The 57,671-nt window shown below is 55.8% G+C and carries 35 protein-coding genes and 1 pseudogene (2 of these 36 cut by a window edge); 7 read left to right on the plus strand and 29 right to left on the minus strand.

What is annotated here, in order from left to right; translation table 11 throughout:
• Positions 1-553, plus strand: partial view of a carbon starvation CstA family protein gene (locus C7E10_RS03775; RefSeq protein WP_105326026.1) — the 3' portion only. It extends 1,133 nt beyond the left edge of the window; the window shows 553 of its 1,686 coding nt (coding positions 1,134-1,686); the start codon falls outside the window, past its left edge; the stop codon is at positions 551-553.
• A gap of 325 nt (positions 554-878) precedes the next feature.
• Here C7E10_RS03775 and C7E10_RS03780 read toward each other — a convergent pair whose 3' ends face one another.
• The 7 genes from C7E10_RS03780 to C7E10_RS03810 form a co-directional block, all read right to left on the minus strand.
• Entirely contained in the window at positions 879-1,253 is a 375-nt protein-coding gene (locus C7E10_RS03780) for a hypothetical protein (protein WP_105326027.1), read from the minus strand.
• Positions 1,254-1,500: 247 nt separating this feature from the next.
• Entirely contained in the window at positions 1,501-21,525 is a 20,025-nt protein-coding gene (locus C7E10_RS03785; protein WP_105326028.1) for a leukotoxin LktA family filamentous adhesin, read from the minus strand.
• Positions 21,526-21,538: 13 nt separating this feature from the next.
• Positions 21,539-23,215, minus strand: a complete 1,677-nt coding sequence (locus C7E10_RS03790) for a ShlB/FhaC/HecB family hemolysin secretion/activation protein (protein WP_105326029.1) — start codon at positions 23,213-23,215, stop codon at positions 21,539-21,541.
• 40 nt (positions 23,216-23,255) lie between these two features.
• Positions 23,256-23,657, minus strand: coding sequence for a hypothetical protein (locus C7E10_RS03795; RefSeq protein WP_105326030.1), 402 nt, complete (start codon positions 23,655-23,657; stop codon positions 23,256-23,258).
• A gap of 2,270 nt (positions 23,658-25,927) precedes the next feature.
• Complete coding sequence (locus C7E10_RS03800) at positions 25,928-27,124, minus strand: sodium/glutamate symporter (RefSeq protein WP_105326031.1); 1,197 nt, start codon at positions 27,122-27,124, stop codon at positions 25,928-25,930.
• Between the two features lie 7 nt (positions 27,125-27,131).
• Positions 27,132-27,908 carry an HpcH/HpaI aldolase family protein gene (locus C7E10_RS03805; RefSeq protein ID WP_105326032.1) on the minus strand — a complete coding sequence of 259 codons (777 nt, stop codon included), beginning with the start codon at positions 27,906-27,908 and terminating at the stop codon, positions 27,132-27,134.
• Between the two features lie 143 nt (positions 27,909-28,051).
• Positions 28,052-28,954 (minus strand): LysR family transcriptional regulator, encoded by a 903-nt coding sequence (locus tag C7E10_RS03810; RefSeq protein ID WP_105326033.1) that lies wholly within the window; start codon positions 28,952-28,954, stop codon positions 28,052-28,054.
• 411 nt (positions 28,955-29,365) lie between these two features.
• Between C7E10_RS03810 and C7E10_RS03815 the strand changes: the two genes are divergently transcribed.
• Complete coding sequence (locus C7E10_RS03815; protein ID WP_105326034.1) at positions 29,366-30,910, plus strand: Na+/H+ antiporter NhaC family protein; 1,545 nt, start codon at positions 29,366-29,368, stop codon at positions 30,908-30,910.
• Between the two features lie 86 nt (positions 30,911-30,996).
• Here C7E10_RS03815 and C7E10_RS03820 read toward each other — a convergent pair whose 3' ends face one another.
• From C7E10_RS03820 to C7E10_RS03835, 4 genes are all read right to left on the minus strand, one after another.
• The gene (locus C7E10_RS03820) at positions 30,997-32,454 is read right to left on the minus strand and encodes an SLC13 family permease (RefSeq protein ID WP_105326035.1); all 1,458 of its coding nucleotides are present in this window, start codon (positions 32,452-32,454) and stop codon (positions 30,997-30,999) included.
• A gap of 12 nt (positions 32,455-32,466) precedes the next feature.
• Entirely contained in the window at positions 32,467-33,030 is a 564-nt protein-coding gene (locus C7E10_RS03825; RefSeq protein ID WP_105326036.1) for a chorismate mutase, read from the minus strand.
• 113 nt (positions 33,031-33,143) lie between these two features.
• Complete coding sequence (locus tag C7E10_RS03830) at positions 33,144-34,214, minus strand: tartrate dehydrogenase (protein WP_105326037.1); 1,071 nt, start codon at positions 34,212-34,214, stop codon at positions 33,144-33,146.
• 31 nt (positions 34,215-34,245) lie between these two features.
• Positions 34,246-35,238, minus strand: coding sequence for a 4Fe-4S cluster-binding domain-containing protein (locus tag C7E10_RS03835; RefSeq protein WP_105326038.1), 993 nt, complete (start codon positions 35,236-35,238; stop codon positions 34,246-34,248).
• A 229-nt stretch (positions 35,239-35,467) separates the two neighbouring features.
• Between C7E10_RS03835 and fliB the strand changes: the two genes are divergently transcribed.
• Complete coding sequence (gene fliB / locus C7E10_RS03840) at positions 35,468-36,349, plus strand: flagellin lysine-N-methylase (RefSeq protein WP_105326039.1); 882 nt, start codon at positions 35,468-35,470, stop codon at positions 36,347-36,349.
• 67 nt (positions 36,350-36,416) lie between these two features.
• Here fliB and C7E10_RS03845 read toward each other — a convergent pair whose 3' ends face one another.
• The 8 genes and pseudogenes from C7E10_RS03845 to C7E10_RS03880 all read right to left on the minus strand — a co-directional run bounded on the left by C7E10_RS03845 (position 36,417) and on the right by C7E10_RS03880 (position 41,354).
• Positions 36,417-36,851, minus strand: a complete 435-nt coding sequence (locus C7E10_RS03845) for a universal stress protein (RefSeq protein WP_105326040.1) — start codon at positions 36,849-36,851, stop codon at positions 36,417-36,419.
• A gap of 73 nt (positions 36,852-36,924) precedes the next feature.
• Positions 36,925-37,356: pseudogene (locus C7E10_RS03850) on the minus strand (universal stress protein).
• A gap of 119 nt (positions 37,357-37,475) precedes the next feature.
• Positions 37,476-37,910, minus strand: a complete 435-nt coding sequence (locus C7E10_RS03855; RefSeq protein ID WP_105326041.1) for a universal stress protein — start codon at positions 37,908-37,910, stop codon at positions 37,476-37,478.
• Positions 37,911-37,940: 30 nt separating this feature from the next.
• The gene (locus C7E10_RS03860) at positions 37,941-38,378 is read right to left on the minus strand and encodes a universal stress protein (RefSeq protein WP_105326042.1); all 438 of its coding nucleotides are present in this window, start codon (positions 38,376-38,378) and stop codon (positions 37,941-37,943) included.
• A 177-nt stretch (positions 38,379-38,555) separates the two neighbouring features.
• Positions 38,556-38,993, minus strand: coding sequence for a universal stress protein (locus tag C7E10_RS03865; protein WP_105326043.1), 438 nt, complete (start codon positions 38,991-38,993; stop codon positions 38,556-38,558).
• A gap of 22 nt (positions 38,994-39,015) precedes the next feature.
• Positions 39,016-39,453 carry a universal stress protein gene (locus tag C7E10_RS03870; RefSeq protein WP_105326044.1) on the minus strand — a complete coding sequence of 146 codons (438 nt, stop codon included), beginning with the start codon at positions 39,451-39,453 and terminating at the stop codon, positions 39,016-39,018.
• A 97-nt stretch (positions 39,454-39,550) separates the two neighbouring features.
• On the minus strand, positions 39,551-40,378 hold the full coding sequence (locus C7E10_RS03875; RefSeq protein ID WP_200820197.1) for an SIR2 family NAD-dependent protein deacylase: 828 nt from the start codon (positions 40,376-40,378) through the stop codon (positions 39,551-39,553).
• 1 nt (position 40,379) lies between these two features.
• Positions 40,380-41,354: an SIR2 family NAD-dependent protein deacylase gene (locus C7E10_RS03880; RefSeq protein ID WP_105326045.1), complete on the minus strand. Its 975-nt coding sequence runs from the start codon at positions 41,352-41,354 to the stop codon at positions 40,380-40,382.
• Positions 41,355-41,470: 116 nt separating this feature from the next.
• On the opposite strand from C7E10_RS03880, the gene C7E10_RS03885 reads away from it, so the two are divergent.
• Positions 41,471-41,935: an Rrf2 family transcriptional regulator gene (locus C7E10_RS03885; protein WP_105326046.1), complete on the plus strand. Its 465-nt coding sequence runs from the start codon at positions 41,471-41,473 to the stop codon at positions 41,933-41,935.
• Between the two features lie 107 nt (positions 41,936-42,042).
• On the opposite strand, the gene C7E10_RS03890 is transcribed toward C7E10_RS03885, so the two are convergent.
• The 10 genes from C7E10_RS03890 to C7E10_RS03935 all read right to left on the minus strand — a co-directional run bounded on the left by C7E10_RS03890 (position 42,043) and on the right by C7E10_RS03935 (position 54,189).
• Positions 42,043-42,432: a DMT family transporter gene (locus C7E10_RS03890; RefSeq protein ID WP_105326047.1), complete on the minus strand. Its 390-nt coding sequence runs from the start codon at positions 42,430-42,432 to the stop codon at positions 42,043-42,045.
• A gap of 141 nt (positions 42,433-42,573) precedes the next feature.
• Positions 42,574-44,598: an NAD-dependent DNA ligase LigA gene (ligA, locus tag C7E10_RS03895; RefSeq protein WP_105326048.1), complete on the minus strand. Its 2,025-nt coding sequence runs from the start codon at positions 44,596-44,598 to the stop codon at positions 42,574-42,576.
• Between the two features lie 33 nt (positions 44,599-44,631).
• Positions 44,632-46,887, minus strand: coding sequence for a DNA helicase PcrA (gene pcrA, locus C7E10_RS03900; protein WP_105326049.1), 2,256 nt, complete (start codon positions 46,885-46,887; stop codon positions 44,632-44,634).
• Between the two features lie 146 nt (positions 46,888-47,033).
• Complete coding sequence (locus tag C7E10_RS03905) at positions 47,034-47,879, minus strand: sugar phosphate isomerase/epimerase family protein (protein ID WP_105326050.1); 846 nt, start codon at positions 47,877-47,879, stop codon at positions 47,034-47,036.
• A gap of 190 nt (positions 47,880-48,069) precedes the next feature.
• On the minus strand, positions 48,070-48,864 hold the full coding sequence (locus C7E10_RS03910) for an ABC transporter ATP-binding protein (RefSeq protein ID WP_105326051.1): 795 nt from the start codon (positions 48,862-48,864) through the stop codon (positions 48,070-48,072).
• Entirely contained in the window at positions 48,864-49,748 is an 885-nt protein-coding gene (locus C7E10_RS03915; protein ID WP_200820198.1) for an ABC transporter permease, read from the minus strand. The genes C7E10_RS03910 and C7E10_RS03915 overlap by 1 nt, the downstream gene beginning before the upstream one ends.
• A 3-nt stretch (positions 49,749-49,751) precedes the next feature.
• Positions 49,752-50,750: an ABC transporter substrate-binding protein gene (locus C7E10_RS03920; RefSeq protein ID WP_105326052.1), complete on the minus strand. Its 999-nt coding sequence runs from the start codon at positions 50,748-50,750 to the stop codon at positions 49,752-49,754.
• Positions 50,751-50,785: 35 nt separating this feature from the next.
• Positions 50,786-51,775: an ABC transporter substrate-binding protein gene (locus C7E10_RS03925; protein ID WP_200820199.1), complete on the minus strand. Its 990-nt coding sequence runs from the start codon at positions 51,773-51,775 to the stop codon at positions 50,786-50,788.
• Positions 51,776-51,878: 103 nt separating this feature from the next.
• On the minus strand, positions 51,879-52,958 hold the full coding sequence (locus C7E10_RS03930; protein WP_105326054.1) for an FkbM family methyltransferase: 1,080 nt from the start codon (positions 52,956-52,958) through the stop codon (positions 51,879-51,881).
• The gene (locus C7E10_RS03935) at positions 52,951-54,189 is read right to left on the minus strand and encodes a M48 family metallopeptidase (RefSeq protein ID WP_231085931.1); all 1,239 of its coding nucleotides are present in this window, start codon (positions 54,187-54,189) and stop codon (positions 52,951-52,953) included. The genes C7E10_RS03930 and C7E10_RS03935 overlap by 8 nt, the downstream gene beginning before the upstream one ends.
• 127 nt (positions 54,190-54,316) lie before the next feature.
• Here C7E10_RS03935 and thiW point away from each other — a divergent pair, with 127 nt between their 5' ends.
• The 3 genes from thiW to C7E10_RS03950 form a co-directional block, all read left to right on the plus strand.
• Entirely contained in the window at positions 54,317-54,814 is a 498-nt protein-coding gene (gene thiW / locus C7E10_RS03940) for an energy coupling factor transporter S component ThiW (protein ID WP_105326056.1), read from the plus strand.
• A gap of 89 nt (positions 54,815-54,903) precedes the next feature.
• Positions 54,904-56,043 carry an exonuclease SbcCD subunit D gene (locus C7E10_RS03945; protein WP_105326057.1) on the plus strand — a complete coding sequence of 380 codons (1,140 nt, stop codon included), beginning with the start codon at positions 54,904-54,906 and terminating at the stop codon, positions 56,041-56,043.
• Positions 56,043-57,671, plus strand: the 5' portion of a protein-coding gene (locus C7E10_RS03950; protein ID WP_105326058.1) for an AAA family ATPase. It continues 648 nt past the right edge of the window; 1,629 of the gene's 2,277 nt are visible here — the first part of the coding sequence; the start codon lies at positions 56,043-56,045; its stop codon lies beyond the right edge, outside the window. The genes C7E10_RS03945 and C7E10_RS03950 overlap by 1 nt, the downstream gene beginning before the upstream one ends.

Genomic DNA, 57,671 nt, shown 5'->3' on the forward strand with positions numbered 1-57,671 from the left:
GCCCTTTATCAGCACCTGCATCGTGACCATGTGCGTATCCGCCCTAGCCATGACCACCATTGACGCCGTTACCCGTATCGGCCGCATGATGATCCAGGAACTGATGGCCCCGGAACCCGGCGAAGTACAGCCTGCCTGGAAGAAATTCCTCAGCAACACCTACGTTTCCACCATCATCACCCTGATTCCCAGCTACCTGCTGTGCCTGGGCGGCTACCTGAATATCTGGCCCCTGTTTGGCGCTGCCAACCAACTGCTGTCCGCACTGGTACTCATCGGCCTGGCCGTCTTCCTGCGCACCACCGGCCGCAAGAGCTGGATGCTCTACTTCCCCATGACCTTCATGTTCGTGGTGACCATGAGCGCCCTGTGCCTGTCCATCTATGGCGTTTACACCAAGATTATGGCCGGTACCTTCGCCGTAATGGTGGAAGGTCTCCAGCTGGTAGTAGCCCTGGCCCTGATGTTTCTGGCCATTATGGTGGTAAAGAACTGCACCAGAGAGCTCTTTAACGCCGGCACTTCCAAGAACACCGCAGCCGTAAAATCCTAATACAGTGAGTCCAAATCCCCGTCAGCACTAAAGCTGGCGGGGATTTTTTTGGCAGCAGCTTTCTACTTGCCCCCTGGCACCAAATCCTGTATACTCCAACTAACAAAATTCATCTAGGAAGATTTTGCCATTTTCTTCTCTTCAAATCATTTCAAGGGAAGATTTCGCTATTTTCTTCCATCATTTTTCGCATTTTCCCCTGATGTGGGAAGCTTCTTCCCACATGGTTTTTCCAAAAGTATTGCATAAACCCAAAAAGGAGCCGGACAAAAATGAAATCCATTTTTGTCCAGCTCCTTTTTATTTGTCTATTTTCCCTATACTCTTACCGCTCCGCCTTGCCAAACCGGCCAAACAGCAGCAGCGTAATCCCTGCGGTAATGCCCAGCAAAATCACCCGGGGCGCATAGTTCCGCAACAGTATAGCCCAGGACGGAAAGAAATTGGCCACGTAGAAAGGAAACAGCCAGATTCCAAACAGTTCCCCTGCATACGTCCGCTGCAGCAGCCCGGACCGCTTCAGGGCAAAAGCCAGTACCGTCAAAGACACGGTCACCAGGAGCGCCGAGCCCCCTGCTCCCATAAGAGCCGGAAGAAAGCCCTGGGGATCCAGCAAATATTGCAGCCCCGCCTGATGAAACGCCGCCCCGGCCCCAGCACAGGCAGCCACCGATACCAACAAAACAATCAATGCTTTCACGTTTTACTCCTTTTTCCAGAGAGCCTTGGCTCCATAAACAATCTAACTTACAATACAATACTATACTATAGATTTTACCACCGTGCAAGCAAATCTGCGGCCACAGGGCAGCTTCCTTTCCCGGAAAAAGCAGGATTCCCAGCCCCCCCAAAAGGGGACGGGAACCCTGCTTTTGTTCTTCCTTACTGACTCTTTTTTTCTTAAACCCTGTGCCAAAGGCGCTCTTGCCTTCCCTTGGCCTTGTTCCTTAGAAGTCCTCAGTCTCAGCATTTTCCCCAGCCTGGACAGGAACGGCCTGGGTATAATCCACCAGATTGTACCGTTCCATATAGGTCAGGCCCGGATGGAAAGCCTGCTGCCAGGAATTCATGAACTTCGCTGCGTGCTGGGTGCGCATCCAGTTGTTCAGGCTGTAGCGTTCCTTGTACACATAGTAGTGAGGATCCAGCTCCAGCAGATTGCCGTTGGAGTACTGCCGGTAGCCTCGGTCGTTGAACAGGAGATATTTCCAGGCCCCGTCCCGGCCAATGGGGTTACTGTCATCCATCCAGGCAGTCAGCTGGCTCCGAGGATCATTGAGTTTCGTATTGTTCCAGTAGCTGCTGCGGGTGGCCTCGTTGGGCAGAGGCGTGGTGCCATAGACCTCCGTGTCCATCACTCCGTTGCTGAAGTACCCGTGATCCAGGACGTAAAGCTTATCCAAATGGAGCTCACCCTGGGTGGCGGTAATGCTGCCGTTGCGCACCCACAGGTGGTCGAAACGGGCACCCGTGTTGGTACTCAGTTGGCCAATGGTCAGTTTTTCGATAGGTGCATCAGCGCTGGCACCATCGGGCTGGATGGAAAGGAACCCATCCGAACCAACACGCTGGCTTACATTTTCCAGGCCAATATCCGCCCCGGCTACCGCAATCTGGGTGCCGGCCGTCATATGTTTCACATCCATCACTTCAGCTCCGCTGCGGACAAAGACCGCTACCAGGTTGCCATCAATGGTATCCAGGTACAGACTGCCGTCCTTCACTTCCACACCGGCATCCTTCAGAGCATAGAGGAATTGGAGGTCCACATCGTCCGTGCCGTCCTGCCGGATAGTAATGTTGCCCGTGTCCGCAGAAACCAGAGCCTGGTCACCGCCTGCTTCCCGGTGGCTGTCCTTGATATCCCCGGTGCCGGTGGTGGTCATTGCGATATTGCCCTGCTTGGACGTTACGCGAATCTGTTCTGCCGTGCCGTCAGTCGGCCCTGCAAAGAGAATATCTCCGTTGTTGGTGCCAAAGCTGGTGTCCAGCCCGGAAGTCAGGTCCTTGCGCAGGATAATGGAACCGTTCTGGTCGGCCTTCAGTTGGATATTTTCCACTGCCTCAGCGGTGCCGTCCAGGATCAGATTGCCCTGGCTGGTGGTTTCGCCGCTGATGCTGCTGCCGCTCCAGATATCACTCTGGAAGTGGAGATTGCCGTTGTCGCTGCGAGTCTGGAGGTTTTGATCGGCTTTGACGGTGTTCTGGAATTCAATATTGCCGTTGTCCGTCGTGGCTTTTACGTTTCCTTTCAGTGCCTGGGTTGTGCCGGTGACGAGGATGTTGCCCTTCTGGGCCTCCACGCCGCTGTCGCTGGCCGTCAGGGTCGTGTCGCCGTTTTGCGAGGAAATGTCGCTATCGAGGCGGATGGAGCCTTCACTGGCCGCAGCCGTCAGGCTCGTGCCGGCCATAATCTTCTGGCCGGTCTGGCTGATGCTGCCGCTAGTGGCCTGGAGCAGGGTGGCTGCGCCGCTCTGAATATCGCCGGTAAGGTCGATGCTTCCGTTTGTCGTGTCGGCGGTAACATTGATGCCAGCTGTCAGGTCGCCAGTCATCTTGATGGCGCCGTTTTCGGACTGGACGAGGATGTCGTTCGTCTTGGCGATTGCATCGCCGGTGAGGTCAATGCTGCCGCTCTTGGTGTCCACTTGGACGTTGTTCTTGTCGGCGGTCAGGTCGCCTACGACGAGGATATTGCCCTTCGTGCCGGCCTGTACGGTGGTGCCAGTCTGGGACTGGGTATTACCGTAGCGGTTGATGTCGCCGGTGCCAGTGGCAATGGCAGCGGTGGTGCCGGCAGTGATGGTATTAACAGCGCCCTGCTTGCCCACGGTAATGCTGCCGTCTTTGGCGTAGAGGGTGGCTGCCGTACCGCTGTTGATATTGCCATAGACTTCCACCTGGCCCTTGGTCAGGGACTGGAGGTCCGTGGTGGTGCCGCTCTGGACGTTACCGGTCTGAAGGATATCGCCGGTGGTGGTCTGGACGTCGGCGGCAGCGGCTGCCGTGACAAGGCCTTTGTGATTAATATTCCCGGTGACAGTTTGGACGGTGAGGTCGTCGCTGCTCAGGATATCGCCGGTCTGGCTGATGGCACCGCTGTTGGTGGCGATGCGGACGTCGCCGGTTCCGGTGATGGTCTTGTCGCCCAGGTTCCAGGTCTTGACGTCGCCTGTGATAGTAATGTCACCGGTGGTGGTGGTTTCCACGGTGGTGCCGTGGGGCGATTCCACGCTGCCTGTGAGGGTAATGGTGCCATTGTCCGTTGTGACGGAAGCCGTGTTGCTGGCCCGCAGGAGGGTATGCTTCTCCGCTGTGCCGGCCGTGATGGTGCCGTTGTCCGTGTTCAGGTTCAGGAGGTCGCCGGCGGTGACGCTGCCGTCTACCACGATGTTGCCTTCGTCTGTCAGGGACTTGCTATCGTGGGCGTGAATGATGGCGTCGTCTGCCGCGCCAGTGAGATTGCCGGTGAGTTTGATGCTGCCTTCGTTGGCAACGAGGCTGGCGCTCTGTGCGGCTTTGACGTCACCGGTGATGGTAATGTCGCCAGCTTTCTTTGCGTCGCCCGTCTGGTTGGCTGCCACGTAGGCGTTCGTCTGGCTGGAGATAACCGGCGTGTCATCCAGAGTCGCCGTCAGGCTGATGTCGCCGTTATCCGTGAGCACATTAACGTTTTGGGTACTGCCTGCTTCGAGTTTGGTACCTGCTGCCGGTTTGACGGTTTGGAGACTGCCGTGGACATTGATGTCGCCGGTGCCGGTCTGGACAGTCGTACCGAGAACGGATTGCGTCAGGCCGAAGAGGTCGATGGCACCTGTGTTGGTGGAAATGGTAGCCGTGTCGCCGCTGAGGGTGAATTCGTGTTTAGTCCCATCTTTTTCCGCAGCTTGGCCGACGAGGATGTTACCCGTGTTGGTAGTCTTGATTTCGAGGGCCTTGGCTGCACTAGCGTTGCCTTGGAGGTTGATAGCGCCGTTATTGGTGCTGATGCTGGCAGCATCGGTGGCAGAGGTGATGTCGCCTGTGAGGGTGATGTCGCCTTTGAGGTCGTCTGCTGCATCTACCTTGTCAACGTCTTTATCGGAGGCACTGATGGTGGCTGTGCCGCCGTTTGCTGTGAAGTCGCCTGTGAGGTTGACATTTCCTTCTACTGCCTTAAGGGTTGCCAGCTTGCCGGCTGTGACGTCACCGGTAAGGGTGAGGCCGCCGCTGGTGGTGGTCTGGACTACGGAGTCGCCCAGGCTGGAGATGACCGGTGTATCCGTCAAGGTTGCCGTGAGGTCGATGTTACCCGTGCCAGCTTGGACGGTGACGTTCTGGGTAGCACCTTCCGCCAGTTCCGTACCTGCTGCCGGTTTGACAGTCTGGAGGCTGCCGTGGACATTGATGTCACCGGTGCCGGTCTGGACAGTCGTGCCGAGAACGGATTTCGTCAGCCCGTACAGGTCGATGGCGCCTGTGTTGGTGGAAATGGCTGCCGTAGCGCCGCTGAGGGTGTAATCATGCTTAGTTCCATCTTTTTCCGTAGCTTTGCCCACGGTAATGCTGCCGTTGTTCGTGGCCTTGATTTCCAGAGCCTTGGCTGCACTGGCGTTGCCCTGGAGGTTGATAGCGCCGTTGTTGGTGCTGATGCTGGCAGCATCGGTGGTGGAGGTGATGTCACCGGTCAGGGTGATGTCGCCCTTCTGGTCGTCCTCATCATCCACGTCTGTATCGGAGGCGCTGATATTGGCCGCACCGCCGCTAGCCGTCAGCTTGCCCTTGAGGTTAACATTTCCTTCCGTTGCCGAGAGTGTCGCTGCCTTACCGGCTGTGATATCGCCAGTTACGGTAATACCGCCGCTGGTGGTGGTCTGGACTACGGCATCGCCCAGGCTGGAGATGGCCGGTGTGGTGGTGCTGGTAGAATCAAGGGTGATATTGCCCGTGCTCGTCTGGACAGTAACGTTCTGGGTCGTGCCTTTTGCCAGTTCCGTACCTTCTGCCGGAGCGACAGTCTTCAGGCTGCCTTCAATTTTGATATTGCCCAGGGAGTTGGTCTTCACCGTAGTACCCGTTACCGAGGCGGCAGTACCGTAGAGGGTAATATCCCCTTTGTCTGCCGTGGTGTTGCCCGTGGTTTCCAGGGTAACAGTGGACGCCGTGGACGTCAGGGAACTGTCGGTTTCATCGGTGCCCACAGTGATATCGCCGGTCTGGGTCTGGAACAGGACTGCCTGGCCGGTACTCAGGGTGCCGCTATAAATAATATCGCCCGATTGGGTAATGAGCTTCGCTTCGCCGCTGGTTCCGCCCGTAAAGTCGCCGGCGGCGGTGATGGTACCGCTGGTACTGTCAATGTGGATGCCGGTTGTGGGCAGGGTCTCGTTGGCTTCGCCCAGAAGCAGCCGTTTGGCCTTCTTCGGCGTGGTTTCGGTGGCCTCAGTCTTTTCGGTGGTTTTGACCGGTGCATCGCTGGTGACGCTGCCGGTAATGCCGATGCTGCCGCTGGTGGTCCGGACGTTGACAGCCTGACCGGCTTTGATATTGCCGGTTACGGAAATCTTGCCGGTGGTAGTGATCAGGTTCACGTTGCCAGCGCCGGTGGCGTCCAGGTTACCCTTGACGCTAAGGTCACCGCTGGTGCAGGTCTGGAGGGTGGTGCCGGTTACAGACTGGGTGTTGCCGTAGATGGTAATGGGGCCTGCTTCGCTGTTAATGGCGGCTGTGGTGCCGGCGGTAAGGTTGTTTGCCACCAGCGCCGTACCGATGGCGATGGTGCCCTTCTTCGCCTTGAGGCTGGCAGCCGTGCCGCTCTCAATATTTCCGGTAAAGGTCAGATTGCCTTCTGTTTCGCTGGCTACGGTGAGGCTGGTGCCGGCGGTAATGGCGCCCGTCTGGGTGATACCATTCTGGGCGGTGAGGCTGATGGCGCCGCTGGTAGCCGTAACAGCCTTATCGTTGGTGATGCTGGTGGCGGCAGTGATGCTCAGATTCCGGCCTGCCGTCAGGGTGCCCTCTGCGTGGACATTGCCGCTGGCGTTGTTGATGACCATATCCTGGACAGCGTTTCCGTTGCCGGTGACGGTGAGGTTGCTGGTCTGTTTGTCATCGGCGTGGTTGTTGATATTTACGTTGGTACCGGTGGAGCCCTCTGCGAAATTCACCGTCACATTTTTGTTGTTCTTGTTTTCTACGTATACGTCCTTGGTCTTGTCCGTATTGGTAATATTAATCGTATCCAGAGCGTTGATGCGGCTGTCTTCTGCTTCGCCCTGCACATTGCTAGGCATGTTGATACCGGCTGCGGCCACCAGATTCATGGTGTTGGCCAAAATGCCATGGTTGCTGGTCTGGGTAATAACGCCGCTGGAGTTCAAGTTGACACTGCCCGTATTCGCTAAGAGCTTGCCGGCTGCATCGTAGGCACCGGCCTGCAACTCGCCCTGGGCCAGGTTGATGAAGCCTGCGGCCGTCAGGGTAATGTTATCGGCCTTGACGGTGCTGTCGATGGCGTCGACTGCCGCTGTCGTATCGGTGGCCTCTACAGCTTCCTGGCCCAGCTGGATGGAGCCTTTGCTGTCGATGGAAAGGTCGCCGCCGGCAGTTACCTGATTGAGGACCAGCGAACCCGAGCCTATACCAGCCAGGTAGATGCCTTGGCCGTCTGTTGCAGCGCTGGCGTTCAGGACGCCGCCGCTATTGGCGATGCGGAGGCCGTCTGTGCTAAGACCCAGGGCACCGTTGGCCGAGGTCAGGTTGATGTTCTGGCCGTCGATGGTACCCATGTTCTTGCCTTCTTCGGTGGTCATCTGCATGCCCGCATCAGAGGCCAGGGAAATCAGGTTGCCGCCCACGCTTTGAATGGTCAGAACCTGCGCCGCGTTGCCGTCGAGCCCAGTCTGGTGGAGATACAGGTTACCCGACGTCCGGGCATCCAGAGTACCAGAGAGGTTCGTATTCAGGTTCTTTGCGGCACTGCCGATGTCCCCGCTGCCGCCGGTGACGATAAGGTTCTTGGCGGTAATGCCGCCGCTTTCCATGGTGACGCCCTTATCCGCCATCAGCTTCACATCAGCCGTGGTGGAAATATTGCCCGTTACGTTCAGAGCGGAATCCTTGACCCCGGCCAGGTAAATGCTGCCGGCGCCAGTGGTATTGGAGGTATTGGCTTGCAGGGTGACACTGCCTGTGGTCTGGAGGGTCAGGGGGCGCTGCTGGCGTACCGTAACGGTCTGGTCCGCTGCACTCCAGGTCAAATCCCCGGCCTTGGCCTGGGACAAGAGCTGGAGGTTTTCCAGCTTCGTCAGGTCGGCGTAGTTGATAACAACCGGTTCGGCATCGTTGCCGATGTTCTTGGCAGCGTTCAGGGTAATGTTCTTCCCTTGGACGTTGGCCTTAGCTACAGTAAGTACTTCTCCTTTAGGCGCATTTAGGACGCTGCTTTGGAGTGCGTACAAGAGGTCATTCTTGCTCCAGCCGTAGGAATTGCTGCTCTTGATATCCCCCACAGAAATGATGTATTCCTGTTCTTCCCCAGTGAAGCCCGTAATGCCTTGGCTATCAAGGAAGCGCTTCCGGGCTGCGTCGTAGGTATTGTAAGCTTTCTGCAAGGCTTTTTGCTTGTCTTCTTCGGTTGCATACTGATACGCCTTGATGGCCTTGACCGCATCTTCATAGGTGGTCTTGGCTTTTTGCAGGTCCGTATCACTCTTGGCGGCAGTTGCGTACGTATCGGCGGCTGCGTTGTAATCGTCCAAGGTATGTTTCGAAGCAGCTGCCAGCTTGTTGCCCTGCCCTGTAAGAGCATCCAGGCGTTCCTGCTTAGCGGCTTCTGCTGCTTTAGCCTTGCTGTCATCGGTGTCTGCCGTGTTGATAATGCCCATATCCTGCCAGAGCTGGAGCTTGTCGCCGCTGCCGGAGAGTGTACCGCCGCTGGTGGCGTCTTCAAAGCTGCCGGAGGTGGTAAGATTAACATTGCCGTTATGGCTGACGATGGAGCCGATGCGCATGTTGCCATTGGTGTTTTTGAGGGTAATGTCGCCGGCTGCGTCAGCGTTGAGACTGGCCGAAAGGGTATCGGCGCTGAGGGCCTTGGTGGCCGCGTTGGCCGTGGCATTGATGGCGCCCGTGCGGCTGATCAGGTCGATGCGTTTCCCTGTAAGGGTCGTGCCGCTGGCCGAGGTCAGGTTGCCGTCAGCCTGGAGCTTCAGGTTGCCTGCTGCTGTGCTGGTCTTGACGCTGAGATTTCCTTTATCCGAAAGGACGGTGACGTCGCCGCCGGTGCTCTTCACAGACAAGGTGGCATCTGTGCCGAGGGCACTGTGGTTCAGGTTGATATTGCCGGCTGCGCTGGCTGTGAGCGTATCCGTGAAGATGCTGGCGCCGCCATCAGCCGTAATGCCGCCGGTATTGCTATTCAGGGTAACCGTGCCACTGGTGCCGGCAGAGGAAATATTCCCGGCCAGGTTGAGGTTCTTATTGGCCGTAATGGAAATGGTATCCTTGCCGCCGGTAATGAAGCCGGTCTGGATAGGGTTATCGGCTTTGATGGAATAGGTACTGCTGGTGGAGCTGTTTTGTGAGCCGGTCCAGCGATAATGTACCGTGCCGTAGCCGAGGACCTTGCCCCAGAAGCCGTCGTAATCTTTATCCACGCTAACGCCGCTCCACTGGGTGTACGGATCCGTATATACTTTCGTATCCACGGAGTAGGCTTTGTCCGTGGCAGTGTCTACCTTGGTGATGACCTGACCGGCTGCCAGGGCCTGGTCACCAGTCTGGGTTTGTGAGCTGGTCGTCGTCATGCCCTGAGAGACTTCTTTATTCGTAACGAAGTCTTCTGTAGTATTGTACGGAATAAGGCCCCACATAACGAAGTCTTTGTCGTAGCCATAGCCGGTTACTTTTACGTCGCCTGCGGTACCGCCAGTCCACTTCAGGGTCTGGGGTGCCGGGTTGTAGTAGGTGATGCCATTAGAGGTGCTGGTGTTGTTTACTACCTGCTTGCCGGTGATTGGCGTCACGCTGACCTTCACAGAGCCGTTATTTTCCGTAAACTCCGTGAGCATATTGGTATTGGTGTCTTTGATGCTGATGAGACTTTCAATGTCGTTATTTTCGATTTTGTGAAGGGTCAGGTCCTTGGCCACAGCAGTGGTGTCAATGGAGATGTCCGGGGTGCCGTCCATAGCCAGGATGCGGCCGCTGCCGTTGGTGCTGGCCACGGCGCCGGTGATGTAGATCTTGCCGCCGGAGGGAGCCAGGTTTTCGGCCAGGAGTTTGCCTGTGGCCGGGTTGTAGTACAGCTTCACTTCGTATTCCCACTGCTTGGTATCACGGTTGTAGTGGGGTCCGCCCTGGTTGATCAGGTAGTTTTCGTTGCTCATGACCTGGTCGTCTGTGAGGGCCCGTCTGTTCCGCTTCCACTGGCTATCCAGGGTATTGATGCGTTTTTGGTCATCCGCCGTGAGAACGGTCTTGTAGGTGCCGTAGCCGCTCTGGACGAGGCCGTCGACGATGACGTTCTTGCCAGTCAGGTAGATATTGCTGCCTGCATGAACCCCGGCACTTTCATCCGGTTTCCAATTCACAATTTTTGTAATTTCTAGCCCATTAAGTTCCAAATCTTTCGCATGCGTTATAAGCGCACTTCTGTAGCCATCATAGGTAGTCTGGCTGGTAAGCCACGAGACATCCCAGTTATTACTTGCGCCTTTAGACAGGTACTTCTGAATCTTTTGGGCAATGGAGTCGCTGAATTGGTAACGCGTAATCGGGTCGGAGCCTACAACGAGCCAGCCTTCGCTGGTCTGGGTGACGGAGCCCTTATCGGCCACAATGTGGATGTTCTTGCCGGTTACGTTGGCCGAGCCCACAATATAGATATTTTGATTCGAGTTCTGGATGGTCACATCGCCGGAACTGTTGAGGATATCCCCAAACACGCCAATATCCGGGCTGGCATAGCTAGAAGCAGTGCCCGTGCTCTTGATGGTAATGGCCGGTTCTGCCCCTGCGGCTGCGCTGCTGGACAGGCTGCCGGTAAATTCGGACAGGGAGCTTCCTACAAGGCTGTCGTTAAAGGTGAGGCTGCCGCCCTTATCCTTGATGATGACGTCGCCAGTCTTCAGGTAGAGGTCACTGGAGTTGGTAATATTCACGGCGTTGACGCCTTGGGCCTTCAGACTGCCTGTGCCGGTGACCTTATCGGCATCGATGGTGATGTTGCCGCCGGAAACCACTATGTCCGGCAGGTTGATGGCTGCTACATTGATTTCATCCAGGATGGCACCGTTGTTTTTAACGAACCCATTGGTTTCCATCAGGGACTTGAGTTCTTTCATTTCTGCTTCCAATACGTGGTATTCGTTGGAAGTCGGTGCATATTGGCCGATCACATTGGCCAGTTTCCGGTAGCGGTCAATCAGGGTATTGGGCAGGGTTACGCTGGAGGGCTTAACACTGTCTGCAGAGAACCAGTCGCTGCCCTTGGTAACCGTAGAAGTAATACCGCTCCAATCCAGGGCGGCTTTGCCATCTACCTTAGTTGCTTTCGTTTGTCCGGAAATGGTCAGGTCCAGATCCGTATGGATGCCGGCCGTCACAGAACCAGTATCGCCCAGGGACACGTAGTTGTCCGTGGTTTCACTGCTGGTATGGCTGCCCAGGGCCGTAGAGGTGGTGGAGCCTGTACCCGAATCGCCCGTGTAGTTGTTGTATTCCCGGGCGCTTTCGGAGACTGTGGTCAGCCCCTGTCCGGCTTTCAGATTGGTATGGCGGACAGAGCGGACGTCGCCGTTGATGAGTACCTGGTTGGCCTGGGTCATGGTGTTTTCCAGGCTGGGACTGCTCACCAGAGGCAGAGCGGTCTTGTTATAAGCATCAGCCAGGGCGGTGTAATTGAGCACGGACCGCAGACCGTTCTGGTCGGCGCCGGCGTAGAGATTGACGTCGTTCATGCTTTCCACCAGGCCGCCGGTGAGGCTGATGGTGTTGGACCGGTGGAAATTATTGATGGCTTCCGCAGAAGCGGCCCCTACAACCCCGCCCTGGGTGTCGGCCACGGTCTGGAAGGCACCATTGGTGGTATCCGTGGCGGCCAGGGTAATGTTCTGGTCCGCTTTGCCCGTCTTCAGGGTAGCGTTGGTGGCGCTTATGCTGTTGGCGTAGGTCACGTCATTCTTGCTGTAGGCTGAGGTAGCAGCCACCACCCCGGCGCTCTTCAGATTGTTGGTATATTTCATATCGCCGGTGGTTTCGGCCAGGGCCGTCAGGGTGCCCTTATCGCCGGTACCGGTGAGAGTCGTTCCTTCGTTCAGATTGACCTGAGCCGTGTAGTTCAGGGTATTTTCCATGGAGTTGGCGTTCACGGAAGCGCCGCCGTAGCCGCTGCCCTTGAGGTTCACGTCGTGGTCCACGGTATTGACGGCCGTGTAGTTCTGGGCCCCTGTGGTAGTAACGGTGCCGGCCACGTTGGTTTTGGCCGTATGGCTGACCTTGGTGGTCATTTTCGTGCCGCTGGCGCCGATGACAGCAGCGGACAGGGAGTCGGCTGTGGCATCTACGTCATCGCTGTTGGTAGCCGAGGCCGTCAGGGAACCGGCCTGCCAGGAGCCGTTCACGTTGGTCTGGGTATTGGTGGTAAAGGTCGTATCCGCTTCGGCTGCTGTTGGGCTGATTTCCACCAGCCCGCCGCCGGCACCGCTGGCATTATTAGCCAGGTTGCCATAGCCGCTGCTGCGGAGAGTGACGCTGCCCAGGCTGCTGCCGTCAGCTGTACCGGAGGCACTGACGTTGGTGGTCAGGCTGCCGGTCATTTGAGAGATATTTTCACCGCTGGCAATGGTGCCCACCGTGACGCCTTTGGCGTCGGCGTCAAGCGCCGACGAGTTCGTGCCAGAAATAGCCAGGGTATCTGCCTTGTAGCTGCTCTTGCCAACGCTGACCATAACGGCCGTGTTCTGGGACGCATCAGCCACGTTGGCTTGGAAGGATCCGCCCAGGGCTGCGGAGAGACCCACGGCGTTTGCCTTGGCATTGGCCTGGGCGGTATCGTCAGTGCCAGTTTGCTGGCCTGCGGCAGCGCCTAAGGTGACGTTTTTGCCACTGAAGGTGGAGCCGTCGCCTACGCTGAGGCTGACTTCTCCCCCGGCTTTGGCCGTGGCGAGGGAGGCACCAACGGCACCCAGCAGAGCGCCGCTTAAAGCCTCTGCATCGGCAGTAACGTTGGGCGCACCTTTAGCCAGGATAGAAATGCTGTCGCCGCCAAGCTTATTGGCGCCTGTCAGGGTAATCGCGCTATTTCCCTTATCTTCTGCATAAGCGACAATGCCCTGAAGAGCCCCTGCCCCAAGGGCCCCGCCAAGGGTGCTGGCGGAAATCCCATTGGCCTTATTGGCTGTCACACTGGTGGCGCCGGTGCTGGCAATCGTAGAGGCCTGGTTGATGGTAACCTTGGTGCTGCTGTCGTTTTCTGCGTTGGTAATCAGGGCACCGCCGGCGGCGCCAAGGGAGACCGTGAGGCCGACAACATCGCTGGTGGTCTTGCCGGTGTCTTCAGCGAGGATGGTCGCCCCGTAGGCTTCACCAGTTTCTTCGTTAATGGCCCCGCCTACGCCGCCTAAGAGGCTGCTGTCCGAAAGGGTGACGTTGGTGGCACCGCTGGATTTGCTTTGGGCAAAGGCTGCGTTCACGCTGAGACCGCCGGACAGGGCTGCCTGGTAGGCTTTAACGGCGGTTGTGCCGTGCTGTTTGGCCTGGACGGTCAGGTCCTTGGCAGAGGAAAGGACACTCTTGCCGGAAATGGTGACACCTGCGTCTTTCTTGGCATCCAGAGTGGCCACCGTCACGTTGGCGCCGCTGACCCCGGCCACAGTTGCAGCAGCAGCGGTAAGCGTGGCATCGGTTTGCCGGTCTGCGCTGATGGTGAGAGCGTCACTGGTGGTGATGGTACTGTTATCGACGAGTGTCTGCGTGCCTGCAGCAGGCGTTGTCACGCCGGTTTTGGCGCTGACGCCGGAGTTATTGCTGACAGTGACTCCCGCATCGCTGCTGATGAGGTTCGAGCCGCTCGTGAGATTATTATTTTGGGAACCGATGGCGTTATTGGCGTTTGCGAGGATGCTCTTGGTATCCACTTTGCCGCTCTTATCAGCATCGCTGCCGTAGGAATCGGCTACCTGGGTGCCAATGGTGGTGACCATGACATTGGTATTGAGACCGAAGCCGCCTAAGGTGGCACCTGCCATAGTCTGGTCCACGTCCAGTTCTTCCCGGGAGGTGACAGCGGCAGTCTTGGCGTTGACGGTGCTATTGGTAACCTTAGCCAGGGTCCCTGTGTCGACGGTGTTGATACCCACGCCGACCCCGATGGCTGCTGCACCGGCGCTGGAGGTGGCAGCGCCGAAGTTCGTCGTCACCTTATTATGGGCGTCGACGCTGACGTCCGGCGTAATAGTACCGGCCTTGCCGATGGTGCTGTTATTGACTTCGGCTGTGGTCGTGCTATTGATGTTATTGACGCCAATGGTCGCACCGGCGGCACCAACGGAAGCGGCTGTACCGATGACGTACGTATCCACGTCGGTGGTGCTGTCGGCGTTGACGCTGGTGGCGGTACTGCTCAGGCTGGTGCTGTTGTCGACGAGGGCCGACGTAGTGAAGTCATCGTTGACGATGCCGATGCCGGCGCCGATAGCGACACCGACAGGAGCGCCAGAAGCTGCAGCGGAAGCACTGTAGAGGGTCGTATGATGATCATGCAGGGCTGTTACATTTAGCTTGTCATTGGTGCTGGTAATGTTTTTGACGACGGCCTGGGTCGTGCCGTTTAATTTCGTAACAGCTACAGTGGCTGCTGCCGAAGCAGCGGCTGTGCCGCCACCGGAGATGGAGAGACCGTCGGCGTTGGTGACGACGCTGGACTTCTGGTCGGCAGTGACGTCGATATTTCGGCCGTTGACGGTCTTATTCTGGAGGCTGTCCGGATTAGACACATTGCCGGAGAGTTCGGCCTGGGTCGTGCGGCTGAAGGCCAGCGTATCGGACGCACCGGCTACGCCGGCACCACCCGTAGCGCCAACCCCTATGCTCAGGGAGCCTACGTGGCTTTCGCTGTTCGTGCGGTCGATGGCCTTGACGGTGACGTCATCGTTTGCGTCAGCCGTGCGGGTTTCATTGATGGTGGTATTGGTTACGACAGCTTTCGTGCTGCCGCCCAGCTTATTCAGCGTAACTGTGCCGGCTGCGCCAACGGACACGCTGCCCGATGCGGCGATACCACCGGTAACGGCGACGCTCTCTAAATCATGCTGGCCATAGGCGGCGGTGACAATGCCCTTGCGTGCATCAGTGATGACCTGCTCGTCTTTCGTCACCGATGTCTGGACGCCGGTATCGTCCATGGTCTGCGTGAGAGCTATGCTCTCATCATTTTTGCCAGCCGCTTGGAGGGTGCTGCCTGTTACTGTGGCGGCTGTATTGCCTGTGATTTCGTTGCTGCTGACGCTGACGCCGATACCGGCGCCGCCTTTAAATGCGCTGACACCGAGGGCACCGGCGTAGTTGCCCAGCTTTTCCCGGCCATTGGCCAGGACGCCGATGTTGCCGGTACTTGTCAGGGTACTGTCCGCAACGCTAGCCTGCACATCATTGCCGATCTGGTTGACGGCCACGTTGCCGGCGATGCCAACGTTACCGGCTGCGGCTGCGCCGATACCGGCGGAGGTGATATCATTGTTGCCCGTGGCCTGCACCAGGGTATCCGTATCGGTAATCTGGCTGCCGCCCGTAATGGCAGCTGTCGTAGCCTGCTTGATGCGGTTGACGCTGACCCCGGCCCCGCCGGCGAAGGTACCACTGCCGGCTGCGGCGACGGCAACGGTATTGATGGTACTCTTGCTGTCGGCTGTAACGGAGACGTCGCTTGTTGTGCCTCCCTCTGCAGCCTGGATGGTCGAGTTCTTTACTTCTGCCGTAATGTCCTTGTTGACCAATGCGGTAGCTGCGCCGCCTTGGATGGCCACTTTGCCGGCACCGCCCACGCCCACACCGATGGTGGTCAGCTTGGAGGTGTCAGCCGCATGGAGAGATGCCTTTCCTGCATCGGTGGTCGTAAGGGCAGCGTTTACCATAGCGGCACGGGTCTTCTGCCCGGCTTCGCCTGTACCGGCGCCGCCCACATCGTTATAGGCTACAGCGCCGCCCAGGGCGACTTTCCCTGCTATATCTACGTTGCCCACCACGGCCAGCCGGGTATCGCTGCTGGTGGCTTCGACGTTGGTATCGGCAATGTTCGTGAGAGTCGTCTTTTCCTTAGTGACGGTCTTGCCGTCTGCATCTTCAGCTTCACCGATGACGGCTTCTGTATCGCTGCCGCCGTGGTTGATGGCTGCCGTACCGCTGAGGCCGGCGCTCTTGCTGGCTGCTACCGTAGCTCCGATGGCATAGAGCTTGCTTGTATTGGCAGCGGTAACGTCCAGGTCCACGCCCGTTTCCGTCAGGTTCGTCACCGAACCGCCGGCCAGGTAGGCCTGAATCTGGTTGGAGAGCTTGTTGTAGGCCACCGCTGCGCCGATGCCGGCTTTGCCTCCATAGGCCACGGAACCGGCCACGTTCACTTCTTTGGCACTGCTGTCCGCCGTAACGGCCAGCTTATCTGTAGTAATGGTGGAGTCGCTGACCTGGGCCAGAATATCGTTGTTCTGGGTCTGCCAGGTTACACTGGCGGCACCGCCAAAGCTCTGGGAACCGGCGGCAATGCCGGCTGCCACGTCGACGCCTAAGCTGTCCGCTTCGGAGGCCGTGGTAATAGAGCCAGCTTGGATGGTGGCGTTATCGATGCGGGCCGAGAAGTCGATGTCCCGGTCAGCCACGTTGACGGCAGCACCGGCGGCATTGCCGTTGGAGCCGGCAATAATCAGGGCTGCGCCCACGCTGAGGCTGCCAGTATCGTCCATATCGACGGTCTGACCGGCTGTGTCGAGGCCATTTCCTTCTTCGTCTGTATCTTTATAGTAGGAAGAACCGTCCGTGTCCAGGCCGGCGTCTTCCGCAAACTGCTGATGCTTGGAGTAATCCCCCAGTTTTTCCTGGTAGGGCTTTGCTTCCTCGGAGCCGCTGGTGGTATCGTGTGCTTTCACCGCAACGTTCCCTGCGGCGGTAAGGTTTACGCCGGTAATGGCCGCATCCGCCTTGTTGGTCAGGCCGTTGTAGACGAAGGCACCGGTAAAGGCCCCGTTGGAGCTGCCATCGGTCTGGTCGCCGCCAACGGCAACCCCGGCAGAAACGGCCCCCGTAATCTGTTTGGTGGCCAGAAGGCTTTCCACCTTGGCAGTGTTCACATTGGTATAGGTACCGCCTTTAATGCCGGCGTTGATATTATTGTTGATATTGGCAACGGCAACGCTGCCGCCCACGGTCTTGCCGCCGCCTTTGGTAAGGTCGGCATTGACGCCGCCGGTAATCTGGAGGTCGCTTTCGTAGGCTGTGACATCGAGGTCTGCCTTGTCAGAAGCAGACCCGGTGACAGTATTGTCTTCTGCCAGTGCGGTGACATCCTTGTCGATGAGGTTCACCGAAACGGAAGCGCCGCCGGCGAAATTAGTGCCGGTATCCTTGATGACCGACAGGCCCAGTCCAGCTGCTGCGGCAGTACCGCCGCTAAGGGCCTCAATATCCATCGCTTTGACCCCTGTCAGGGTACTGTTCTTAATGGCGGCCGTCAGGTTGTTATCAATCCTGTTGACAGCAGCCGCACCGCTGACGGCGACTTTTTTCTTGGAGCTGTTGCCCTTGCTCAGGGAGAGGGCTGCACCGCCGCTCCAGGCCCCGACGAAAGCGGTATCCCGGGCACCCACCTGGACGTCGCCGTCGTTGTTGAGTTGGAGGTTAGCCCCGTCGATCAGGGCTTCGGTGGTATTCGTTTCCAGGTTGACGGAAACGCTGCCGGCTCCGGAAAGGCTGAGGGACGACTTCTTGCTGCCGCTGGTACCTGTCTGGCCGGTCGCCGCCGTGCCCGTAAGGGGCGAGGCTTCCGCCGTCGGGGTCGTGCTTTCGCCTTCTGCGCTGCCAGAAGCTCCGGCTGTACCTCCCTGGTTTTCACCGGCGCTTTCCAAGGCATCCGTCAGGTCTTCGCTGACCCCAGAAATACTGTCTAAGCTTTCGCCGATTGCATCGGGAATGGCGCTGGAAAGGGCACCGGTGTTTCCCCCGGTGTTGTCAATGGCATTGGTGGGCTGGGTGGTCGAGCTTTCGCTGGAGGTAGCCCCGCCGGCTACCGTAATGGTATTGATAAGGCCAGTGGTTTCGGCGCTGACGTTGAGAGCTGCGGCGCTGATGGAACCGGCCGTAGCGGGAGCCGCTGCTGCCGTATCCAGATCCTCGATGGCTGCCCGGTTGGTCACGTCAATGTTGTTCACGGCGACGGACATGCCCACGGCGGCGCTTCCCGTGCTGGAGGCCAGGGCGAGAATGGCATTATTCACGTTGGTATTGTTGTGGCCGGCCAGAGAAATGGTGCCGGTGCTGCCGCCACTGTCCTTTAAGGCCGTAAGCTTGGCATCCTTGTCCACCAGGACCTGGTTGTTGCTGTCGCTGTCCGTAACAGAGACCATACCGCTCAGGCTGTTGCTGGCAGCTTTCTTGCCGGCGGAAAGCGTAATGCCCGCATGGAAAACGTCAGAGTCGCTGGTGAGGTTCAGGTCCCCGCCCGTGAGTTCCGCCCCTTGCTCAACCCTGACCAAAGCGCTGGAATCAAAGTTTTGGTAATTGAAGCTGTCGCCCACGCCGGTTCCCGTTTTCTTGGCAGCCGTGCCCGTGGCGGCACCTGCACCTGCTGCTGCGCTGCCCAGGTCAGTACCTGTTGCACCGCCGCTAGTTCCAGTGTCAGAAGCAGACGTAGAGGCATTGAGTTTACCATTGATATTTACATCTTCAATTTTTTCTACAGCCTTCAGATTCAGGTTGTCAGCCGCCGTAAGCACCGCATTTTGGCCCACGGTGACGCTGCTGGCAAAGTCAATATTGGACAGGGTAATGGCGCCGGCCAGGGTACGCTGGGTATCCTGGTCCCCCAGGGACTGGGCCGAAGCCGATACGTTGGCGTAGTTCGTGGGTTCCTTAAAGGCGGCAGCACTGTCGACGGCTTCCGAGGCGCTGGTAAACAGGCCCTTCACATCGTCTGCCACATCCGAGCCAGCCGTCTTCACTGCGGTCAGCAGGTCGGCAGACTTAGCCAGTACGTCCGCCGCAGAGCTGGAAAGGTCAGCCAGCTTCTGCCAGGTGCTTTCCTCGTTGATGCCTTCGGCAGTGACGTTGGCTGCTGCACTGTCAAACTCATCTTGGTAAGCCGTTAAAGAGCTTTGCAGATCTTCTGCCGCAGTCTTTACGGCCGTAGATTCCGCAGAAAGGGTTGCCGGGAGTTTTGTCAGGGCAAATTTCAGCTTGGCAAGGCTGTCTTCCAGGTCCGCTTTCATCCGGTTGATGCGGTTATATTCCATTTCGGCGCTGCTTTGGAGGGTCAGGTCCTTGCCGGCGGTAAGCTTTGCACCACCGTCTTCCACCGTAACCTGGGCCGACTGGTTCAGCTTGTCGTAGACAAAGCCCACCGAAGCCACATTGGGTTTCGCGGTGGTTTCGTCTTTGCCAAAGGTGTTGGACGTGCCGGCTGCAGTGAGCTTGGTGTCTTCTATGGTCGCATCGGCTTTCGCCGTCAGATTGCCAAGTTTGGCTTCAGTTACAGAGTTCTTGCCTAAGTTGACGGCTGCCGTATTGGTTTCATCTGCGTAGACCACCGCAGCCCCGGCCGTAATGTTGTCAGCGATAGTATCAGCCAGAGAGGTGCCTTCGTTCTTGGCATCCTTACTGGAGAACAGGTCAATGATTTTTCCGGCAACCTCATCCTGGAGAGAAAAGTCCTTGATTTCCTTCAGCTGTTCTATATAACCCCCATACTTGTTTTCCAGCTGGGTTTTCTCTCTTTCTTTGGCTTCCCCGGCAGCATTGTTGGCCTGGTGACTATTGGATTTCAGGGTATTCTTCGCCGCAATATCCACGTTCTGATTGCCCTTGACAGTTCCCTGTACGTCCACGTTGGCCTTGCTGTTATGGTTCACCACGTCAACGGCCGTGCTGCCGGCAGATTCGTTCGGTGCTTCGGACTCGGCTTTTGAGCTTAACGTATTCTCAGCTGCTGCGCTGACGCCCACGCTGCCCCCTTGCGAATCCAGGGTGCCGTTAATGGCCACGTTGGCGTTATTTTCATGGTTGGTCACCGTGACAGCAGCCACCATCAGGGGAGCCCCAGTAGAGGCTTCGCCTTCTTCACCTTCCCCGCTTTCCACCTTGATAGAGGCTTCATTGGTCACAGAAGAGGCAGCGTTGGCCGTTACCTGAAGGGCAGGATTAGTGACGGTTTTGTTTTCTTCATCGGTCGTGGTGGTATCTGCACCAGTTGCGGTCAGCGTTCCGTCCACAGTGACCTGTGCCGTATTCTTGACCTGGGCATAGTTCACCGCTGCAGAAGGAATCAAAGCCGAAATGTTTTGGCTGGCCTTCTTGCCTTCTGCTTCCACGCCGATAACAGCTTCTGTCTGGGCATCGGCGGTGACGTTCACGTGTTTGCCCTGTACCTGGGCGCCGCTGCCTAGGGTAATAGCAGCCTGGTTTTCCAGGAGAGCCACGTCGGCCCCTTCTGCCAGGACATAACTGGCATATTCTTCTGCCTTCCCAGCCACAGAATCTCCCGTATCCACATATGTATTGTTGGCGCTGGCGGTAAGGGTGACGTCTTCTGCTGCCGTAATATTGCCTTGTACGTTGACATTGGCTATAGTCTTGGCATAGCCGCTGGTAACGTCTGCGATTACCGTGTCGTCCCCAAAGCTGGTGCCGGCGTCTACAGCTGCGTCTGCCTCCGCCTTGGCCTCATCGTAATTGCCATTAGAGGCTTCTGCCTTCAGTTCCACGCTGCCGGCTGCGTTTAATGTCCCATAGCTATCCACGCTGGCAGTAATGGTTTTGGGCGCAGAAGCAAGACCCAGGTTTTTGCCGCTTTCGGCAAATTCTGCGTCTGCTACATTTTCGTATTCGGCTTTGGCTGCCAGGACCAGGTCTCCGCTGCCCGCTTCAGCCGTTACTTTTAGGCCCTTGTTTTCCAGGCCGGCAGCCGTCTTCTGAGCAGCTGTAAGCTTCACCACATTGGTGAAATCCGTCACGCCCGTGTTGATGGCAGCGCCCGTTTCCAGACCGTCTGCAGCCGTGTCGCCCAGGGTTTCCCCTGAGATATTCTTGCCCACGGCAATGCGGGGAGCGTACATTTTCACGTTATTGGTGGCGTTGACGGTACCCAGGACCGTAATGGTACCGCTGGGATTCAGAGGAATGGCCAGATTCCCCGACTGGATATTGGCCAGCAGCTCAGCAGCCTCACTTTCCTGCATTGTTCCGTCAAAGCGTTTTTGCAGGCCTTCGTAGGTCATTTCCTCCGCAGACCCGCTGGCGGGAGTCATCACATACAGGGAGCCTGTGTTGATGACACCAGTTTTGCCCACCGCCATACCATTGGGGCTCAGGAAATAGAGGTTGCCCCCGATTTGCGCGTTGTGGATGGAGTTCAGCGTACCGTTAATATCAATACGGGTATCCACAAAGTTGATCAAGTTTCCCGCTTCTGTATTCGGGGTTTCCGCAGTATGGAAATACAGGTTGGCTATATCATTTTGTCCCAACTGGAATTTTTGAAATTTATTGATGGCGTTGCTGCCGTTCCGTTTTTGGGCTGCAATATCGTAGGCGCCATTGTTATTTGCTTTGTAAGCATTGCCGCTGCCATCAGTAATGTTCGTAGCTGCCAGCGCCGCATAGGGATTGACCAGCATGCCAGCTGCAGCAATGGCAGAAAGGATTTCGTAGGACAGACGGGCTTTGCCTTGCGTCTGCACAGAATGCGGGTTTCCCCGCTTGGTTTTATGGAAAAAGTTCCGGTTGCTCATAGGTCATGCCTCCTTAGAAAGCGCTGTTAAACGAAAAGTGGATCCGCGTCCGGCTTTGTTCTTCCCCGTTAATGGTACGGAGCAGCGGGAACGCCAGGGCTGCATTCAGGGACATATGGTCGTTGATTTCTGCCGTTACACCAACGCCGGTGCCCACCAGGCTCCGGTCCCCAAAGGCACTGCTGCCCCAGATCCGTCCGCCATCTACGAAAAGATAGCCCTTCAGCCGCTGAGATTTCTCCAGAGGGAAGCTGTACTGGGCGCTGGCCGAAAAACCGCCGTCGCCGCCAATCAAGCTTTCCTTGTAGCCCCGGACACTGTACATCCCGCCCAGGTAGAACATTTCGGCAGAGGGCAGGTACTGGGTGCTGGACAGCTGACCGTCCAGCCGCAGGGTCCATTGCTGGCCCGAGCGGAACAGTTTCTGATAGAGCATATTCGTTTCAAATTTGCCAAAAGAACGATTCCGGTCGTTCAGGTCCCTATACCAGCCGTTCCGGTAACCGTACTTCTGGTAGAAGACCGTGGACCGGCCATAATCCAACTGGTCGTAGTACAGGAAAAGTGTATCAATAGTATCATCGGTCCAGTGGGAACGCAGCCCCAGGCTGGTACCGTAGTCGGTTTGGGATTTCTGGTGTCCGTATTCAAACCCCCACTCCGATTTCAGCGTATCCGTCGTAACAATCGGGGAAGTGAGCGATGCCGTCAAGGCGTAGGCGTGACCCCGCACCCCCAAAGGTTCAAAATATCCGTCCGTAATATGGACACTGTTGGACGTATAGGACAGCCCCGCCCGGGTACCCGTCCGGTTGATGGGCGTATTGTAGCTGCCCGAAACGGCTTTCATCCCCTCTGACCGCAGAGTGCTCAGGAAAAGGTGATCCCGGTTGCCCGAAAGATCCCGGTCCTGCCAATAAGCCCCTACCCGGTAAAGACCGCTGGTGTCGCTGCCGGCATTATCTGCAAAAATACCGGCCACCTGTTTTTGGGGCTCCGCCACCGTAATCACGTAGTCCGTAGTTCCGTCCTTTTCACCAGCCTTCAGCGCAATCCGCAGCTGGGCATCATTGGTAGAATTGAACCGCAGCAGATCCTTGTTCAGCTGCTGGATATTCTGCACCTTGCCGCTGTCCAGGTGAATCCGGTGCTGAATATACGCTTCCCGGGTGCTGCCCTGGCCGGTGATTTCCACCTTGCCGGTTTTCCCCTCTACCAGGTCAATGTGCACCGTCCCCTCATGGATGGTCTGGGGCGCCAGAAAAGCCCGGCACGTCACATAGCCCTTGGAGCGATACAGTTCATTGATCCGCTGCACCACAGCATACAAATCGTCCAGGGAAACCTCTTTCCCTTCATAGTCCTTGACGATGGCCCCCAACTCTTTTGGGGACAATACCTGGGATTCAGGCATAACAAGCTTTTGCAGCACAAAATGGACGGTACCCTCGGGCTTTTCGCCCTGGTTCTCCGTCCCTTCCAGCAATTCCGTCCGCCGTTCTGCCGCTATTTCCCTGGCCAGGCGCTGCTGTTCCAAATACTGCCGGGTCCTGTTCAGCTGCACCCCGGAATCAATATACCCCTGAGGCCGATTCGCAGCACTTTCTGCCGCCCCAGCTATCGTCAGCGGTACACTGCTTCCCAACAGCAAAGACAGCAGCAGCCCCCGTATCAGCAATTCCTTTTTCATAAGAATCTCCCCTTCTTCTTAAAACAACTCATTTTTTACATTAAACCTCGTTATTTTTAACAGAATATTCAGTTTTTATTTTTTTGTACCACAACGAATCCCGTTTTATAAAATTTTCTGTTCCCACCATTTCTATGTTATCTACAGTATACCATGCATAAATTTGAAAACAATTATACGAAAGTATACTCTTTTTCCTTTGCAACACAAATTTTGCTAATTTTACGTATAGAGGCCAAGCAGCCAGTGCGGATTGTTCGAACTCCCGTTTTACAAAACACGAACTGCGGACGCTTGCAGTCCTGCCAGACATTTGCCTTTCCCTGTGCCCCCTGCCGCCCCCCATTTCAAGAGAACCCCCAGCCTGCTGCATTTTTTCTGGAAAATCGGGTAGCGTCCCCATCCCTAAGACCAGCACCACGGCCAGAATCACTGCCTGCACAAAAACACTTACAATTTGTCACGTTCCCTCTCTCCTCACAAAATTCATATGATTTCTTTCATTCCCTTTTCTACATATTGTAACAACTTATCAGCAAATTTTTTCACCCATAACCTGAAAGGGCGGTTTTTCGGCACGAAAAGTTGATTGTGGAAAAATTTGGGGGTGAGTGCGGTCAGCGGGGTGTAGTGATGTGATGCCGGGCAATCCTGAATTTGAACCCTATACCGTTCTCGCCTCAAAAACATGACGAGAACGAGGAGGCGTGAAAAAATGGCTTGCGAGCTCAAAAGAGTTTGCAAGCCATTTTTATTGTTCTTTATAGCCGTATCTTAATAAACTTCCTCAGTCATTCCTGCGGACTGACGTTCCCTACAACGCTTTGCGGCCGCATCCAAACAGCCAACAAATTCTGCAAGCGGCTGTTTGGTCAATAAGGCCCATGCGATAGCGGGATTGGTCTGGCCCCTTCAAGAGTTGCGCTCACATCCAAGAGCATGTTAGTTTATCAAAATGCTCTTGGCTAATGTGAGCCATGTGATAGCAGCCCAAGAAGCAAGCCCGCAGGGCGCGGCTGATTGGAGCGCTGCGAACCACTAAGGGGCTGGCAGCTCTATGAGCTGACTGGGGAAGTTCCAGGACGCAGCTGAGCAGCGAGCCGCGAACCGCTCAGGGGCCAGTCTTAGGCCCATACGAGTCAAGTGCAAAACGGGTATAGGAAAAGAAAGCATAGTACGTAGATGATTGCAACATCTCTTTTTATCACATGACTAGTAGTGGATAAGAACGCTTCCTGCAAGCGTTGCGGTCACGTCCAAATATCTTCCCAAGTTACCCAAAAGATATTTGGAATACGTGACCCATGTGATAGCTGCCCAGAAGGCAAGCCCGTGGGGCGATGCCGCCTGGCTTGCAGCGAACCACTGTAGGAAGTATCACCGAAGGTGACGATAGAAGTTTTACTATTTCACAGCCCCATTTTCTCTTAGTATATTCTCCCCTGCTGCTCTGCCCCAGGAAAACCTCCCCAGTCAGTTTTCACCTAAAAAAACGACCCAGCCAGCCCCTATTTGCCCCAATTTCCACTTTTTTTATTGACTGTATATAGTTATCTTATGTAATTGACTATTTCTTAAATGAGAATTTATGTTTCCTTCTAATTTTTGTAACTATTAGTTCAAAATAGTTCCTATTTTCATGGTTGTTAAAATAAATAACTATGTTTTGGATAATAATTATTGATTGTTGTTGTCTTTGGTGATACTATACAAGTAAGGAAGTGGGTTCCCTAGAGAGAAAAAAGTGAAACCCTCTTCCACCCAGGAAGCTGCCGGGCAGCCGGTGCGTTGGGTTCTCACCCCAAAGAGAAGGCCAGCAGCGGGCTACCCACCAGGTACACTTTCTGGAGTCAGTCCATTAAAACATCCGGGTTCCAGCTTGGACCCCATTCCCGTTTGATGGACGGCAGGATGATTCCAGTGAGTCATCCAACTAGGCGAGATAATTTAGCGGTTGTCTTCGGATCCGCTGGCCGGTCAGCGAATCACTTGACGGACCACAGTTCCCTTGAATCGTTGGTCCCAAGTCCACACCGGACTTGCCAGCTGCGAGGTACTTGGCAGGATCCCTCCACGATGGGACTGCTGCAGACACCCCGACAAAAAGCCAGCAAGGGCGATCCCCCAATCGTCCCTTGCTGGAAACCGGAAGGTGTGCAGCAGGCAGGGTTTCTGCACCATCGGCAGCGCCTTTCCCCAAGGCACTACGATTCCAGAAACCTTCTGACAAGGAAACGCAGCAGATCTCTTCCCCTGAGATTGGCAATATCGAAAGACCGGGGTCGCCATTCCCCGGTTTATCCCCAAGTTTGTTCCGGCAAGTTACCTTGAGTTTCTCAGTACCCCCTCCCCATAATCAACGGGCTTCGGGTGCCGGAACTGGATCCGCCGTTCCCCCTATAACGACTGGTCCACCCCAAAGCTTCGGCACTTCACCTGTTGATCGGAGTACTGACCTCCCCCTAAAAGAACTCAGGTACGGCCGGGCAAGCGATCATCTTCGATAAGTGTAGTAGGAAAGTTTCTGAAACCCCATTTCAGAAACCATTTGTAGCAAGACCTCCAATAATCCTCCTATCATTGCGGTCATGGGTTCCCCATCCATGACCGCCTTTTTAGTTATGTAAAATATCCTAAAGCAAAACGCGAAAAGCCCGGTACCTCTGTGCAGGTATCGGACTTTTCGCGTTGATAAGAGGAGTTGTGCAAACCTTACAATCCGGCAACAAATTTTTGAATGGCTGTGATGTACAGCGGATTGTAGGTATTGCCGATCAATATGGACATAGCCGGGAAAATAGTCCAGGCCATATTGGCCCAGCCGAACTCATCCATTACGGACTTTTCGTTGGCCACGGCGTTGGGAGCGGCTCCCAGCCCTACTCCCACCAGGCCAGCAACCATAACGGCTGCGTTGTAATTTTTCCCGTACATATAATACGCAATAAAAGCACCAAAGAAACAGGCCAGCAGGACCTCACCAATGAGAATCAGCAGCATAGGACCTGCCACAGCAAACAGCTTGGTCATATCCATTGTCATCAGCGTCAAGGCAATAAAGAAGTCCAGCATAATATGTTCCAATACGGAAATTTCTTTTTCTGGAATCTCAATTTTCAGGGCTTCCATTACGTTGCGGCAGATGACGCCGGAGAACAAGCAGCCCACAAAATAGGGCATTTCCACCTGGGGAATCAGTTTCAAAACTTTGTAAACGGGCACGCCTAGGCCGGCAATCAGTAGCAGCATAAAGAACGCCGTGGATACTTTCTTGGTATCCAGTGGATGCACTTCTTTTGTGTTGGTTACTTCTACGTTCTCCTGGTCTTCCGGAAGTGGCTGCAAATGATGGATCTTGATCAGGTATCTGGCAGTGGGGCCGCCAAACAAGGAGGCAACCACCATACCAAAGGTACCGGCCGCTACGCCAATGACCGTAGCGCCATCACAGCCCAACCGTTCAAAAATAGGGCCAAAAGCACCCGCAGTCCCTACGCCCCCGTACATGGCAGCCGAACCGCAGGCAATCCCAATCAGAGGATTGACCCCAGTCATTTTGGCAATGGCCACGCCCACGATATTTTGCAGCGTAATGAGAATCACAGAAGCAATGGCAATCTGTACACAGAGCTTGCCGCCCTTACGCAGCAGCTCGGCAGTAAAGCCAATTCCCACAGCCGTAAAGAACAGATTCATGGACCAGCCGGTGAGCTGGCCCGTCCACACTACGCTGATGCCGCCGTACACTTTCAGCAGACACATCAGGATACTTACCAGCAGTCCAGAAACCACTGCGGCCGGAATACAAAAATCACGAAACACTTTCACCCTAGCAACAATATATCTTCCTAAAAGTACGACAAAAGCGGCAACCCCTGTTGTAGTCAGTAAATCCAGCGTGATTTTCATGATATATTTATCCTTTCACGGAATAGGATTTCAGCCCCTCGCACAAATCTTTGTAGGCTTTGTACAGCAAATACTGCGGAAAATCGGTATGGTAGTGGGAAATACCCTTGCATTTGGCGAATTCAGCAGCATCGCTGGGCTGCAGCACCTGGGCAGAACAGCTCTTGCCATATTGCTCACACAGGGCAGCGCAGTCCAAAACCGCCTGTTTCACCTTGGGATGGAACACTTGTCCAGGAACCCCCAGGGCAACGGCCAGGTCGATATTGCCGATGGAAACGGTATCAATGCCCGGAGTAGCAATGATTTCTTCCATATTCCGAACCCCTTCCACCCCTTCAATAATCACGGAAACCGCTACTTCCCGGTTGGCTTTGGCATAGCAGCCAGCCCGGTCCACGCCGTACCCATTATTACGGGTAAAAGGACAGGCTCCCCGCACCCCTTCCGGCGGATACTTGCACAGAGCAACAGCCAATTTTGCTTCTGCTGCATTGGTAATTCCCGGCACCTTGATGGCAGAAGCCCCCATGTCCAGAGCCTTGCGGATACTGGTTTCGTCCAGCCCAGGCACCCGCACCATAGCGGCCATTCCGCAGGCATCACAGGTACGGATCATGGACATGACTTCCGTCATCGTCAGCTGTTCATGTTCCAGGTCCAGGATAACGAAATCCACCCCAGCCTGCTTCATGACCTCAATGGCAGTATCAGCAGGAAAAGTAATGTAGCTGCCAATAAATTTCTCGTGTTTTTCCAACAATGATCTGAATGTAGTCTTCATGGGTTTGCCTCTTTCCTTTTTTGCACCGGTGCACTCTCTTTAAGATAACTATAGCACTGGACGGAAAATTCAGGAAATAGCAATAAAAAATATCGCTTATCCAAAAAATGAATAAGCGATACAAAGTATTTCCGGCTAAGCCCTCAACCCTTTTGCCCGTGGTCTGCCAGCCACTGCCGGAAGAATTTTTGAAACAGCGCTGCTTCCCGAGAACACTGGGCAGCTTTCAGGGAATTCAGGGCCAGGTGCAGCGTCAGGTTCGGATCAGCAAAAGGCCGGAAGGTCAAATCGTAGCCATACCGTTTCAGCTTGCTGCAGAACTTGCTGGGCAAAAAAGCCACCCCATTGTTGTGTTCCACCATGGACAGCATCAGATCATGCTGCATGGTTTCCAGCAGAATGTGGGGCTGGATGTGATGCTCCGCAAACCCCCGGAGAATCTTGTCGTGCAATACATATTCTTCCGTGTAAATAATGATGGCCTCACTGCGCAAATCCGGATAATCCACCTGCTCCAAGCGGGCCAGAGGATGGTTCTTGGGCAGCACCACACTGTGGGTATCCTGCTCCATCCATTCCCTCTGAAATTCCGGATTCCCCCGAGGATTGAAAATACCAAAGTCCAAAAGCCCATCCTGGAGAAGCTTGGCAATATGCTTGGGCCCTGTTTCCAAGAGAGATACCTTGATGTTGGGATAAGCCTGCTTAAAATCCCCCAAAATGGCACTGATGGCCGTGTTGGCCGTAATCAGAGGGATACCAATATAGATGGTTCCGCAAAGCTTCTGGTCATCCCCTTTGCCAAACCCCTCCAGATTGTGGAAAGCCACCACCTGCTCCCGGGCCAGCGGCAGAAACGCCGCTCCCGCATCCGTCAGCCTGACCTCATGCTTGGTCCGGCGAAACAGCTGAACCCCCAGCTCCTCCTCCAGTTCCTTGATGGTCCGACTTAACGTAGGCTGAGAAATATGCGTCCGCTCCGCCGTCTTGGTAAAATTCAAATACCTGGCCACTTCCATAAAATACTCCAAATGCCGTATTTCCATACCATTCTCCCTATCCAGAAACAAAGGTGCGTTCCTTGCCCAGGCCCAGCCTCGCCGAACCCTAGTCCGTTTATCCTGCCCTTATTATACCATGGTGAATGTCAGGGAGAAGAAGCAACAAAAGCCCTTGAAAAGGCAATTCCTCGCTTTTCAGGGGCTTGTTGATTTGCCAGATTGGAAAAATAGTTCAATTAATTATTGGAATCTAAGGAAAAGAAAAAACTTTTCGCAGCTTTTTCTAGGGCAGGGAACACAGCCCTTCTTCTGTTCCAAAGTCCACAGCTTTGAAACAGGAAAAGGGCTTATTATAAGTTTTTTCACAAATTCGTTTCTTTTTCTTGAGTCTGTGTCAAAATATGGTAAAATAAAACGTAATCTTGTAACCCTACACTACACATAAAGGAGCCAATTATGCAACCTATCGACGTTGGGTTTTACTCCCTATTCCCTCCCATCATTGCCATTGCCCTGGCACTGATCACCAAAGAAGTTATTTCCTCCCTGATGCTGGGCATTTTGTCCGGCGGCCTGATCTACGCGGTGTTTTCCGGCGGTGGGCTGGTAGCCATGAGTTCCATTGCTTTTGAAATCATGGCCAAAACCGTGGGGACCATGGACAAATTCTACATTATCCTGTTCCTGGCCCTTTTGGGTTCCCTGGTGTGCGTGGTCACCAAGGCCGGCGGTTCCTATGCCTACGGCAAGTGGGCTACCCAGAAGATCAAAAGCAAGCGGGCGGCGGAACTGGCCACCAGTCTTTTGGGGGTTCTGATTTTCATCGACGACTATTTCAACTGCCTGACGGTGGGCACTGTAATGAAGCCGGTCACCGACAAGTACAAGGTTTCCCGGGCCAAGCTGGCCTACATCATCGACACCACGGCGGCACCGGTGTGCATCATTGCTCCTGTGTCCAGCTGGGCTGCGGCGGTGGGTTCCACCCTGTACGAAACGGGCGCCTTCTCCAACGAGCTTTCTGCCTTCTTTGCCACCATTCCCTATAATATGTATGCCATTTTGTCCATTATCATGGTGGTGACCCTGTCTGCTACAAACCTGGAATTTGGTCCCATGGCCAATGCAGAGTGGGAAGCGGAAGAAAACGATAACCTGGGGGCTATCGATACCATGATTACCCAAGGGGAAACGGAACCCAACACCAAGGGTACGGTGCTGGACCTGGTGATTCCTATTCTGGCCCTGATTGTCTTCACCATCCTGGCCATGCTGTACACCGGCGGCTACTGGGATAAGCCCATTTCCTTCCAGGAAGCCATTGGCGCCTGCAATTCCTCTGCCTCCCTGGTGCTGGGCGGCTTCTGGGCTCTGGTGGTGGCGTTTTTCCAGTTCGTTCCCCGGAAACTGATTTCCTTTAAGGATTTCATGAGCAACATCACCACGGGCATCAACACCATGGTGCCGGCCTACATCATCCTGACCCTGGCCTGGACCATCGGTTCCCTGTGCCAGAACTACCTGGGCACCGGCCAATACATCGGTATGCTGGTGGAAACCAGCCAAATGCCCACGGAGCTGATTCCGGCCATTGTGTTCCTGGTAGCTGCGGGGCTGTCCTTCTCCATTGGTACCGCCTGGGGCACCTTCGGGATTTTCATTCCTATTGTGGTTTTCATCTGCCAAGCTACCCCGCCTGAAATCATGACGGTGACCCTGGCTGCTACCCTGGCGGGTTCCGTATTCGGGGACCACTTCTCCCCCATTTCCGATACCACCATTTTTTCCAGCTCCGGCGCTGGCTGCAATCATATGCAGCACGTGAGCACCCAGATCCCCTACGCCTGCCTGGTGGCCTTCTGCTGCTTTGTCAGCTACCTGGTGGCTGGCTTCTCCGGCGGCAATGTGTATCTGACCCTGGTTACGGGCATCGGTTTATTGGCCTTGACCCTGGTTGTGCTCCACAGAAGAGCCAAGGGCAGATTGGCGAAAAAAGCGTAAGCACCTATGAAAAAAGAGGTTCCGAAATAGTCGGAACCTCTTTTCTTATGCGATTTTTCGTACGTTAGCCGCTAGTTTGTGGGGGCTTAGTGCAGAAGCAGCGCCCCAATGGGGTAGCCCACAAAGGTCATGGCCAGTACGGCCAGGATGGCGAAAACGCCGCCCCAGATGAACATATCCTTGACGGTGGTCCACCCGGAGCCGATGGCTACGGTGTTGATGGTGGACTGGCCGGCAGGGGTCATGTTGCAGATGCCGGCGCCAAACCCTATCAGGCACACTACAGCGCCTACGCTGAGGATGCCGGCCGGCAGGGCCTGGCAGACAGACAGGGCCACAGCGCTGACCACAGTGGTGGTCACGATGTTGGAGGAGAAGTTGGTTTCTAGGACGCACCAGGCGAAGAAGAACAAAATCAGGCCGAAGGCAGGCAGCCCACCGGCAATGGGAGCCAGCATACCGCTGAGCCATTCCTTGACGCCCATGCCGTTATGGGTAAGGGCGGAGCCCAGCATGGTGGCGGCGCCGGTCATAATGATGGAGGCCCACAGAACGCCTTTGGTCATGACTTCCCGGAAGTTCATAATGGGCTGGCCTTTGTCCCGGGCAATGAACAGGATGATGCAGCCCAAAAGGGGCGGCATGGCCGTGGTCCATTTGCTGACCATTTTGTAGAGGCCCGGGTCAAAGCCCTTCACCAGGCTGGGGCCCACCCACAAAAGGACGGTGAGGGCCATGGTGCCCAGGATAATCCATTCTTTCCGGTCCGCTTTGGGAACCATGCCCCGCAGGGCCATGGCCTTACTGGGGCTGATTTCCCCAATATCCGCCGGGCGGAACACAAACTTGAACACCAAAAGCAGGAGCAGCACCAGCACAATGCCGGTGGGAATGCCCATGGCCATGTACTGGAACTGGTTCACATCCCGGCCGGTAGCGGCGGTGTAGTAGCCGATGGCCATGGTGGGCCAGACGTGGCCGATGGCCGTCATGCCGGAAGACAGGCTGATGCAGAAGGCCGTTCCCAGCATAATCATATTGCCGGTGGGAGATCCTTTCTTCACTTCCAGTACCTGGAAAATATCCTCCAGGAAGGGCATAAAGGCAACGAACAAAACGGAAGGGGAAATAAAGAGTCCCATAAAGGTTACGGCAAACAGCAGAAAGGTCACAAAGGACCAGGGCCCTCTCCGGGCTACCCGGTTGGTGATGAAGCTGACGGTGCAGCGCCGGACAAAGTGGGTCTGGGACAGGGGGTACACCAGCATGAAGGTGAACAGCAGGAACGCCACGGTGGTATTCCCCAGGGTTCCCTTCAGGGTTTCCCCAAAACCGAAGCTGGGCAGAAAGCCCAGGAGCAGCACGGTAATCAGGCTGGGCCAGTCGATGGAGATGGTAATCCACATCAGCAGGGAGGTCAGGAAGATGCCCAGTACGGCCAAGCCTTCCTGGGTAAGGGGTGCCGGGGCGGGCAGGCTGCGGACCAGGAAGCCTGCAGCCAGGGAAACCACCAGCCAGAACGTATCTTTTTGGGATTTTGTCATGGCACTCGCCCCCTATTCGTTCTTGAGAATCTGGAAATCCTGACTCTCCTTGGACAGCTGGAACAGCAGGGTCTGCATGGGCGTCTGGCTCAGGTCCCCTAAAATAGTGAGCTCAAAGGTCACGGTCTTGTCGGGGTTGAAGCTGATTAACTCCATGTACTGCATGTTGTAGCCGTAATCCCCCACCATGTTCAGGATGCTGCTCATGGCGTTGGGGCGGTCCGGACGGGTGAGCCGGACCTTGACCCGGGTACCGCCGGGTTTGATTTCAATGCCCTTGGCCATTTCCTGGAACAGCTCGGGGTTCCATTCGAACAACAGGCCGTATTGGTACATCCGGCTGGTTTCCATAATCTTCCGGACCACGGCCAGGTATTCCCGAAGCCGGTCTGCGGGCACGCCTTCAGACAGCTTGTCCAGGATGAATTGTTCCCGGTCCGCCCGGTAGATGTTGGTCTCTCCGGCAGCCTGCTTGCTTTTGGCCACTTCCAGGGAACAGTCCAGCCGCTCCATGAGAAGTTTGCGGATTTGGGGGTCAATGGCGTCGATTTTTTGTCTTGCTTCTTGCAGGTTCATACATTTTCCTCGCTTTCCTACTCTACTACTATACTGCAGACGATGGTATAAAAAAACGGAGCCCCGGCCTTCCGGTTGGGTTCTCCGTTTTTTTCAATTTCAGGCTGCCCGGGTTATTCGGACAGTTTGCGCAGGACTTCGTCCCCTACTTGTGTGGTGGTAGCTGTGCCGCCCAGATCTGGGGTCAGCACTTTTTTCTCCACCAGCATTTCTTCGATGATGTTCAGCAGCTTGTCGCTCCAGGCCTTTTCTCCGAAGAATTCCAGCATTTGGGCTGCGGACCAGATGGAAGCCAAGGGGTTGGCTTTGCCCTGGCCGGCAATGTCCGGGGCGGAACCATGGATGGGTTCGAACATGGACGGGAACTTCCGTTCCGGGTTCAGGTTGGCGCCTGCGGCCAGGCCCATACCGCCGGAAATGGCAGCCCCCAGGTCGGTGAGAATATCCCCGAACAGGTTGGAGCAGACCACAATCTGGTACCGTTTGGGATCCTTCACCATGAACATGCTGGCGGCATCCACCAGGTAGGAATGGGTTTCCACTTCAGGGTATTCCTTGCCCACTTCTTCAAAAATCTGGTCCCAGAACACCATGGAATAGTTCAGGGCGTTGCCCTTGCTGATGCTGGTCAGGGTCTTGTGCTCCTTCCGGGCCAGTTCGTAAGCGTAACGGATAATCCGCTCACAGCCAAACCGGGAGAATACGCTGTCCTGGATTACCACTTCTCTGGGGGTATCCTTGTACAGCCAGCTGCCGGCGCCGGCATATTCCCCTTCGCTGTTTTCCCGGACAAACACCATGTCGATGTCTTCCCGCTTCACACCGTTTAAGGGACAGGGAGCGCCTTTCAGCAGCTTCACCGGACGCAGGTTCACGTATTCATCAAAGCTCTTGCGGATCTTGATTAACAGGCCCCGCAGGGAAATATGGTCGGGTACGCCGGGGTAGCCCACAGCGCCCAGATAAATGGCGTCGAATTTGCTCAGGGTTTCAATGCCATCTTCCGGCAGCATTTCCCCGTGCTTCAGATAGTATTCGCAGCCCCAGGGAAAATAGGTAAAGTCAAAACTGAAATTACCGTCCAGCTGGGCAGCTCCTTTTAACACTTTGATACCTTCGGCCAGGACCTCAGGCCCAATGCCGTCGCCGCCAATAACGGCTACTTTGTACACTCTTTTTTCCACGTTTCTGGCTCCCTTCGATTGGGTGATTGCTTTACATGGCCGAGCAGGGTTCAGAATGGTAAACGCCTTCGGTTTCCTCGTCGGTCTCCGCCTCCGTAGGGACGGCCGGGCCCCGTTCCAGCCAGCGCAGGTCGTAGGGCTCAAATTTTACGTGGGCATAGCGGTCCACGTCCAGCACCGTATCGTCCCAATCGGAATCGATCCGGCCGGTTTGCTTAATCAGGATATCGTACAGAATGGCATAGGTGATGCCGGTTTCCTTGTCCGTTTCGATAATGGTGCTGTAGGGCAGGGTTTTATGGTACACCAGTTCCAAATCCTTGTACTTGAAATGGAAGCCGCAGCGCATCCGGCAGCCGTCCAGGCCCGTATACTGGGCCACCTGCTTCAGGTCGTGGAGAATCTTGTCCCCTGCCTGGTCGTACAGGTTGTCCGGGGTGGTTTCCGTATAGTCGAAGCGGAACTGGATGGAGGGTGCGTGCACCTTCCGGAACCGTTCCATATAGGGAACCAATTGGTCCACCGGATAATGCTTGTAGAGCACGCAGTTGATCCGGAACTTCACCGGCAGCTTGGCCAGGAGCGCATCATTGGATTCCTGGACATAGTGCTGCATATGGCGGGAAATATTCAGGCAGGTAATCTTCTGGCGGTTGTGCTCCAGAAAGGCCAATACTTCCTCCTCGGTCTGCTCCTTGGATACGGGCAGCGTGCTGTTGATATACACCTTATGGGTGTCTGACACCTGGTCTAACATGATCTGCAAACTTTTTAAGTTGGCCAGCGGTTCGCCGCCGGTAAACACAAAATCACAATAGGGTGTCAGGGCATCCATCTTTTTAATACTCTGGCAAATCGCCTCCAGCGAAAAGCCAGTGGTATCTGCGTATTCTTCCTTATTCACACAGAACGGGCAATTGTTCTTGCAGTCGTAGGGCACAAACACGGTAACCGTGGCGCCGCCGTTTCTGGTTTTGTAAGGATGAATGGCTGCTTCCTCAGCAGTCTTTTCTCTTTTGATCATGACAATCCCCTCTGACTCTATAGTCCGGTCCAACGGGGCCGGAATTAGTACTACTGTACTCCTTACTATTTTACCATACTTGAAATTTACATTCCAATAATTTTATGGTGTTTTTGTGTTCTGTCAAACTTTCGCAAAATTTTCGTCAAAGGGGCTTCTTTCCTAGCTAAAAAGGAGTATAATAGCTCCTAGCTTCTCTATTTTATAAGGATTGTTATAAGGAGAAATTATGATTTCCATTATTCCAGAAGGTTTCAATGATTTTCACTGCAAGGCGGGCAGCTGCCGCCACACCTGCTGTCAAACCTGGGAAATTGATATCGATGAAGATACGGCTGACCTGTACCGCAGCCAGCCCGGCCCCCTGGGGGACGACCTGCGGGCCAGCCTGGAAACCGGTGAGGACGGGGTCACGCATATCCGCTTGAACGAAAAGGGCTTCTGCCCGCTGCTGGATCAGGATGGCCTGTGCCGGGTCATCAAGGAGCTGGGGGACGAATGCCTCAGCGACATTTGTGCCGTCCATCCCCGCTTCTTTACGGAACTGGACGACTATGTGCTGTGCGGCACCGGTCTGTGCTGCGAAAAAAGCTGTGAACTGCTGGCGGAGCAGCCCAATCCTCTGCGCTTTGCGGTGGAGGATTCTGACGAAGTGCTGACCTTCCCGGAGCTGGTGGCAAAAGCCGGCTGGGAGGAAGTGCCTCCGGAACTGCTGCGCTTTGTGCCCCGGACCAGCCGGGAAGAGTGCGCCAGAATCATCGACAACCTGCTGCCTACGGAACCCATTGACGAGGCCTGGACCCAGGAAATGCTCTGGCTCCGGGAACATCTGGACGAAGTCAGCGCCGCAGCGGCAGCCTACGCCAAGGATTACCCGGACGACCTGTTCCAGAAGCTGTACCAGTTCATTCTGTACCGGCAGCTGGATCGGGCGGCGGACTATGGCTTTGATGCCGGTGCCGAATACGCAGAACAAAGTACGGGCTATATCTTCCTGGAAGCGGCCCTCCACGGGGACCCGCTGGAACAGGCCCGGGTCTGGTCCGAACAGATAGAATACGATACGGACAACGTTCCGCTGCTGTTCCGGGAGATTCTGGAGGCGGAATAAATTTTAGCTTAAATTGAAAAGGCTTGTGAACCCACCAGGGGCTCACAAGCCTTTTTCTTATGCAATTTTATTTCACGATCAGTACGGGCACTTTGCCATACTGGGAAACTTTGGAGCTTACGCTGCCCATAAAGAATTCCTTGATGCCGCTGAGGCCCCGGCTGCCGATGACAATGGCGGTACAGTTCTTGTCCTCCACTGCGTTCAGGATCTCTTCGTAGGGATACCCGGCTTCTTTGAGAAATTCCTTCTCACCGGTAAAGTCTTCCAACTTCTCTCTGGCCAATTGAAGCACGCTGGTCCCTACTTTGCCCAGCTCCTCATTGCTCTCTTTCATCACCAGCTGGTCCAGCCCAACTCCCATGATGGAATTGTTGAACGGCTGTACCACGTGGATGACCACCAAGCTGCCATGGCATTTGTCAGCAATTGCTCGGGCTGTATCCAAAGCACGCCAGGCGGTTTCAGAACCGTCCACGGGAACCAAAATTTTCTCGAACATTGGACTCACCTCCAAAACTGGGAGCTCCCTTACGGAAACTCACTGCCTGCACCCTGGGTGCGGGCTTGCCGTTTTATTTGATAATGAAAACAGGGATTTTGGCGTATTCGGCCACCTTGGAGCTGACACTGCCCAGGAAGAATTCCTTAATGCCGCTGATCCCCCGGCTGCCGATGACAATGGTATCGCACTTTTCTGCCTCGGCCTGGTCCAGAATGGTCTGGGCCGGATTGCCTGCCTTCAGCTTGTAGCTCACATTGCCGGCGAAATCCTTCAGCCGTTTTTTGGCTTCTTCCAAAATGGCGTTGCCGATCAGGGCCAGTTCTTTCCGGTCATTTTTGATGACCTACTGGTCCATGGACAGCAGCATCATGCCGGATTTCCCATAAGGAACCGTCAATACCACCAAATCGCCCTGGTATTTTTCTGCCAGCCCCCGGGCCGCCTCCAAGGCTTTCCAAGCATTCTCGGAGCCGTCAATGGGCACCAAAATATTTTGCAGCATAGTCTTTTCCTCCCCTCAATGCGGTTCCAGGCCCCTCCTGAAACCTTCCAGCTCCGGGCCTGCGCCCTAACTGGAATGGGCCCAGGTGTACATAGCGTCCACCCAGGCCCTTTTTCGCACTATTTCACGATGGTAACAGGGCACTGGGCGCTCTGGGACACCTTGGTGCTGACGCTGCCCAGGAAGAACCCGGCCAGCACACCCATGCCACGGTTGCCCATGACAATCAGGTCCACATCTTCCCGTTCTGCTTCTGCACAGATTCGTTCTGCCGGGTCAATGTCCACCAATCTTCTAAAGGAAATCTTTTCATATTTTTCTTTGGCAGCCTCTGTCTGGGCACTTTCCAAAGGAGTAGGTTCCTTGAATTCGTCCACAATCACATGGCCGTCTTTATCTTTACGAGGGGGTTTAATTCTGCTCAGGTCATAGGGAATATCGATATTCAAAACGATAATCTCAGAGTTGAATTTCTTGGCAATATCAATGGTAAAGGTCAGAGCCCGCAGGGCAATCTGGGAACCATCAACGGGAACCATAATTTTGTTAATCATACACTCACCCTCCTTCAGGGTTCTGCTGTTTTATTTTACAATCAGAACCGGTACATCTGCATACTGGGATACCTTGCTGCTGACGCTGCCCAGGAAGAACTCGGCAATGCCGCTCAGGCCCCGGCTGCCGATAACGATAGCCGTGCATTTCTTATCCTTGCAGACCGCCAGAATCCGTTCGGACGGATGGCCCACTTCCAGGGTCAATTCCTTTTTGCCCTTGAAGTCTGCCAGTTTTTGTTCTGCCGTTTGCAGAACGCTGTTCCCCAGTTTGGTCAGCTCAGCGTTGCCTTGGCTGATGGTAGCCTGATCCAGGGGAACAATCAGCATTGCCGAATTGTTGTAGGGCTGAATCACGTTGACAACTACCAATTCACCATTAAAGGCCGTAGCCAAAGTTTTGGCTTCTTCCAGAGCCCGCCAAGAGGTTTCAGAACCATCTACAGGGACCAAAATTTTCTCGAACATAAAACCCACCTCCAAAATTCCTATGGCATTTTCTTTTCCTATTACACTTATTCACCGTAAACAGGAAAATTCCTGCTGAAAAGTTTCATATTTACCTGAAAAAGCAATTTAATTCTTAACAACTATGAAAAAGTTCCCCGAAGGAAATTCCTCCAGGGAACTGCCGGCTAGGCCGGTCTATTTGATGATGAATACGGGGACTTTGGCGTACTGGGCCACTTTTTCACTGACGCTGCCCAACAGGAATTCTTCTACGCCGCTGAGACCCCGGCTGCCCATGACAATGGCATCACAGCCAGCTTCTTCCGCCCGTTTCATAATGGTCTGGGCAGGGTTCCCCATGGTCTCCACATATTCCACGTTGCCGGAATAGCCGGCAAGCCGCTCTTCCGCTTGGCCCAGAATGGTATCCCTGGCTTTCTTCAGTTCTTCCTTCGTCCGGGTAATGGTCTGTTCATTGACGGCAACCTGCATCATAATCAGGGAGCTGTAGGGACCGGAAATGGTCAACACCAGCAGTTCACTGCCGTATTTTTCCCCCAGGGTTTTGGCGGCGGCCAAAGCCTTCCAGGCACCTTCAGAGCCATCTACCGGCACACAAATTTTCGTAAACATAGGACTGCCTCCTTCTCCCTCATCATTTCACAACCAGCACAGGGACCTTGGAATATTCCAGGACCTTGCTGCTGACGCTGCCCAGGAAAAATTCTTCAATGCCGCTAAGACCCCGGCAGCCGATGACAATCGCATCACACTGTTTGTCTTCGCAGACGGCCAAAATCCGGCGGGACGGATGGCCCACTTCTTGTACATATTCCACCGGCCCAATAAAGCCGGTGAGTTTTTCTTTGGCATCTGCCAGTATTTTTTCTCCAATTTCCCGCAGGGCCTTGTTGCCGTCCCGGAAGGTTTCCTGATCCAGCGGCACTACCGGAATGGACATACTGCTGTACATCTGCACCACGTTCACCACCACCAGGGAAGCGCCGAACTTTACGGCCAAATCCTTGGCCTCCGCCAAAGCCCGCCAAGCGGTTTCAGAACCATCCACCGGCACCAAAATTTTGTTCAACATAAATCTCACCCCCAAATAGAGTTGTCCTACTTTGCTTTATAAGTATTATTCTCTATCAGGGGGTGAATTTCCTGCTAAACTTGTATTTATTTTTCTGTCAAGCTTGTAACAGTTCCTGCAAAACGGGCTCCAACAGGCCGTCAAAACCATAGGCCTGGCTGGCAAGTTCCTGGGGAATGTACAGCTGACCCTTGTTGATGGTGATATACGTAATGGAGGGGTCCAAAGCCGCCAGCTGCATCAGGGGTGCCTTGATCAGCTGGTTCCGGGGTCCGATGCCCAGTTCCAAAATGACCTTCTTCTTGCCGATCCAGTTTTGGAGAAATTGCTTCAGGGCTTCTTCTCCCTGGGTGTTGGGCAGGAAACTGCTGTCCATGGCCAGGTGTACTTCCATGGGACCGCCGCAGTGGGGACAATGGGGCACCAGTTCTGTGGGAATCCGTCCGTCTGTTTCGGCAGCGGCCATTTTTCCTGCCAGGTCTTCCCAGGGATACAGGGTATTGTGACAGGCCCGGGCACACTGAAGTTCCAGCCAGGTTCCTTCTACTTCAAAGATCCGTTTGGGGTCAAAGCCGCTTTTTTCAAAATGGCATTCCCCGTTGGAGGTGACAATGAAATAGTCCTTCTGCCCTACCAGGGCCTGGAGGGTTTCCATCACCGGCGTTTTTTTATACTCCCGGCAATAGTGCTGGACCAGCCGGCTCCAGTAGGCCCATTTCACTTCTTCTTCCGGCCACTGGGCGCCCATGCCCTGGAGCAGGCAGCTGACGCCGTATTTGTCCTGAAAGTCCCCGCACAGGTCCCGAAAGGCCTGATTTGCCGCAAAAAGGTGCAGGCCCTCGGTAATGGAAAGGCCGTTGCTGGCGCCGATGAGAACGGCGTCCGCTTCCCGGAGTTTGCTTGCTGCTGCTTGGAATTCTGTCATCTTATTTCCCTTCTTCCTGTTTGTCTTGGGCGGCCAGGGTGAGGATTTTCCCCAGGTCCCCTTGGATGACTACGCCCCGTTCTTCCAATTCCTTGGGCAGGAAGGCGTATTTGTCGTTGATGCCTACGTACCGGGCCTGGGGCATGGACAGGGTCAGGTTCCAAAAGGGCTTCTGGATGAACATGGGGGTCATGCGGCCTACTCCCAGTTCCAAAAACAGCACCTTGTCGTTGTAATGGTCCTGGACGTATTGGGAAATCTTTGCGTATTCTTCCTGGTATTTTTTACCCTGGAGATAGTTGCCGTAGCCCCGGACCCAGGGGAAGGCTTCGCCGCCGCAGTGGGGACAGCGGGGAATCATTTCTTTGGGAATCTTGGTGTCGTCCCCCATGGCCTTCACCATTTCTGCCACGGGCTTTAAGGAATCCCAGGTATCGTCACAGCAGGGCTGGGCACACTGGAAGAACCGATGGTCCCCCTGGATTTCGGCTACCTTGCTTTCGGGATACAGTTTGATGAACTGGGTATCCTGGTTGGTGGTCACTACAAAAAATTCCTTATCCCGGATCAGCACGTCCAGATCCTTGTAGGGCTGACGCACAGGGGCGTGCTGGGTGGTGTACAGGAAGGTGGCCAAATAGCCCCAGAATTCTTCCCGGGTGGGGTACCGAACCATCATGCCGTTAAAGGCACCGGTAAAGCCGTACTTTTTGGCAAACTTGCCAAAGTGCTCCTGGAAGGATGGGGAATCACCATAGTAGAAATCTCCGCCACCGGCAGCGGACAGGCCGGAAGCGCCGCCTACGATAACAATATCAGCCTTCTGGATTTCTTCCACCAGGCGCTGAGCCCCGGCTTCCGGAGTAAGGGGCTTATTTTCGCTCAAGGCGTAGGGGGTACCGCCGGAAGCGTATACACCATAATACCGGTTATAATTCATCTGGGTTCTCATGACCAAATCTTCATAAAAGCTCATTGTGTTCTCCTTCTTTTTGCTGTCTATTTATTTTTATCAGCAAAATTAGTGTAACACCGACTTGAAGGAATGTCAATATGCTGTTATAATATTTTCGTCAGCAAGGAGGAGCAAACATGAAATATTCTACCAAGGTCAGCGATGCTGTCCACATTCTTTGTTTTATATATTTGAATCCGGATATGATTCTCACCAGCGACCGGATTGCCCAAAGCGTAAAAACCAACCCCAGCTATGTACGGCAGCTGATGTCCACCCTGCGCCAGGCGGGACTCCTGCGCAGCGTAACGGGGCATCCCCGGCCGGAACTGGCCAAGGCGCCGGAGGAGATTACCCTGCTCCACGTCTACCGGGCGGTGGAGGGCCACAAGCCCCTGCTCCACCTGGATACCCATACCAACCCGGATTGCGGCGTAGGGGTCCATGTGCAGAACGCCCTCCAGGATTATTTTGACCGGGTCCAGGAAAAGGCGGAAGGGGAAATGGCGGCCATTACCCTACAGGATATCCTGAACCGGTACCAGGAAAAGCTGGAGCAGGCCCAGCATCCCCTGCCCCCTGAGGAAGCCAAAGGAGTTTAATACGCGTGCGGTTAGAAGGCTCGTGCGGCCTACTGCGTAATTACAAAAACAAAAAATACAGTCTCTTGGGCAAGCTTGCCTGAGGACTGCATTTTTCTATTCGTTTCTTATTTGTGTTCTTCCGTTTTGCCCCGGTGGGCAGCTTCCTGCCGCTGGGCTCTCTGCCGCCGTTTCTCTGCGGCCCGCATGGATTTCACGCTGGTCTTTCTGGGAGCCAGTTCCAGGGGTTCCGGTTCATCGCTGTTGTTCAGCTTGGAGTACACCACCAGGCAGATGACGGCAATCACCGGGAGCGCTCCCAAAATGGCCCGGGAAATATCGTTCCGGGTAATCACCAGGAAATCCCACAGCACCACTGCTACAGGCGTAATAATAATCTGGGCCACCTTGGCTCTGGTGCCCTGGGCACCGAAAAAGCGCAGGCAGAAGCCGTAGGCCAGAAAGGCTACGGAAAAGGAAATCAGGGAAAGAATCAGGATAAAGATAAAGAATTCCATTACGCACCTCGTTGTTTAGAATACAATGTCTATTATAGCATAGGTGACCGGGGCTGCCCGGTTTTTCGGCAAAAAGGAATGGCTTGGGAACGGAAAGGCGCTCCCAAGTCATTTTTGTTTTTCTTGGCCAGGGCGGCGCCCTTACTCACTGCGGAGCAGGGACAGGAACTCTGCTTCGTCCAAAATCCGTACGCCCAGGGTCTGGGCCTTGGTATATTTGCTGCCAGGGTCGGCGCCGGCTACCACAAAGTCCGTCTTTTTGCTGACGGAGCTGGTTACCTTGGCGCCCACGTCCTGGGCCATGGTCTGGGCGGTGGCCCGGTCCAGGGTGGGAAGGGTGCCGGTAAAGACCATGGTTTTCCCGTAGAAGGGATGGTTTTCGTTGGCAGCAGGGCCGGAGGTCATGGTCATATTGAGTCCCAGTTCCTTCAGCCGTTCCAACAGGTCCAAATTGGCCGGGTCCCCAAAATAGGTAACCACGCTTTCGGCAATCTTGGGGCCTACGTCGGGAATGGCGGACAGGTCTTCCTGCCGGGCTGCCTTCAGGGCGTCCAGGGTCTTGTAATGGAGGGCCAGGGTCCGGGCTACTTTGGCGCCTACATGGCGGATACCCAGGGCAAACAGCAGCTTATCCAGGCTCTGCTCCTTGCTGGCAGCAATGGCCTGAACCAGGTTGTCGGCGGATTTCTGCCCCATCCGGTCCAGTTCCACCAGCTGCTCTGCGGTAAGCAGGTACAGGTCACTGGGGTCCTTCACCAGGCCTGCTGCCTGGAGCTGATTCAGCACGGAGGGGCCGCAGCCGTCAATATCCATGGCGTCCCGGCTGGTAAAGTGGATCAGCCCTTCCCGTCTCAGCGCCGGGCAATGGGGATTGGTGCAGCGCACGGCGGCCTCGTCGTTTTCCCGCTTGGTGGGCCAGCCGCATTCCGGGCAGGTGGCAGGCATGACAAATTCCTTTTCCTCCCCGGTGCGTTTTTCCGTTACCACTTTCAGCACTTCCGGAATAATTTCTGCGGCTTTGTTGATGATTACCCGGTCGCCGATGCGGATATCTTTTTCTTTGATGAAATCTTCGTTATGCAGGGTGGCCCGGCTGATGGTGCTGCCGGACAGCCGTACCGGATCCAGTACCGCCGTAGGGGTCAGCACGCCGGTGCGGCCTACCTGGATGACGATATCCCGGAGGGTGGTTTCCGCCTGTTCCGGCGGGAACTTGTAGGCCATGGCCCAGCGGGGGTCCTTGCCGGTGGCGCCCAGGATATTCTGCTGCCACACGGCGTTGACCTTTACCACCACCCCGTCGGTGTCGTAGCCCAGGCTGGCCCGTCTGGCGCCGTGGGCCTTGATCAGCTCGTTGGCCTGTTGGATGGTATCCACCTTGGTGCGGCCTTCCGTGGTGGTAAAGCCGTACTGCTGGAGCATATCCATGGATTCATTGTGGGTGGGCAGGGCGCCGGTGCCTACGCCGTAGGCAAAGAAGGCCAGGGACCGTTTGGCAGTTACCTTGGGGTCCAGCTGGCGCAGGGAACCGGCGGCGGCGTTCCGGGGATTGGCAAATTCCCGTTCCCCGTTTTCCAGCCGCTCCTCGTTAAGCACCAGGAAGGCATGGCGGGGCATATACACTTCGCCCCGAACGTCCAGGAGTTCCGGGATTTCCTTGCCGGGAATGGGTTTTAGCTGTTTGGGCACGTTCTCAATGGTCCGGACGTTTTCCGTCACGTTTTCGCCGGTGACCCCATCACCCCGGGTAGCAGCCCGGACAAACCGACCGTTTTCGTAGATGATGCTGCAGGCCAGGCCGTCAATCTTGGGCTCCACCACGTATTCCACCACTGCGTCCTTGGGCAGGCCTTCGTGGACCCTCCGGTCAAACTCCTCCATTTCTTCCGAGGAAAAGGCGTTGGCCAGGCTCAGCAGGGGCGTAATGTGCTTTACTTCCGTAAAACCGGTTTTCACCCGTCCCCCTACCTTCTGGGTGGGAGAATCCGGGGTCACCAGTTCCGGATACTGGGCTTCCAGTTCCCGGAGCTGGCGCATCATACCGTCGTACTCTGCGTCCGTAATGGTGGGCATGTCCTGCACATAATATAGATAAGAATTTTTCTGCAGCTCCTGCCGCAGGGCCAGCACTTTGGCTGCAGCCTGTTCTTTTGTCAACTCGCTCATGGAGTTACCCTCTTTTCTTTGGTTGTAACCAGCCTAGATTTTTTCCAGGATTCGATATTTGGTAGCCAGGGTCTTTACCCCAGCCCCAGGAAACGCCACCTTGACCACCTGGCCGCCTGCATCGGGAACGGCTGAAATCACGGTGCCGGTGCCAAACTTCTTATGCCGGGCCTTGTCCCCGGGAGCAAAGGTGGGTACGGCCCCGCCTTCCGGTACAAAGCCGCCGTGACCTGCCGGGGTCTGGAGCACGCTGCCGGTCCGGTGCCGGGCAATGCCCCTGAGGCCCGAACTGGTGCCGGGGGCAGCAGGACTGCTGCTGTGGTAGGTATGGGGGAAGTAGGCCTGCGGCCGCGCCTTGACGTTCTCCAAAAGGTTCCGGGGAATCTCCTGGAGGAACCGGGAGGGCGGGTACATGACAATCCGGCCGTACACCATCCGGCTCCGGCAGCTGGAAAGGAACAGCTGCTTTTTGGCCCGGGTGATGCCCACATAACACAGCCGCCGTTCTTCTTCCAGCTTGTCCTCGTCTTCCAAGGACCGCTGGCTGGGGAACAGGCCGTCTTCCATACCGCCAATGAACACCACGGGAAATTCCAGGCCCTTGGCCGCATGAAGGGTCATCAGGGTCACAGAATCCTGGGTCAGCTTGGCATCGTCAATGTCCGACACCAGGGCCACATGGTTCAGGAAGTCTTCCAGGGTCTTGTTTTCTTCTTCGTCCCCGTCCTTGGTAAATTCGTCGGCAATCCGGACAAATTCGCTGAGGTTTTCCAGCCGGCTCTTGGCCTGGTCGGAATTTTCCTTCCGGAGGGCTTCCAGATAGCCGCTTTTTTCCAGCAGCTGGGTAATCAGTTCTTTCAGGGGCACCTGGTCCCGGATGGTGGCCAGGTCGTCCATCATGTCACTGAAGGCCTGGATTTTCCCGCAGGAACGGCCCAGGGTGGTCTGGACCTCCGGAATCTTCAGCAGGTCCGGCAGGGGCATTCCAGAGGCGGTCAAAAGCCCCTGAAGCTTGGTCACGCTAGCGGCCCCAATGCCCCGTTTGGGTTCGTTGATGACCCGGGCCAGGGCCTGAAGGTCCCGGCGGTTGCCCAAAAGGCGCAGGTAGGCCAGGGTATCCTTGACCTCTTTCCGGTCGTAGAACTTTAAGCTCCCTACCATCACGTAGGGAATCCCCACGTGGATCAGATTTTCTTCGAACATCCGGGACTGTACGTTGGTCCGGTACAAAATGGCCATATTCCCCAGCTTGACCCCTTCTTTTTGGAGCCGCTGGATCTGGCCCACCACAAACTGGGCTTCTTCCCGGTCGTCCCGGGCTTCGTAGTAGGCAATGGGGCTGCCGTTGCCGTTGGCCGTCCACAGGTTCTTGGGCCGCCGGGCGGAGTTGTTTTTGATGACCCCGTTGGCTGCGTCCAAAATCACCTGGGTGGAACGGTAGTTCTGTTCCAATTTATACACCTGGGCCTTGGGATAATCCTTTTCAAAGTCCAGGATGTTGGCGATATCCGCACCCCGCCAGCCGTAGATGCTCTGGTCAATATCCCCCACGGCGCACAGGTTGTTTTCCGGGGCACTGAGGAGTTTGGCCAACAGGTACTGGACATGGTTGGTGTCCTGATATTCGTCGATCAGCACATAATGGAATTTCTGCTGGTATTTCTGGCGGACTTCCGGGTTGTTCTGGAGCAGGTCCACGGCCAGCAGCAGCAGGTCGTCAAAATCCACAGCGTTGCTCTGCTTCATGCGCTGCATATACAGCCGGTAGATTTCTGCCAGCTTTTTCTGGTGGTAATCCTGGGCAGTGCGTTCCACCTGGTCCGGTCCCATATGGGCGTTTTTGGCGTTGGAAATGGCCGAAAGCACCGCCGGCAGGGGGTAGAACTTTTCGTCCAGGTTCATGGCCTTCAGGACTTCCTTCAGCACGTTCTTGCAGTCCGTGGTGTCATAGATGGAAAAGTCCGAGGTATAGCTGCCTCCGGGCAGGTGCTGGATGTCCCGGCGCAGCAGCTGGTTGCAGAAGCCGTGGAAGGTGTACAGCCACACGTCCTTGGCGGCTGGTCCCACCAGGGCATCCACCCGCTGCCGCATTTCCTTGGCGGCCTTGTTGGTAAAGGTAATGGCCAGGATGCTGTAGGGTTTGACGCCTTTTTCCAGCAAATAGGCAATTTTCGTGGTAAGTACTTTGGTTTTGCCGCTGCCTGCACCGGCGAGTATCAAAATGGGGCCGTTGGTTTGCTCTACGGCCTTGGCTTGTTGTTCGTTAAGGGATGCTAAAAGCTCTGTCATAATTTCCTCGATTCTTCTAGATAGTCCATTTTATTCTATCAGATTTGCAGGCAATTTACCATAAAGCCGGCCCTTCCGGGGCGGCCCTGATTTTGGCCAAAAAGTGTATTTTCGTAGGTTTCTGGTGCCTTTAGGCAGCTGCGGACCTATTTCTCCAGCAGCTGGGGCCAGGCTTGTTCCAGTACCTTCCGGGTGCAGGCATAGGTGTACTGGGCGGCGGCAGGAACCCCTTCCTGCAAAAGGGCATCGCTGATGACCTCCACCCCCAGCACCGCAGGCTGAACGCCCTTCGCCCGAAACATTTGCACAAAGTCCGCGGTCCGGCCGCAGCCGGTGCCGGGGGCCAGCCGGTCGTGCATGGATTCGTCCCGGAGGACGCTAGAGGCATAGGGCCGGGGCAGCACGTCGTCAATTTGCAGGGAGACAATACGGTCTGCCGGAATCTCCTCCAGCAGCCTGCCGTCCAGGGGCTGCTGGGCCCTGACCCAATGCCACAGATCCAGCAGCAGACCGGCGTTGCTGCAGCCGCTGGCCTGGACAATTTCCCAGGCAGCCGCCAGCGTGGGCACCCCGCTGTAGGGCATGGGCTCCAGGGCAATAAGGCGCTTGCCGGCCCGACGGCAGAGTTCTTTCAGTTTCTGGGCGGTATGGTCCAGGGGATAGGTCTCCAGCAGGCCGCAATTGATGTGCTGAACGCCAAACAGGTCGCACATATGGAAACATACCTGTTCCTTGTATTTCTGCTCGTAGGAGCGATTTTCATCGGCCCACTGGGTAATGTATTCCACCTCAGTGACCCGCATATCGTATTGGTCCAGGATGGTCAGCAGGTCCTGGTCCTGGAGCCCCTCGGCCAGGGCGTCGGCGTAGGTTTCGGCCCGCAGGCCAAGCCCTTCGTAGCCAGCGGCTTTGGCGGCGCTGACCCGTTCCTGAAAGCTGCATTTGTCTCCCAGAGTCCAGGAGCTGATGGTAATCGGACAGGTTTTCGACATGGCAAATTCCTCCTTTGCACCGTGCTGCAGGCAGCAGGTTTTGCTTTCTATTTCTAACTGTAACGGTATTTACAATTTTATAGGTCTCTTTTCTTCCCTACGCCATTTATTATACGCTGTTTTCCCGGACTGTTTGCAAAAAAATACTGCACGGCTTCTCCCTTGAGAAACGGTGCAGTATTTGCTTGGGTTAACCCAACATCATCCGGTCATTATCCAGTTCGGTGCCGGCGGCCTTTTCAAACAGGGCCAGCAGGTCCGGAATGGTCAGCTTGGATTTTTCTTCAGCGCCGATATCCACCACAATGTGGCCGGCGTTCATCATGATCAGGCGGTTGCCAAACCGCAGGGCATCCTTCATGTTGTGGGTAATCATCAGGGAGGTCAGGTGGTCCCGAGCAATCACCTTGTCGGTGAGCTGGAGCACTTTTTCTGCGGTTTTGGGGTCCAGGGCTGCGGTGTGCTCGTCCAGGAGCAGAATCCGGGGCTTGTTCATGGCTGCCATAAGCAGGGTCAGGGCCTGGCGCTGGCCGCCGGAAAGCAGGCCCACCCGGCTGGTCAGCCGGTTTTCCAGCCCCAGGTCCAGTTCCTTCAGCAGGGTTCTGAAGCGTTCCCGGTCGGAGTCCTTCAGGGCCCAGGCAAGGCCAGGGGTCTTGCCCCGTCTGGAGGCAATGGCCAGGTTTTCTTCAATCATCATACCGGCGGCAGTACCCATCATGGGGTCCTGGAACACCCGGCCGATATAGCGGGCCCGTTTGTGTTCCGGGGTCTTGGTAACGTCCACGCCGTCAATGAGGATTTCTCCGGTATCCACCGGGAAGACGCCGGCAATGGAGTTCAGCAGCGTGGATTTGCCGGCCCCGTTGCCCCCGATGATGGTGATAAAGTCACCGGGTTCCATATGGAGGTTCACATCGTACAGGGCCCGTTTTTCGTTGACCGTGCCCGGGAAAAATGTCTTGGATAAGTGTTTGATATCAAGCATTATTGGCCCACCTTTCTTCCCAGCAGTTTACCCTTGAACATGGGCAGGGAGAGTGCCAGGGCTACCAACACTGCCGTAAACAGCTTCAGGTCGTTGGGGGGCATGCCCAGCTGGAGCACAAGGGCGATAACCAGCCGGTACACAATGGAGCCCAGGATAACGGAAATCAGGGAGTTCTTGAAGCTCCGGGTCCCAAAGAGGACTTCGCCGATAATCACGGAGGCCAGGCCGATAACGATGGTGCCCACCCCCATGCCCACGTCGGCAAACCCGTTGCTTTGGGCTACCAGGGAGCCGGCTACAGCTACCAGGGCGTTACTGAGAAGCAGGCCCAGGTTCAGCATCAGGTCGGTGTCCACGCCCTGGGCCCGGATCATCTGGGGATTGAAGCCGGTAGCCCGGATGGCAGCACCGATTTCCGTTCCAAAGAACCAGTAGATCAGCACGGAGAAGAACAGGCAGATGATAAAGCCCATAATGAGAATGGCGTTGGAATACGAGCTGCCCAAAAGGTCCTGGACCACGGAAAAAGCAGTGTCCTGTCCCAAAAGGGAAACGTTGGCCTTGCCCATAACCCTCAGGTTCACGGAGTACAGGGCAATCATGGTGAGAATCCCGGCCAAGAGCGCCGGAATCTTCAGTTTGGTGTGCAGAAAGCCGGTGATCAGGCCGGCCAGGCCGCCGGCTAAGGCAGCGGCAAAGATGGCCAAAATGGGGTTCGTGCCCTTCACCATCAGGGTAACGGCAACTGCCGCCCCCAGGGGAAAGGACCCTTCCACGGTCATGTCGGCCACGTCCAGTACCCGGAAGGTAATATAGACACCCAGGGCTAAAAGGGACCACAACAGGCCCTGGGCAATCGTTGGCAATAAGATATCAATCATGGATTATTTAGCTCCTTCGGCTTCCTTTTTGATGGCATCAGGAATGGTCAGTCCTAATTTTTTCACTTGGGCATCGTTGATCAGCACCGTAAAGGTCTGCTGGCTCTGGATGGCCATATTTTCCGGTTTGGATTCCCCTTTGAGAATGGCCGCAGCCATTTCCCCGGTCTGGTAACCCAGTTTGTAGTAGTCAATGCCCAGGGTGGCTACGCCGCCGGCCTTGGTCATGCCGCCTTCCCCGCAGAATACGGGAATCTTGGCTTCGTCGGTGATTTTCACCAGGTTGGCCATGGCGGAGGCCAGCACGTTGTCCGTAGGCACGTAAATGGCGTCCACTTTTCCCACCAGGCTTTGGGCGGCCTGCTGAATGTCATTGACGTTGGAAACGGTGGCTTCCACGGTCTTCAGCCCTCTGGCGGCAGCAGCCTTTTTGGCCAGGTCCACCTGAATCTGGGAATTGACTTCACTGGAGCTGTAGATAAAGCCCAGGGTCTTGGCTTTGGGCATAATCTGTACCAACAGGTCAATCTGGGCTTCCACCGGGTTCATGTCGGTGGTGCCGGTTACGTTGGTGCCGGGTTTGCTGGGGTCCTGCACCAGCTTGGCGGCTTTATAGTCGGTAATGGCGGTGCCCACAATGGGAATGGTCTTGGTGGCATTGGCCATGGTCTGGGCAGCCGGGGTGGCAATGGCACAGACCAGATCATCTTTGTTGGCCACAAAGCGCTGGGCAATGGTCTGAAGGTTGGATTGGTCCCCTTGGGCGTTCTGGCGGTCGAACTTCACGTTCTTGCCTTCCGCAAAGCCTTTGGCGGCCAGGCCGTCCACAAACCCTTTATTGGCGGCGTCCAGGGCGGGGTGTTCCACCAGCTGGAGGATGCCTACGTTATAGACCTTGTCCTTCTGATTTTTGGAGGCAGTATCGCTGCCGCCGCAGCCGGCCGCACCAATGGCCAGGGCTGCCAAAAGGGCTGCAATCCAGAGTTTTCCGCGTGTGTTCATAATAACCCTCCTTTGTCAAACAACTGCTGTGAAGCTTATTTTACGATTTCTGCATTTTTCAGCAAGTCTTCCGGGAAGGTAATTCCCAGAATTTTGGCTTCGGTTTCGTTGACAGTGACCTTCATGTCCTGCTGCTTTTCGATGGGCATGGTCTGGGGCTTGGCCTCGCCTTTCAGGATTTTGGCGGCCATGAGTCCGGTCTGGTAGCCCAGCTTGTAGTAATCAATGCCGATGGTGGCCAGGGCTCCATGCTTCACCACTTCCCCTTCCCCGCAGATGACGGGAATCTTGGCCGGGTTGGTGATTTTGGCCAGGACGGGCATGGCGGAGGCAATGACGTTATCCGTGGGCACGTAGATGGCGTCTACATTGCCCACCAGGCTTTGGGCGGCCTGCTGGATATCGTTGACGGTAGTAATAGTGGCTTCCCGCACGTTAAGGTTCTTGGCGGCGGCCAGGCGTTTCAGTTCTTCTGCCTGGAGCTGGGAGTTGATTTCACTGGAGTTATAGATAACGCCAATGGTTTTGGTCTGGGGTACCAGGCGCAGCAGCAGGTCCAGCTGCTTGTCGATGGGGTTCATATCGGTGGTGCCGGTCACATTGGTACCAGGCTTTTCCGGGTTCTTCACCAGTTTGGCCGACTTGTAATCGGTAATGGCGGTGCCCACAATGGGAATGTCCCGGGTGGCGTTGGCCACGGTTTGGGCGGCGGGTGTGGCGATGGCGCAAATCAGGTCCATATGGCCGTTCACAAACCGCTGGGCAATGGTCTGGAGGTTGGATTGGTCCGCCTGGGCGTTCTGCTTATCCAGCTTCAGATTTTCTCCTTCTTTGTACCCGCCGGCTGCCAGTCCGTCCACAAAGCCCTTATTGGCTGCGTCCAGGGCGGAATGTTCCACCAGCTGTACAATTCCTACTTTGGCTTCTTTCTTTTCCTTACTGCCGGAACTCTGCTCCCCGCACCCGGCGGTGACCCCTAGGGCCAACACCAGAAGGGCCAGGAGTCCCTTTTTCCAGTACTGCATCTCTACCATCCTTCTTTCCTGCGTCCGTTTGTCTGGAGTGTACGCAATCTGATTTTCTTATCATTCTAGCATATTTACCTTACAAGGGCAAAAAAATGTCAAATTATTTTGTCACAAAAAAGTTGATTTCCCAGCAGGGCACATAGGGGTGGCGGCGCAGGTAGATTTTGTACTCCGGCACCAGTTCCCACAGCTTCAGCGGCAGGGCAAACAGGTCCATTTCGTAGTGGTAGCCTGCCAGAAGCAGCTTGAACTGGCAGCGGGCGATGGTCTCAGCGCCGCCCTCCAGGGCTTCCTTTTCGGCCCCTTCCACGTCCATTTTGATGTAGGTAATGGGCTTGCCGTCACTGATGGCGTCAATGGTGGTCAGGGGCACTTCGTCCGTACCGTAGGACACCAGGGCGGACATACGGCCCCCCTTGGCCTGGAAGGAATGTTCCCCTTCCCTGCGCCAGATGCCCTTTTGGAACAGGGAGCAGTTCCGCAGCTGCTCTTCTTCCACATAGTGCCGGAGCTTGCGGAAATTCTTGGGATCCGGTTCCACGGCGTAGATATGCTGGTAGTGGTGGTTGGTCAGTTCCAGGAATTCGGTGAGAGTATCCCCGTTGTAGGCGCCCAGGTCCAGGTAGCTTTCCTCAGGCCCCAGGGGCAGCAGGGTGGTCAGGTCCTCCCGGCGCTGGGTAACATTTTGCAAATATTTCAGGCTGCCGGTCAGCTTGTAGCGGAGAATGTCCTGAAACACCTGCCGGCTCAGGTCGTCGGCCAGGTTTTCGTAGACGGCGGCAAGCTCCCGATGGTACAGGTGGATCCACTGCTCGTCCACTAGCTGAACCTCGTCCAAGAGAGGCAGATGGGGCGCATAGGTTTCGTGGAGCTGGGCCAGGTGGAAAAACCGCTCCAGAATCTCCGGGCGCTCGCTGGCAAAAGCGATGAGAATAATAAAATCTCCCAATTCTTTTTGGATTTCCGCATATTTTTTTACGGTAAAGCCCCGGAACTCCTGGCCCCGGACAAATTCGTCGCTGGCAAAAATGCCGGCCACGGGAATGGAAAGTTCCTGGCACAGGTCCAGGATCTGGTCTGCGCCGTTGCCCATGCCATAGAGGACGATGGGTTTGGTGGTTTGGGTTAAATGGGCCCACAACAGGGGCTCCTGGGCAATCGATTCGAGTACGTCAAGCATGCTGGAGTTCCTTTCCGGCTGCCAGGGCCGGGGCAAAGGCCCGGGGCATCAGGCTGGCAGCAGATTTTTTCGTAGTGGTTTGGCTGGGTGCAGGGGCAGCCGTCCGGGTCACGCTTTGGCCTGCGGCCGGGGTCTGGTCAGCTGCGGCAGAAGCAGCAGCCCCAGCAGGGGCAGTACCCTTTACCGCCCGGGCCCAGTCCTGGAGCTTTCCGGCAATCTGCCGGGCCAGTTCCCCAGGCCGGCCATCCTGCTGGTTATCCTGGGGATACACCCGGAGGATGCGGATATCTTCATAATACACATCGGACCAGTTGTCCCCGTCCATGGTGAGAAAATGGGACTCATCAAGGCCCCGCTTCTGGGACAGGTACAGGGCTCCGGCCATCAGATAGACCCGGTAGGCCGGCTTGTCGTAGCCGGCAGTTTCTGTAATGGTATAGGACCAGCCGTTTTGGCTGACGGTGGCAGAGCCCTCGGCATTAACCGTTACCGCAGCCCCAATGTGCAGAGGTTTTACCCACTGGAGGGCTTTGGCCATCCGGACTTCCGGTTCCGGGTGGGAGGAGAACAGGCCGTAGCCCGGATTCCCCATTTCCTTGGACATATCGTCCAGCTTGGCCATGGTTACGTAAATGCCGTAGGGATTATAGCCGGCCTCGTTGCACATCCGAAAACCTTCCTGGTCCGCTTCCCGCTCGTCCGCCCGGCTGTAGCCGGCCATCAGGGCCTGGGAAGCCGTGGTGGCCAGGGCAATGCCCGCCCCCGGATCCCCGGCGGCAGCCCCGGCCAAAATGGACAGGAAGGACAGGGCCATCTGCTTTTCCAGCTGGTGGACCGTATGGCGCTTTTCCACGTGGCCAATTTCGTGGCCAATCACCGCAGCCAGCTCATCATCGCTGGTCATAAAATCCAAAAGGCCCTTGTACACGTAGATAAAGCCCCCAGGGCAGGACAGGGCGTTGACGTCCTGGGTATTTAATACCTTAAAGGTATAGGTCAGATTCTTCCGGTCGCTGTACTTTACCAGGCTCTGGCCAATGCGGTCCACCCGGGCCTGGACCTCGTCGTTCTGGTACAGCCCATACTGGGCCTCCTGCTGCTGGGCCACCTTCTGGCCCATTTCAATTTCCTGCTTTTCGCTGATCATGGCTGCCTGGGCCTTGGGCAGGGGCAGCAGACAGAACAGGCAGAAAAAACACAGCATATAAAAAAGTTTCTTCAATAAAATCACCTCGCAGGTCTAAAAACAGACTATGGAGTCATTATACACTATTTCCCGGGATAATTCATTTTCTAACGGCCCGTATCGTGCTATAGTATAAGGTATCAACTGTATTGCAAGGAGGAATTCTGAAATCATGCAGACTTACCGTTTAACCCTTTCGGCGCTTCTGGTGGCCATTGGTACCCTGACCGCCAACCTGCTGTATATCCCGGTGGGGATTTCCAAATGCTTCCCCATGCAGCACTGCATCAACGTGCTGTGCGCCGTGCTTTTGGGCCCGTCCTATGCGGCCGCCATCAGCTTTCTCATTGCCCTGCTGCGGAACCTGGCAGGTCTGGGTTCTCCCCTGGCCTTCCCCGGCAGCATGATTGGCGCCATCTGCGCAGCGCTGGTGTACAAGCGCTTCCACACCATTCCCGCCGCCATGGCTGGAGAAATCTTCGGTACCGGCATTCTGGGCGGCTACGTGGCCTACCTGGTAGCCACCTACCTATTGGGCAAAGCCACCCTGGCGTTCTTCTTTATTCCGCCCTTCCTGATCAGCACCACCGGCGGCAGCATCATTGCCGGCCTGCTGCTCAAGAGCGGCGTGCTGAACCCGGTAAAGAACCGACTGGCCCAAAGCCACTAAGCCCCTGCACCCCAGCCTGCTTTCCAGCAATTTCTCCTCTCCTATAGCACACCCATACCTTTACCAGAAAGTAGAAAGGATTCCCTGCCATGCGTATTTTACACACTTCGGACTGGCATTTGGGACGGATTTTTCACGGACTGCATCTTCTGGACGACCAGGCCCTGGCCCTAGAGCAGGTCATGGCCGCCGCCCGGGAGTACCGTGTGGACCTGATTCTCATTGCCGGCGACATTTACGACCGGTCCGTGCCTCCCACGGAGGCCGTCAATTTGCTGGACGAAACCCTGCAGCAAATGGTCCTGCAATTAAAAATTCCTGTGGTGCTGATTTCCGGCAACCACGATAACCCTGACCGGCTGAACTTCGGTCAGGCTCTTTTTGCGTCTTCCGGGCTGTACGTGTACGGCCAGGTTACCCGGGACGCCAAACCCCTGGTGCTCCAGGACGCCTTTGGGGACGTGTATATCTGTCCCCTGCCCTACTGCGAACCTCTGACGGCCACGGAGCTCAGCGGGGAAAAGCAGCATACCCATGAGGAGGCGCTGAAATGGCAGGTGGCCCAGATGCTGGCGCAGATTCCTGCGGGTGCCCGGAAAGTGGCCCTCGCCCACGTGTTTCTCACGGGAGCCCAGACCACCCCGGACAGCGAGCGGCCCCTGGCAGCCGGCGGCGCCACCACGGTGTCCATTGACTGCTTCAAGGACTTTGCCTACACGGCCCTGGGCCATCTCCACGCAGCCCAGGCTAACAGCTACAACGTCCGGTACTCCGGCTCCCTGCTGAAATATTCCTTTGCGGAAGCTTCCCAGAAAAAAGGCCTGCAAATTGTGGATCTGAAGGAAGACGGCGCGGTGGAGGTGGAAACCGTATATCTCACGGCTCCCCACGAGCTGGCGGTGCTAAAGGGGGAATTCCAGGACCTATTGGAAAATCCCCGGTTGGAAGCGGCCCAGGACTACCTGCAGGTGGTGCTGACGGATCAGGCACCCATTTTGGACGCCAAGCACCGGCTGGAAACGGTGTACCCCAACATTCTCCAGCTGGGCTACGAACGGCTCCAGCCCCGGGAAGAAGCCCAGGAAACCCGGCAGCGGAAAGGGCTTACCACCGAGGACCTGTTTGGGGCCTTTTTCCGGGAAACGGAGGGCACCGACCTGACGGACCAGGAAAAAGAGCTGCTGCACCAGGTGCTCAATGAACTGGCAGCAGAAGGGAGGAACGCCTGATGCGCCCATTGCAATTGGAAATGACCGCTTTTGGTCCCTACGCCCAAAAGGAAGTCATCGATTTTACGAAATTGGGGGACAAACGCTTTTTCCTGATTACCGGTCCCACCGGCAGCGGAAAGACTACGATTTTGGACGCCATTACCTTTGCCCTGTACGGCACCCCCAGCGGGGACCTGCGGGACAACCGCTCCCTGCGCAGCGACTACGCCACCCCGGACCACAAGACGGAGGTGCTGTTCACCTTCAGCAACCAGGACAAGGTGTACGAGGTCACCCGTACCCCGGAGCAGGAACTGACCAAGCAGCGGGGAGAAGGCACCCGGACGGTGCCAGCAGGAGCGTCGCTGGTGGAAATCCGGCCGGACGGGGAACGGAACATCCTGGGCAAGACCAACAATGCGGTAACCCAGGCCATTGAGGGCATTTTGGGCTTTCAGGCCCGGCAGTTCCGCCAGCTGATGGTGCTGCCCCAGGGGGAATTCCGCCGCTTTCTGGTAGCAGATTCCAAGGAACGGAAAAAGATTCTGGAAACCCTGTTCAAGACCGAACAGTACAGCCAGATTGAAGACCGGCTGGATGCCAAGGCCAAGGCCCTGGAGCAGAAGTACCAGCAGGCCGTCCAGCATTACAAGGCGCTTTTGGAGGCAGCCGGGGCGGAAAGTCCCGAGGCTCTAAAGGAGCAGCTGGTCCAGGAGGAAGCCCAGGAAAAGGCTCTGGAAGCCCAGCGCAAAAGTTCCCAGGAAGCCTACCAAAAGGCCCAGGAGGCTTTCCAGAATGCCCAGCAGACCAGCCATTTGTTCAAACGCCTGGACCAATGCAAACAGCAGCAAAAACAGCTGACGGCCCAGGAACCGGCCCTTGCGGAGCTCCGGCAGAAACTGGTGCTGTTAGATGAGGCCCAAAAGCTCCACCCCTTCTACGAAAATGCCCTGAAGGCCACCCAGGAAAAGAAAAAGGCAGACTACAATGCGGACCAAGCCCAGGCCAACTGGACGGCGGCCCAAAAAGAGCTGACCGCCTGCCTTGCCAAGGCCAACCAGACCAACAAGGACGCTCTCCAGGAACAGGCCAACCAGTGCCGGGAGGAAATGACCCGGATGGCAGTGGTCTCCGGGGAAACGGTGCGGCTGGCCCAGCAGCTGGTGGACGGAAAGCCCTGCCCGGTGTGCGGGGCGCTGGAACACCCCAGTCCGGCCAACGAAACCCAAAAGGACCGGCAGGCCCTGAAAGCCAAAATCCAGGCCATGGAGAACCGGCTGAAGGAGCTGGACCGGCTCCAGCGGGAACTGGACCGGGCCCAGGCCCAGGTAAACCAGGCGGAAGGCTCCTGCAAGGCTTCCCAGCAGCACGCCCAGGAGGCGGAAAAACTGTTCGAGGCAGAACGGGAAGCGTTCCGCGCCGCCCTGGAGGCCTCCTCCTTTGCCGACCAGCACGCCTTTTTGGCCGCCCACAGCCAGCTGGAACACAAGGCGGACTGGCAGGCCCAGCTGGACCGGTACCGGGAGCAGAAGGCCCGGCTGGAAGGAGAACGGGAAAGTCTGGAAAAACAGCTTGAGGGCAAGACCCTGCCGGAGCTGCCGCCCCTGGAGGAAGCCGTGCACCAGGCCCGGCAGGCCTGGAACAGC

This window comes from Acidaminococcus hominis, from assembly GCF_900291475.1.
In the GTDB taxonomy this organism is placed as follows: Bacteria; Bacillota; Negativicutes; order Acidaminococcales; family Acidaminococcaceae; genus Acidaminococcus; species Acidaminococcus hominis.

Coding starts and splice junctions, on each gene's coding strand:
- C7E10_RS03785 (WP_105326028.1), bottom strand. CDS start 21,525: ATGAGCAACCGGAACTTTTTCCATAAAACCAAGCGGGGAAACCCGCAT.
- C7E10_RS03790 (WP_105326029.1), bottom strand. CDS start 23,215: ATGAAAAAGGAATTGCTGATACGGGGGCTGCTGCTGTCTTTGCTGTTG.
- C7E10_RS03800 (WP_105326031.1), bottom strand. CDS start 27,124: ATGAAAATCACGCTGGATTTACTGACTACAACAGGGGTTGCCGCTTTT.
- C7E10_RS03805 (WP_105326032.1), bottom strand. CDS start 27,908: ATGAAGACTACATTCAGATCATTGTTGGAAAAACACGAGAAATTTATT.
- C7E10_RS03810 (WP_105326033.1), bottom strand. CDS start 28,954: ATGGAAATACGGCATTTGGAGTATTTTATGGAAGTGGCCAGGTATTTG.
- C7E10_RS03815 (WP_105326034.1), top strand. CDS start 29,366: ATGCAACCTATCGACGTTGGGTTTTACTCCCTATTCCCTCCCATCATT.
- C7E10_RS03820 (WP_105326035.1), bottom strand. CDS start 32,454: ATGACAAAATCCCAAAAAGATACGTTCTGGCTGGTGGTTTCCCTGGCT.
- C7E10_RS03825 (WP_105326036.1), bottom strand. CDS start 33,030: ATGAACCTGCAAGAAGCAAGACAAAAAATCGACGCCATTGACCCCCAA.
- C7E10_RS03835 (WP_105326038.1), bottom strand. CDS start 35,238: ATGATCAAAAGAGAAAAGACTGCTGAGGAAGCAGCCATTCATCCTTAC.
- fliB (WP_105326039.1), top strand. CDS start 35,468: ATGATTTCCATTATTCCAGAAGGTTTCAATGATTTTCACTGCAAGGCG.
- C7E10_RS03845 (WP_105326040.1), bottom strand. CDS start 36,851: ATGTTCGAGAAAATTTTGGTTCCCGTGGACGGTTCTGAAACCGCCTGG.
- C7E10_RS03855 (WP_105326041.1), bottom strand. CDS start 37,910: ATGATTAACAAAATTATGGTTCCCGTTGATGGTTCCCAGATTGCCCTG.
- C7E10_RS03860 (WP_105326042.1), bottom strand. CDS start 38,378: ATGTTCGAGAAAATTTTGGTCCCTGTAGATGGTTCTGAAACCTCTTGG.
- C7E10_RS03865 (WP_105326043.1), bottom strand. CDS start 38,993: ATGTTTACGAAAATTTGTGTGCCGGTAGATGGCTCTGAAGGTGCCTGG.
- C7E10_RS03870 (WP_105326044.1), bottom strand. CDS start 39,453: ATGTTGAACAAAATTTTGGTGCCGGTGGATGGTTCTGAAACCGCTTGG.
- C7E10_RS03875 (WP_200820197.1), bottom strand. CDS start 40,378: ATGACAGAATTCCAAGCAGCAGCAAGCAAACTCCGGGAAGCGGACGCC.
- C7E10_RS03880 (WP_105326045.1), bottom strand. CDS start 41,354: ATGAGCTTTTATGAAGATTTGGTCATGAGAACCCAGATGAATTATAAC.
- C7E10_RS03885 (WP_105326046.1), top strand. CDS start 41,471: ATGAAATATTCTACCAAGGTCAGCGATGCTGTCCACATTCTTTGTTTT.
- C7E10_RS03890 (WP_105326047.1), bottom strand. CDS start 42,432: ATGGAATTCTTTATCTTTATCCTGATTCTTTCCCTGATTTCCTTTTCC.
- ligA (WP_105326048.1), bottom strand. CDS start 44,598: ATGAGCGAGTTGACAAAAGAACAGGCTGCAGCCAAAGTGCTGGCCCTG.
- pcrA (WP_105326049.1), bottom strand. CDS start 46,887: ATGACAGAGCTTTTAGCATCCCTTAACGAACAACAAGCCAAGGCCGTA.
- C7E10_RS03905 (WP_105326050.1), bottom strand. CDS start 47,879: ATGTCGAAAACCTGTCCGATTACCATCAGCTCCTGGACTCTGGGAGAC.
- C7E10_RS03910 (WP_105326051.1), bottom strand. CDS start 48,864: ATGCTTGATATCAAACACTTATCCAAGACATTTTTCCCGGGCACGGTC.
- C7E10_RS03915 (WP_200820198.1), bottom strand. CDS start 49,748: ATGATTGATATCTTATTGCCAACGATTGCCCAGGGCCTGTTGTGGTCC.
- C7E10_RS03920 (WP_105326052.1), bottom strand. CDS start 50,750: ATGAACACACGCGGAAAACTCTGGATTGCAGCCCTTTTGGCAGCCCTG.
- C7E10_RS03925 (WP_200820199.1), bottom strand. CDS start 51,775: ATGCAGTACTGGAAAAAGGGACTCCTGGCCCTTCTGGTGTTGGCCCTA.
- C7E10_RS03930 (WP_105326054.1), bottom strand. CDS start 52,958: ATGCTTGACGTACTCGAATCGATTGCCCAGGAGCCCCTGTTGTGGGCC.
- thiW (WP_105326056.1), top strand. CDS start 54,317: ATGCAGACTTACCGTTTAACCCTTTCGGCGCTTCTGGTGGCCATTGGT.
- C7E10_RS03945 (WP_105326057.1), top strand. CDS start 54,904: ATGCGTATTTTACACACTTCGGACTGGCATTTGGGACGGATTTTTCAC.